General features: G+C 40.1%; 54 protein-coding genes and 1 pseudogene (2 of these 55 cut by a window edge). 2 read left to right on the top strand and 53 right to left on the bottom strand.

The window, feature by feature from the left end; all coding sequences use genetic code 11:
• The 31 genes from hslV to RCG21_RS11250 all read right to left on the bottom strand — a co-directional run.
• Window positions 1-122, bottom strand: partial view of an ATP-dependent protease subunit HslV gene (hslV, locus tag RCG21_RS11400; RefSeq protein ID WP_026574872.1) — the 5' portion only. 421 nt of this gene lie to the left of the window's left edge; only the first 122 of its 543 coding nucleotides appear in the window; its start codon is at window positions 120-122; its stop codon lies beyond the left edge, outside the window.
• A gap of 261 nt (window positions 123-383) precedes the next feature.
• Entirely contained in the window at window positions 384-1,691 is a 1,308-nt protein-coding gene (trmFO, locus tag RCG21_RS11395; RefSeq protein WP_133332450.1) for an FADH(2)-oxidizing methylenetetrahydrofolate--tRNA-(uracil(54)-C(5))-methyltransferase TrmFO, read from the bottom strand.
• 168 nt (window positions 1,692-1,859) lie between these two features.
• Window positions 1,860-3,938 (bottom strand): type I DNA topoisomerase, encoded by a 2,079-nt coding sequence (topA, locus tag RCG21_RS11390; protein WP_133332451.1) that lies wholly within the window; start codon window positions 3,936-3,938, stop codon window positions 1,860-1,862.
• Window positions 3,939-4,401: 463 nt separating this feature from the next.
• Entirely contained in the window at window positions 4,402-5,292 is an 891-nt protein-coding gene (gene dprA / locus RCG21_RS11385; protein ID WP_133332452.1) for a DNA-processing protein DprA, read from the bottom strand.
• Window positions 5,293-5,442: 150 nt separating this feature from the next.
• Window positions 5,443-6,345, bottom strand: a complete 903-nt coding sequence (sucD, locus tag RCG21_RS11380; RefSeq protein ID WP_026574868.1) for a succinate--CoA ligase subunit alpha — start codon at window positions 6,343-6,345, stop codon at window positions 5,443-5,445.
• Window positions 6,346-6,368: 23 nt separating this feature from the next.
• The gene (gene sucC / locus RCG21_RS11375; RefSeq protein WP_026574867.1) at window positions 6,369-7,529 is read right to left on the bottom strand and encodes an ADP-forming succinate--CoA ligase subunit beta; all 1,161 of its coding nucleotides are present in this window, start codon (window positions 7,527-7,529) and stop codon (window positions 6,369-6,371) included.
• Between the two features lie 254 nt (window positions 7,530-7,783).
• Window positions 7,784-8,560 carry a ribonuclease HII gene (rnhB, locus tag RCG21_RS11370; RefSeq protein ID WP_133332453.1) on the bottom strand — a complete coding sequence of 259 codons (777 nt, stop codon included), beginning with the start codon at window positions 8,558-8,560 and terminating at the stop codon, window positions 7,784-7,786.
• Window positions 8,561-8,578: 18 nt separating this feature from the next.
• Entirely contained in the window at window positions 8,579-8,824 is a 246-nt protein-coding gene (locus tag RCG21_RS11365; protein ID WP_308913171.1) for a hypothetical protein, read from the bottom strand.
• Window positions 8,825-8,855: 31 nt separating this feature from the next.
• On the bottom strand, window positions 8,856-9,728 hold the full coding sequence (ylqF, locus tag RCG21_RS11360) for a ribosome biogenesis GTPase YlqF (RefSeq protein WP_133332454.1): 873 nt from the start codon (window positions 9,726-9,728) through the stop codon (window positions 8,856-8,858).
• A gap of 23 nt (window positions 9,729-9,751) precedes the next feature.
• The gene (gene lepB, locus RCG21_RS11355) at window positions 9,752-10,312 is read right to left on the bottom strand and encodes a signal peptidase I (RefSeq protein WP_133332455.1); all 561 of its coding nucleotides are present in this window, start codon (window positions 10,310-10,312) and stop codon (window positions 9,752-9,754) included.
• A 179-nt stretch (window positions 10,313-10,491) separates the two neighbouring features.
• Window positions 10,492-10,836, bottom strand: coding sequence for a 50S ribosomal protein L19 (gene rplS / locus RCG21_RS11350; protein ID WP_026574863.1), 345 nt, complete (start codon window positions 10,834-10,836; stop codon window positions 10,492-10,494).
• Between the two features lie 143 nt (window positions 10,837-10,979).
• Complete coding sequence (gene trmD / locus RCG21_RS11345; RefSeq protein ID WP_165976150.1) at window positions 10,980-11,720, bottom strand: tRNA (guanosine(37)-N1)-methyltransferase TrmD; 741 nt, start codon at window positions 11,718-11,720, stop codon at window positions 10,980-10,982.
• On the bottom strand, window positions 11,720-12,238 hold the full coding sequence (gene rimM / locus RCG21_RS11340; protein WP_133332457.1) for a ribosome maturation factor RimM: 519 nt from the start codon (window positions 12,236-12,238) through the stop codon (window positions 11,720-11,722). Before rimM ends, trmD begins: the two co-directional genes overlap by 1 nt.
• Window positions 12,239-12,252: 14 nt before the next feature.
• Complete coding sequence (locus tag RCG21_RS11335) at window positions 12,253-12,639, bottom strand: YlqD family protein (protein WP_133332458.1); 387 nt, start codon at window positions 12,637-12,639, stop codon at window positions 12,253-12,255.
• 93 nt (window positions 12,640-12,732) lie between these two features.
• Entirely contained in the window at window positions 12,733-12,963 is a 231-nt protein-coding gene (locus RCG21_RS11330; RefSeq protein ID WP_133332459.1) for a KH domain-containing protein, read from the bottom strand.
• A 10-nt stretch (window positions 12,964-12,973) separates the two neighbouring features.
• On the bottom strand, window positions 12,974-13,246 hold the full coding sequence (gene rpsP, locus RCG21_RS11325; protein WP_026574858.1) for a 30S ribosomal protein S16: 273 nt from the start codon (window positions 13,244-13,246) through the stop codon (window positions 12,974-12,976).
• 198 nt (window positions 13,247-13,444) lie between these two features.
• On the bottom strand, window positions 13,445-14,794 hold the full coding sequence (gene ffh / locus RCG21_RS11320; protein ID WP_133332460.1) for a signal recognition particle protein: 1,350 nt from the start codon (window positions 14,792-14,794) through the stop codon (window positions 13,445-13,447).
• Window positions 14,795-14,806: 12 nt separating this feature from the next.
• Window positions 14,807-15,139 (bottom strand): putative DNA-binding protein, encoded by a 333-nt coding sequence (locus RCG21_RS11315; protein WP_133332461.1) that lies wholly within the window; start codon window positions 15,137-15,139, stop codon window positions 14,807-14,809.
• 379 nt (window positions 15,140-15,518) lie between these two features.
• Window positions 15,519-16,508, bottom strand: a complete 990-nt coding sequence (gene ftsY, locus RCG21_RS11310; protein WP_133332462.1) for a signal recognition particle-docking protein FtsY — start codon at window positions 16,506-16,508, stop codon at window positions 15,519-15,521.
• Between the two features lie 17 nt (window positions 16,509-16,525).
• Entirely contained in the window at window positions 16,526-20,092 is a 3,567-nt protein-coding gene (gene smc, locus RCG21_RS11305; protein ID WP_133332463.1) for a chromosome segregation protein SMC, read from the bottom strand.
• A gap of 34 nt (window positions 20,093-20,126) precedes the next feature.
• On the bottom strand, window positions 20,127-20,870 hold the full coding sequence (rnc, locus tag RCG21_RS11300; protein WP_133332464.1) for a ribonuclease III: 744 nt from the start codon (window positions 20,868-20,870) through the stop codon (window positions 20,127-20,129).
• A 159-nt stretch (window positions 20,871-21,029) separates the two neighbouring features.
• Window positions 21,030-21,263 carry an acyl carrier protein gene (locus RCG21_RS11295; protein ID WP_118922655.1) on the bottom strand — a complete coding sequence of 78 codons (234 nt, stop codon included), beginning with the start codon at window positions 21,261-21,263 and terminating at the stop codon, window positions 21,030-21,032.
• A 69-nt stretch (window positions 21,264-21,332) separates the two neighbouring features.
• Window positions 21,333-22,076 (bottom strand): 3-oxoacyl-[acyl-carrier-protein] reductase, encoded by a 744-nt coding sequence (fabG, locus tag RCG21_RS11290; protein ID WP_026574851.1) that lies wholly within the window; start codon window positions 22,074-22,076, stop codon window positions 21,333-21,335.
• Window positions 22,073-23,020 carry an ACP S-malonyltransferase gene (gene fabD / locus RCG21_RS11285; RefSeq protein ID WP_133332465.1) on the bottom strand — a complete coding sequence of 316 codons (948 nt, stop codon included), beginning with the start codon at window positions 23,018-23,020 and terminating at the stop codon, window positions 22,073-22,075. The genes fabG and fabD overlap by 4 nt, the downstream gene beginning before the upstream one ends.
• Before the next feature lie 14 nt (window positions 23,021-23,034).
• Complete coding sequence (gene plsX / locus RCG21_RS11280; protein ID WP_133332466.1) at window positions 23,035-24,039, bottom strand: phosphate acyltransferase PlsX; 1,005 nt, start codon at window positions 24,037-24,039, stop codon at window positions 23,035-23,037.
• A gap of 13 nt (window positions 24,040-24,052) precedes the next feature.
• On the bottom strand, window positions 24,053-24,619 hold the full coding sequence (fapR, locus tag RCG21_RS11275) for a transcription factor FapR (protein ID WP_133332467.1): 567 nt from the start codon (window positions 24,617-24,619) through the stop codon (window positions 24,053-24,055).
• Between the two features lie 258 nt (window positions 24,620-24,877).
• Complete coding sequence (gene recG, locus RCG21_RS11270; protein ID WP_235824677.1) at window positions 24,878-26,926, bottom strand: ATP-dependent DNA helicase RecG; 2,049 nt, start codon at window positions 26,924-26,926, stop codon at window positions 24,878-24,880.
• The gene (gene sdaAA / locus RCG21_RS11265) at window positions 26,923-27,807 is read right to left on the bottom strand and encodes an L-serine ammonia-lyase, iron-sulfur-dependent, subunit alpha (protein ID WP_133332469.1); all 885 of its coding nucleotides are present in this window, start codon (window positions 27,805-27,807) and stop codon (window positions 26,923-26,925) included. The genes recG and sdaAA overlap by 4 nt, the downstream gene beginning before the upstream one ends.
• An 82-nt stretch (window positions 27,808-27,889) precedes the next feature.
• The gene (gene sdaAB / locus RCG21_RS11260; protein WP_133332470.1) at window positions 27,890-28,552 is read right to left on the bottom strand and encodes an L-serine ammonia-lyase, iron-sulfur-dependent subunit beta; all 663 of its coding nucleotides are present in this window, start codon (window positions 28,550-28,552) and stop codon (window positions 27,890-27,892) included.
• 126 nt (window positions 28,553-28,678) lie between these two features.
• Complete coding sequence (locus RCG21_RS11255) at window positions 28,679-30,361, bottom strand: DAK2 domain-containing protein (RefSeq protein ID WP_133332471.1); 1,683 nt, start codon at window positions 30,359-30,361, stop codon at window positions 28,679-28,681.
• 35 nt (window positions 30,362-30,396) lie between these two features.
• Window positions 30,397-30,759 (bottom strand): Asp23/Gls24 family envelope stress response protein, encoded by a 363-nt coding sequence (locus RCG21_RS11250; protein WP_026574843.1) that lies wholly within the window; start codon window positions 30,757-30,759, stop codon window positions 30,397-30,399.
• Window positions 30,760-31,048: 289 nt separating this feature from the next.
• Here RCG21_RS11250 and rpmB point away from each other — a divergent pair, with 289 nt between their 5' ends.
• Window positions 31,049-31,237, top strand: a complete 189-nt coding sequence (gene rpmB / locus RCG21_RS11245; RefSeq protein WP_007087786.1) for a 50S ribosomal protein L28 — start codon at window positions 31,049-31,051, stop codon at window positions 31,235-31,237.
• Window positions 31,238-31,347: 110 nt separating this feature from the next.
• On the opposite strand, the gene spoVM is transcribed toward rpmB, so the two are convergent.
• From spoVM to RCG21_RS11160, 17 genes are all read right to left on the bottom strand, one after another.
• Window positions 31,348-31,431, bottom strand: coding sequence for a stage V sporulation protein SpoVM (gene spoVM, locus RCG21_RS11240; protein ID WP_035424179.1), 84 nt, complete (start codon window positions 31,429-31,431; stop codon window positions 31,348-31,350).
• A gap of 83 nt (window positions 31,432-31,514) precedes the next feature.
• Window positions 31,515-32,162 (bottom strand): thiamine diphosphokinase, encoded by a 648-nt coding sequence (locus RCG21_RS11235; RefSeq protein ID WP_133332472.1) that lies wholly within the window; start codon window positions 32,160-32,162, stop codon window positions 31,515-31,517.
• A gap of 56 nt (window positions 32,163-32,218) precedes the next feature.
• Window positions 32,219-32,863 carry a ribulose-phosphate 3-epimerase gene (gene rpe, locus RCG21_RS11230; protein WP_308913170.1) on the bottom strand — a complete coding sequence of 215 codons (645 nt, stop codon included), beginning with the start codon at window positions 32,861-32,863 and terminating at the stop codon, window positions 32,219-32,221.
• 2 nt (window positions 32,864-32,865) lie between these two features.
• Window positions 32,866-33,747, bottom strand: a complete 882-nt coding sequence (gene rsgA, locus RCG21_RS11225; protein WP_133332474.1) for a ribosome small subunit-dependent GTPase A — start codon at window positions 33,745-33,747, stop codon at window positions 32,866-32,868.
• Between the two features lie 75 nt (window positions 33,748-33,822).
• Entirely contained in the window at window positions 33,823-35,796 is a 1,974-nt protein-coding gene (gene pknB / locus RCG21_RS11220; protein ID WP_133332475.1) for a Stk1 family PASTA domain-containing Ser/Thr kinase, read from the bottom strand.
• 6 nt (window positions 35,797-35,802) lie between these two features.
• On the bottom strand, window positions 35,803-36,552 hold the full coding sequence (locus RCG21_RS11215) for a Stp1/IreP family PP2C-type Ser/Thr phosphatase (protein ID WP_133332476.1): 750 nt from the start codon (window positions 36,550-36,552) through the stop codon (window positions 35,803-35,805).
• Between the two features lie 6 nt (window positions 36,553-36,558).
• Window positions 36,559-37,650 carry a dual-specificity RNA methyltransferase RlmN gene (gene rlmN, locus RCG21_RS11210; RefSeq protein WP_133332477.1) on the bottom strand — a complete coding sequence of 364 codons (1,092 nt, stop codon included), beginning with the start codon at window positions 37,648-37,650 and terminating at the stop codon, window positions 36,559-36,561.
• A gap of 3 nt (window positions 37,651-37,653) precedes the next feature.
• On the bottom strand, window positions 37,654-39,003 hold the full coding sequence (gene rsmB, locus RCG21_RS11205) for a 16S rRNA (cytosine(967)-C(5))-methyltransferase RsmB (RefSeq protein ID WP_133332478.1): 1,350 nt from the start codon (window positions 39,001-39,003) through the stop codon (window positions 37,654-37,656).
• A gap of 1 nt (window position 39,004) precedes the next feature.
• Entirely contained in the window at window positions 39,005-39,949 is a 945-nt protein-coding gene (fmt, locus tag RCG21_RS11200) for a methionyl-tRNA formyltransferase (RefSeq protein ID WP_133332479.1), read from the bottom strand.
• Window positions 39,946-40,431, bottom strand: a complete 486-nt coding sequence (gene def, locus RCG21_RS11195) for a peptide deformylase (protein WP_133332480.1) — start codon at window positions 40,429-40,431, stop codon at window positions 39,946-39,948. The genes fmt and def overlap by 4 nt, the downstream gene beginning before the upstream one ends.
• 114 nt (window positions 40,432-40,545) lie before the next feature.
• Complete coding sequence (priA, locus tag RCG21_RS11190; RefSeq protein ID WP_133332481.1) at window positions 40,546-42,957, bottom strand: primosomal protein N'; 2,412 nt, start codon at window positions 42,955-42,957, stop codon at window positions 40,546-40,548.
• Window positions 42,944-44,164, bottom strand: a complete 1,221-nt coding sequence (gene coaBC, locus RCG21_RS11185; protein ID WP_308913169.1) for a bifunctional phosphopantothenoylcysteine decarboxylase/phosphopantothenate--cysteine ligase CoaBC — start codon at window positions 44,162-44,164, stop codon at window positions 42,944-42,946. Before coaBC ends, priA begins: the two co-directional genes overlap by 14 nt.
• Before the next feature lie 217 nt (window positions 44,165-44,381).
• Window positions 44,382-44,600: a DNA-directed RNA polymerase subunit omega gene (gene rpoZ, locus RCG21_RS11180; RefSeq protein WP_133332483.1), complete on the bottom strand. Its 219-nt coding sequence runs from the start codon at window positions 44,598-44,600 to the stop codon at window positions 44,382-44,384.
• A gap of 1 nt (window position 44,601) precedes the next feature.
• Entirely contained in the window at window positions 44,602-45,216 is a 615-nt protein-coding gene (gmk, locus tag RCG21_RS11175) for a guanylate kinase (protein WP_133332484.1), read from the bottom strand.
• Between the two features lie 12 nt (window positions 45,217-45,228).
• A complete protein-coding gene (gene remA / locus RCG21_RS11170; protein ID WP_133332485.1) occupies window positions 45,229-45,492 on the bottom strand; it encodes an extracellular matrix/biofilm regulator RemA in 264 nt (87 codons plus the stop codon).
• 60 nt (window positions 45,493-45,552) lie between these two features.
• Window positions 45,553-46,428 (bottom strand): YicC/YloC family endoribonuclease, encoded by an 876-nt coding sequence (locus tag RCG21_RS11165; protein WP_133332486.1) that lies wholly within the window; start codon window positions 46,426-46,428, stop codon window positions 45,553-45,555.
• A gap of 88 nt (window positions 46,429-46,516) precedes the next feature.
• On the bottom strand, window positions 46,517-49,195 hold the full coding sequence (locus tag RCG21_RS11160; RefSeq protein WP_308913168.1) for a calcium-translocating P-type ATPase, SERCA-type: 2,679 nt from the start codon (window positions 49,193-49,195) through the stop codon (window positions 46,517-46,519).
• A gap of 153 nt (window positions 49,196-49,348) precedes the next feature.
• On the opposite strand from RCG21_RS11160, the gene RCG21_RS11155 reads away from it, so the two are divergent.
• The gene (locus tag RCG21_RS11155; protein WP_133332488.1) at window positions 49,349-51,061 is read left to right on the top strand and encodes an Rqc2 family fibronectin-binding protein; all 1,713 of its coding nucleotides are present in this window, start codon (window positions 49,349-49,351) and stop codon (window positions 51,059-51,061) included.
• A 925-nt stretch (window positions 51,062-51,986) separates the two neighbouring features.
• On the opposite strand, the gene pyrE is transcribed toward RCG21_RS11155, so the two are convergent.
• From pyrE to carB, 5 genes and pseudogenes are all read right to left on the bottom strand, one after another.
• Window positions 51,987-52,619: an orotate phosphoribosyltransferase gene (pyrE, locus tag RCG21_RS11150; RefSeq protein WP_133332490.1), complete on the bottom strand. Its 633-nt coding sequence runs from the start codon at window positions 52,617-52,619 to the stop codon at window positions 51,987-51,989.
• A complete protein-coding gene (gene pyrF / locus RCG21_RS11145; protein ID WP_133332491.1) occupies window positions 52,616-53,332 on the bottom strand; it encodes an orotidine-5'-phosphate decarboxylase in 717 nt (238 codons plus the stop codon). Before pyrF ends, pyrE begins: the two co-directional genes overlap by 4 nt.
• Window positions 53,304-54,245, bottom strand: coding sequence for a dihydroorotate dehydrogenase (locus tag RCG21_RS11140; protein ID WP_133332492.1), 942 nt, complete (start codon window positions 54,243-54,245; stop codon window positions 53,304-53,306). Before RCG21_RS11140 ends, pyrF begins: the two co-directional genes overlap by 29 nt.
• Window positions 54,242-55,006, bottom strand: a complete 765-nt coding sequence (locus tag RCG21_RS11135; protein ID WP_133332493.1) for a dihydroorotate dehydrogenase electron transfer subunit — start codon at window positions 55,004-55,006, stop codon at window positions 54,242-54,244. Before RCG21_RS11135 ends, RCG21_RS11140 begins: the two co-directional genes overlap by 4 nt.
• Window positions 55,007-55,036: 30 nt before the next feature.
• Window positions 55,037-57,671: pseudogene (gene carB / locus RCG21_RS11130) on the bottom strand (carbamoyl-phosphate synthase large subunit) (its annotated part continues 539 nt past the right edge of the window); the annotation flags it as partial.

Below are 57,671 nucleotides of genomic sequence, written 5' to 3'. Positions count from 1 at the left end.
ACTTTTCTTGCTGTGTGCTTCATTACAACCGCATTTCCAAATGTGACTTGCCCATCACCTGACATCGAACATTCACCTTTATGGTGAACCGCAAAAATCGTAGTAGCATGAAATTGCTCCATTAATTAAAACCCTCCTCTTTTGGAGTTTTCTATTTTCCGATTAACCCAAGAATGAAAAAAGCATCGTGAACTCCTTGTTCAAACGTGAACAATAAATGTACTAAAATCATGTTGAAAATGTTCAATTCTATATTTTGAGTAATTCTTCTCTATTTGTAAATAATCGAGATAGAATGTTAATAAAACATTCACATTTATCATGCTTCCAGCAAGCAAGGCCTACTAAATCGTAACATACTTCCATAGCCCATGCAAGTAATTTTACAAAACTTTCATAAAGTTCTGAATTGTTTCTAACGCTCTATTTGCATGCTGTAAATTTCTTTCTTGTTTCCCCTTAATTTTGACTGGTAATTCAGGAAAAAGTCCAAAATTTGCATTCATCGGTTGGAAATTTTTCGCATTCGTGGTGGTAATATAGTGTGCCATACTTCCAATTGCAGTTTCATCGGGAAACTCCACCGTTTCTTTTCCTTCAACTAAACGGGATGCGTTAATTCCGGCAATTAATCCGCTAGCTGCTGATTCTACATATCCTTCTACTCCGGTCATTTGCCCTGCAAAAAATAAATCCTCCCGCTCACGGAATTGATAGGTTGCTCTCAAAACCTTAGGGGAATTAATAAATGTATTCCGGTGCATAACGCCATAACGAATAATCTCAGCATTTTCAAGCCCCGGTATAAGGCTGAGCACCTCTTTTTGTGCACCCCATTTTAAATGAGTTTGAAACCCAACAATATTAAATAATGTTCCTGCCGCATCATCCTGCCTTAGCTGAATAACTGCAAAAGGTCTTTTCCCTGTTTTCGGGTCTTCTAAACCAACCGGCTTTAAAGGGCCAAAGAGCATCGTCTTCTTTCCCCTAGCCGCCATTACTTCAATTGGCATACAGCCTTCGAAGAAAATTTCCTTTTCAAATTCTTTTAATGGAACGGTTTCAGCTGAAATTAACGCTTCATAGAATCGGTTAAATTCTTCCTCTGTCATCGGACAATTTAAATATGCTGCTTCTCCCTTATCGTAACGGGATTTTAAATATACCTTATCCATATCAATACTTTCTTTTTCAATAATTGGTGCTGCAGCATCATAGAAATAAAGATATTCTTCCCCTGTTAAATTCTTTAGCTGCGCTGAAAGTTCAGGACTTGTCAGCGGCCCTGTTGCAATAACTGTCGGTCCTTCAGGAATTTTAGTTACTTCCTCATTAATGACCGTGACATTTTCATGATTTTTAACCAAGTTTGTTACTTTTGCCGCAAATTCATGCCGATCAACTGCTAAAGCACCACCGGCAGGAACTGAGCAGGCATCCGCTGCCGCGATAATGACGGAATCTAGCTTTCGCATTTCTTCTTTTAACACACCAACAGCATTCGTTAACGTGTTTGCTCTTAAAGAATTACTGCAGACTAATTCTGCAAATTTATCTGTATGATGAGCAGGAGTTTGCTTAACAGGTCGCATTTCATAAAGGTGAACTTTAATCCCACGTTTTGCAATTTGCCAGGCTGCTTCACTGCCCGCAAGTCCTGCTCCAATAACATTAACTGTCATTTCTTTCATGAATGTCCTCCTAGACCACTTTCTTAATTATGTAACCAAACATCTATAGTATACTTTTCCCTCAATTTAGTCCATCTTGCATTTTACTATACGTTTCAAAAACAAAAAAGTTTTTTGGTTTAAAATATTTTTAAAACGAAGAAAAAAAGAGTAGGCATCCGCCCACTCTTAGCTTTGCTGCTCTTCCTTGTAATCGCAATTCGGACATTGTACTTGAACACCTTTTTTTAATTTCTTCTCAACCAGATACGTTTCGCATTTTGGACAGTTTCTTGGCAGCGGTTTATCCCATGAAATAAAATCACATTCAGGGAAGCGGTCGCATCCATAGAAAAGGCGTTTTTTCTTACTTTTTCTCTCAATGATATTGCCTTCTTTACAATTCGGGCAAGTAACCCCGATTTCTTTCACAATTGGTTTTGTATTACGGCAATCGGGGAAATTGCTGCAGGCCATAAATTTTCCGTAGCGTCCCATTTTAAATACCATCGGGCTTCCACAGTTTTCGCAATCCTCACCTGCAGGCTCATCCTTTATTTCAACTGATTCCATTTCCTTTTCAGCTTTCTCTAAATCAACCTTAAAGTCCTTGTAAAATTCATCGATGATTTCCACCCAGCGGATTTTGCCGTCTTCAATATAATCTAATCCCTTCTCCATCCTGGCTGTAAATTCAACGTCGAGAATATCAGGGAAAAATTCCTGAATCGCTTCATTAATAATTTCCCCCAGTTCAGTCGGAATGAACCGTTTATTATCAAGGGCAACATATCCCCTTTTTTGAATCGTATCCAAGGTTGGTGCATAGGTAGAAGGACGGCCAATTCCCAATTCTTCAAGCGTTTTAACGAGTCTTGCCTCCGTATATCTAGGCGGAGGTTGTGTGAAGTGTTGCTTCGGCTCAATATCCTTTTGAAACACTTCATCTCCTACTTTTAAATCAGGAAGCATATTATCCCTTTCTTCCACTTGATCGTCGCTTCCCTCAACATACACCTTCATAAACCCGGGAAATTTTATCTTTGACCCTGTCGCTCGGAAAATAACATTTCCATTTTGTAAATCCACACTCATTGTGTCCATAACAGCCTGGGCCATTTGGCTTGCTAAAAAGCGTTCCCAAATTAATTTATATAGACGCAATTGGTCCCTAGATAAGAATTCTTTTAAACTGTTAGGATCTCTAAAAGTACTCGTTGGACGAATTGCTTCGTGAGCATCCTGTGCACCTGATTGTTTTTTCTCTTTTCTTTGTTCTTCTTTTAGGTATTGTTCACCATATTCATCTTGAATATATTTAGCCGCCTCTCCTTGGGCAACATCTGAAATGCGGGTTGAGTCGGTTCTCATATATGTAATCAAACCAACGGTACCTTCCTTACCAAGCTCAATTCCTTCATATAGCTGCTGGGCTAACATCATAGTTTTCTTTGCCCGAAAATTAAGCTTCCGAGCCGCCTCCTGCTGGAGGGTCGAAGTGATAAAAGGCGGAGCCGGATTTCTTTTCCGTTCTTTCTTAGTAACAGCCGTTACCGTAAATTGATTGCCTTCCATTTGTTTCAAGACATTTTGAACATCCTCTTCCGAATGTAGTTCAATTTTTTCTTTACCCAAGATTGAATGGAATGCCGCACGAAATTGGCTTTTTCCTTTTACTGCTTCACCTTCAATGGTCCAGTATTCCTCCGGAATGAAAGCTTGAATTTCTTTTTCCCTATCAATAATTAAACGTACGGAAACCGATTGAACCCGGCCTGCGCTTAATCCTTTTTTGATTTTTTTCCATAGTAGCGGGCTGATATTATAACCAACTAAACGATCTAGAATTCTTCTCGCCTGCTGGGCATCAACAAGATCCATATTGATTGGCCGCGGATGCTTAAAGGATTCCTTTATTGCATCCTTTGTAATCTCATTGAAGACAACTCGACAGTCAGAATGAATATCAACGTCCAAGCTATGGGCAAGATGCCAGGCAATGGCTTCCCCTTCACGATCCGGGTCAGCTGCCAGAAAGATTTTTTTTGCCTTTTTAGCAGCTGTCTTTAATTCCTTGAGAACAGGACCTTTTCCCCGAATTGTAATATATTTCGGCTCAAAGCTTTTTTCAACTTCTACACCCATTTGGCTCCTTGGAAGGTCGCGGACATGCCCCATTGATGCTTTAACTTTATATTTATTTCCTAGATACCGTTCAATCGTTTTCGCTTTTGCTGGCGATTCTACGATTACAAGATACTCAGACATTTAGGTAATCCTCCTTAAGAGGGATAGAAGAAATGTGGAAGCGCCTTGAAGCGGGCTTTAGCCTGTTTCTAAGATGCTTACAATTTGACAAGCTTTCCTTTTATTCCAATATTAAAAAATATGGACTGGAAAAATACTTTACAAAAATGACTTATCCCAAAGTTTTCGATTTATCGACAATATTATTCCTTGATATTCAAAATATGCTTAAAAAGAAAATTAAATATCAAAATATCCATTATTATTGAACATATTCCTTGTTCTTGTCAATGAACATGTCATGTGAAGAAACCGTTTTCACATGAAACGGCCTCTTTTTCCAATCGAATCATCTGTTGGAAAATGTATAACAGATTAGAAATAATTTCAAGTTATTTAAGCTTATTTCTCCAAAAAATGCGAAAAAACCTTCTATATTTTTTATTTTTTATTCATTATTTGCATAATTTTTGTAAAATATGATTCATGATTTCAGTTCTTCTAAGATATCCTCTGCACTCGTTACTAGCTTTGCCCCTTGTTGGATTAAATCGTTCGTCCCACTTGAAAAGGGATTAAATATGCTTCCCGGAAGTGAAAACACCTCCCGCCCCTCGTTTACTGCGTAATTTGCCGTAATAAGCGACCCGCTTTTACGTTTAGCTTCTATTATAAGGGTGCCCTTTGAAAGACCGCTGATGATTCGATTCCGTGCCGGAAAATGCCATTTGAGCGGCTTCGTATCCGGTGGATATTCTGAAATAATCAATTGATTTTTCATCATTTCTAATGCCAGGTTCATATTTTCCTTAGGATAGATATGATATATTCCTCCTGCAATCACACCAATTGTCTTTCCACCATTTTTAATAGCAGTATCGTGGGCCAGTGCATCTATTCCTTTGGCAAGACCACTGACAATGAGTACCCCGTCATCGATTAATTTTGGAAATATAAGCCTGATTGCATTTTTTCCGTAAAGTGTAGCCTGTCTAGAGCCTACCACAGCAAGCTTTGGCTCCTTATCCAACAACGATATATCTCCTTTTGCAAATAATGCCCAAGGAGGCTGATAAATTTCCTTTAATACAGCTGGATATTCTTTGTCAAAAATCGAAATAACAATAATTTCATTTGTTTTATATTGGCGGATTTGTTCATGAATGATGTCAGATTGGAAAGTTAGAAAGGAAGTTTGACCTGTATCTTGAAAGGTATTTAAGGGTGGAAATGAAGACTTTTGTTGAAGTAATTGTGTATGCAGGTGATAAAGTGAATGAAGTGCGGGATCTTTTTTTAACATTTGATATACGGCATTCCAGGAAATATTGGGGTAATGGAGCAAGTGGATTAATTTTTCTTTAAAATCGTCCAAAATAGGACCCTCCCTATAGAATTTTTAAAACAGTAGAAATAGCCCCTCAAGATACGAGGGACTATCTGTTGGTCTTTGATGACTTCTTATGCTTTAACTAGTGTCTAGCTCCAGCGACTCGCTCCTCGAGGTCGCTTCCGCTTTTCTAGTTTAATGCGTTTTGCACTTTTCGTATAAACCTTGTTCTTTTAATGCTTCGATTAATGTTTCACCCATTACGGATGGAGTGTCAGCAACTTTGATGCCGCATTCGTTCATGACACGGATTTTTTCATCAGCAGTACCTTTACCGCCTGAAATGATGGCGCCAGCATGGCCCATACGCTTTCCTGGAGGTGCAGTACGGCCGCCGATGAAGCCAACAACTGGTTTTGTCATGTTTGCTTTTACCCATTGAGCAGCTTCTTCTTCTGCTGTACCGCCGATTTCACCAATCATGATCACAGCATAAGTTTCAGGGTCTTCATTAAATGCTTTTAATACATCGATAAAGTTTGTTCCATTTACAGGATCTCCACCAATACCAACTGCTGTTGTTTGACCGATACCTGCTTGTGTTAATTGATGAACCGCTTCGTATGTTAATGTTCCGGAGCGGGAAACAACACCAACATGGCCTTTTGTATGAATGTATCCAGGCATGATTCCAATTTTACACTCATCAGCAGTAATAACACCAGGACAGTTAGGTCCAACCAAGCGGGTTTTCTTGCCTTCCATGTAACGTTTAACTTTTACCATATCCAGTACTGGAATATGTTCAGTAATACAAATTGCAAGATCCAATTCGGCATCAACAGCCTCAATAATGGAATCTGCGGCAAATGGCGCAGGAACGTAAATTACAGAAGCAGTAGCACCAGTAGCTTCCACAGCTTCTTTTACTGTATTAAAAACAGGTACTCCTTCTACCTCTTGTCCACCTTTACCAGGAGAGGTACCCCCAACGATTTTTGTACCATATTCAAGCATTTGTTTTGTGTGGAAGCGGGCAGTTCCACCTGTAATCCCTTGAACAATTACTTTGGTATCTTTATTAATAAAAACGCTCACGTTAATTCCCCTTTCTTAAGATCCTATTTCACTAATGAAACGATTTTTTGTGCTCCATCTGCCATGGATTCAGCAGCAGTAATGTTAAGGCCAGACTCAGCAAGGATTTTCTTACCTAACTCAACATTTGTTCCCTCTAAGCGAACAACTAGCGGAATAGAAAGTCCAACTTGTTTAGCTGCCTCGACAACACCCTCGGCAATAACATCACACTTCATGATTCCACCAAAGATATTAACAAAAATACCTTTTACGTTTGGATCAGAAAGGATAATTTTGAATGCTTCCGTTACCTTTTCAGCAGTTGCACCGCCGCCAACATCAAGGAAGTTAGCCGGATCTCCGCCATAATGCTTAACGATATCCATTGTTGCCATTGCAAGACCAGCACCGTTAACCATACAGCCGATGTTTCCATCAAGAGCAATATAGCTTAAATCATATTTAGAAGCTTCGATTTCTTTTGGATCTTCCTCTTCAAGGTCACGATATTCTAAAACATCTTTCTGGCGGTATAGTGCATTAGAGTCGAAGTTTAATTTAGCATCTAGCGCCATAACTTTTCCGTCACCTGTTACGACTAACGGATTGATTTCAGCAATCGAGCAATCCTTTTCAACAAAAGCATTGTAAAGACCTGTCATAAACTTTACAGCTTGATTGACTAATTCTTTTGGAATATTGATATTGAATGCGATACGGCGTGCTTGGAAAGGCATTAATCCAATTACCGGGTCGATTACTTCTTTAAAAATTTTCTCAGGAGTTTTTTCTGCAACCTCTTCAATTTCTGTTCCGCCTTCTTCAGATGCCATTAAGACAACACGGGAAGTTGCACGGTCTAATACTAAACCAACATAGTATTCTTTTTTAATGTCGCAGCCTTCTTCGATAAGCAAGCGTTTTACTTCCTTGCCTTCTGGGCCAGTTTGGTGTGTAACTAAGGTTTTACCAAGAATTTCGTTTGCATATGTACGAACTTCATCAAGGTTTTTTGCCACTTTAACACCGCCAGCTTTACCCCGTCCGCCAGCATGGATTTGCGCTTTTACCACACATACTTGTGTGCCTAGTTCTTTTGCAGCTTCCACCGCTTCTTCAACTGTGAATGCCACTTTACCATTTGGAACTGCTACCCCATATTTTCTGAGGATTTCTTTCCCCTGATACTCATGGATATTCATTTCCCATCCTCCTATCAAACTCTTCAAAAAATTGACTCCGTTTACATTGTATATAATGTCACATACCTTGTCCACCATAATACATAAAAATTATATTCATCTTAAAAATATAAGTAAGACAAATACTTATTTAGCCATTTTCATCATATAAATCCTTCCAAATATGGCAGACAATTATTTTTTTACCATAATTAAAAAACAGGCCTAAGCCTGTTTAATAGCATATACCCTTTATACCTTTTTATGTATTGCCATCAATATTTTGCAATAGAATCTTTAATTGGCGCAAAACTTTTTCGGTGGTAAGGGGTTATCCCATATTTCTCTATAGCTAAAAGATGCTCTTTTGTCCCATAGCCCATGTTATGTTGAAAACCATATTTCGGATATTCATTCGATAATTCTTTCATCATCTTGTCTCTAGCCACCTTGGCAATGATGGAGGCAGCCGCAATGGTGACACTATTGGCATCCCCTTTGATAATTGAGTCAGCAGGAAAAGGAGTGTCGAGTTTCATCGCATCAATTAGCAAGAAGTCCGGTTTAGGCTCCAAAGAAACAATGGCAGATTTCATTGCTTTTTTTGTTGCCTCATAAATATTTATTTTATCAATCTCATCAGCATGTACCATAGCGATACTTAGAGCAATAGCTTCTTTCCGAATAATAGCGTCATATTCCTCCCGCTTTTTTTCGGTTAGTTTCTTGGAATCATCAATTCCCGGCAAGTAAAAGTCTTCCGGTAAAATTACAGCGGCACACGCAACCGGACCAGCCAGCGGCCCCCTTCCGACTTCATCCACACCAGCAATAAGCTGAAAACCTTCCGCCCTGTATTTTCGTTCATAATGATTCATTTCAAAAAATTTCGCTTGAAGAACTTGCTTCTGTTCCAGTCTTTTTTTCCATCGGCCAATAGCGGTTTGAACTCCCTTACGTTCATCACTTTCAAGCTCAAGAAGGAATGGATTTGAGTCATCTTCGATGGTCATTAAATGCGCTTCAATTTCAGCAATGGATAGTCTTTTCATATCGTTCACCTGTTTTTCCTAAAAAATAGGCTCTGTTAAACTTGGTTGTTGATTTCCGCTCCAAGCACAAGCGGTTCGGGGAGCATCCTCGTCGCTTCGCTCCTGCGGGTCTCCCCTGTCCCGTACTCCCAACAGGACACTGAATTGCTTTCTTGAATCCGCCCACGCACGAAGAAAATGCGTTAGCATTTTCAAAAAGTCTACGTGCCTTCCGCTCCAATCAACGCCGTACAATATATCACCATTGTCCTTTAACACAGCCAAAAAATAAAGCTCCCCCTAGGGAGAGCCTGATTTAGTTAGATTCCTTCTCAACGAAGAAATCCTTTGGCCGCTCAAACGTCAGAGGGCCAAATTTTTCTGATCTAATCTCACGAATTACGAGCTCAGCTACTTTATCGTAATCAACTAAGCCGCCGCCCATTAAACAGCCTCTTAATTTCCCGATATGGTCAAACAACTCCACCACGTCAGCAGGGACTTCATCAAGCTGATACCGCTCTTTTAAGCGGTCAGGGTAGGCTTTTTCCAGAAACCTAATCGAATAGATTGTCAGCTCCTGTAGGTTTAACAGGGTATCCTTAATCGCTCCTGTAATAGCTAGCTTCATTCCGACCTCTTGGTCTTCGAATTTAGGCCATAATATCCCCGGTGTATCCAGTAATTCCATTTCTTTACCGACTTTAATCCATTGCTGGGATTTTGTTACACCCGGTGTGTTGCCGGTTTTTGCAATATTTTTTTTTGCCAGCCTATTAATTAGAGTAGATTTCCCTGCATTTGGAATTCCGACAATCATCGCCCGAATCGCCCTGGGTTTTACACCCTTTGCTTTTAAGCGTGCAAACTTCTCTTTTAGGATTTCTTGGGCCGCCTGAGCAATTTCCCTCATTCCTACTCCTGCTTGTGAATTAATGGCAATTGCACGGATTCCCTTTTCTGCAAAAAAGGCAATCCATTCCTTTGTTGCCTCTTTATCCGCCATATCTGCTTTATTCAATAAAACAAGTCTTGGTTTATGCTGAATGATTTCGTCGATCATTGGATTCCTGGAAGAGTAAGGGATTCTCGCGTCCACTAATTCAAAAATGATATCAACCAGCTTTAATTTCTCCGTGACCTCTCTGCGAGCCTTGGCCATATGGCCGGGAAACCATTGGATCGTCAAATTAGCCACCACCTCTCAGATTTCTATTTTACTTTAATAATATGTGCATCTTTTAACGGCCAATAAACTATGCTTGTCTTGCCGATTACTTTACTTAGAGGGACTGCACCAATATGTCGGCTGTCCTTACTGAAACGCCGATTATCTCCCATTACAAACAATTCGCCCTTTGGAACGGTCTTTTGACCTACAGCCGTTTCTTCGAGTTTAAATGACTCTGTTAATGGTCCATCTGTAACTTGTTTTTTATATTTATCTAAATACGGTTCTTTATACGCTTTCCCATTCACGTATAGGGTATCATTTTTATATTCAATCCGGTCGCCCGGAAGTCCAATTACGCGTTTTATGTAATCTTTATGCTCAGGAGCATGGAAGACAATGATATCAAACCGATGCGGCTCCCCTACTTTATAGCTAAACTTATTTACAATCATTCTGTCCTGATCCTTCAGTGTTGGCATCATCGACAATCCATCCACTACAATCGGGGCAAATAAAAAATAACGAATAACTGCCGCTAAGATAACAGCTATTAGAAGCGCCTTTGTCCATTCCCATAGTTCATTTTTCTTTTTTGACATTAAATTCCCACCAATCTTTTGCAAAAAAATAAGTTTATAAAGCATATTTTACATAACTTCAAGAGATTTAACACGATGGGACATAATTTTTTAATGAAACTTTAATATTTTAACGCGGAAGTGCCTAATCATAAATCGATAGAAAAAAGAGCTTGCAGAGCAAGCTCTTTTTTTTCATATTAGCGAATTTCTTTAATTCTTGCTTTTTTACCGCGAAGTTTACGTAAGTAATAAAGTTTAGCACGGCGAACTTTACCGCGGCGAATAACTTCTAGCTTCGCAATTTTTGGTGTGTGTACAGGGAAAGTACGCTCAACGCCTACTCCGTAAGAAACTTTACGAACTGTAAAAGTTTCGCTAATTCCACCACCACGACGCTTAATCACAACACCTTCAAATAACTGAATACGCTCACGAGTACCCTCGATAACTTTTACGTGTACACGTACAGTATCCCCGGGACGGAACGCAGGAAGATCAGAGCGAAGTTGTTCTTTTGTGATTTCTTCGATTAATTTATGCATCGTATTCAACTCCTTCCAACAGATGCTCTTGCATAGCTATTTAGCTATTACTTGCAGCGGAACATCGTTATAAGACCAAACTGTTAAACAACAGCCCAAGTCACAAATAGTATCATAACATAAACAGCAACACTGTGCAATAACTACTTGGATTCTTTTTTTACCTCTTGTAGCCATTTTTCCTGCTCATCGGTCAAATCTATCTTTTCTAATAAATCCGGCCTCCGTAACAGCGTTCGTCTTAAAGCCTCTTTATTTCGCCATTCCTCTATTAATTTATGATTTCCGGACAATAAAACTTCCGGAACCTTTAAACCGCGAAAATCAGCCGGACGTGTATAATGCGGGTGTTCCAAAAGTCCGGTGCTAAACGAGTCTTTCATATGAGACTCTTCATTTCCCAGCACTTCCGGTAATAGGCGGACAACACTATCAATCACAACCATTGCACCGAGTTCCCCGCCCGTTAAAACATAATCTCCGATCGAAATTTCATCTGTGACAATATTTTCGCGTATTCTTTCATCGTACCCCTCATAATGTCCGCAAATAAAAATTAAATGGTCCTCGCGAGCCAATTCTTCCGCTTTTCTCTGGTCATACCGTGACCCCTGAGGGCAGAGTAAAATTACTCTCGTATTTGGGCTGGCAGCTTTTTCTTTTAGGTCCGCCACAGCATCAAAAATTGGCTGCGGTTTAAGTACCATCCCTGCACCTCCGCCATACGGATAGTCATCCACAGTATTATGTTTGTTATCGGCATATTCACGGAAGTTCACAACATTATATTTAACCGCAGATTTTTCAGCAGCCTTGTGTAATATGGATTGTCCCAATACTCCTGTAAACATTTCCGGAAAAAGAGTAAGGATGTCGATTTTCATCATGAAAGTAACCCTTCCATCGGTTCGATTAAAATGACCTTCTCTTTTACATCTACTTTCTTTACTACATCATGGATATAGGGAATTAATGTCTCCTTACCGCCCTTGCCTTTTATTACCCAAACATCGTTAGCACCCGGGGTAAGGATTTCAGTGACTTTGCCAATTTCTTCACCCTTGGTAGTCGCAACCAAGCAGCCGATAATTTCGTGAAAATAAAATTCATCTTCCTCCAATTGACCAAGATAGGATTCCGGAACCTTTAAAATTCCATCCCTAAATTTTTCTACTTCATTAATATTTTCTAAACCTTCAAATGTCAGCAAATCAAAATTTTTATGGGAGCGGTGGCTTTTAACCTTTAATTCAATTGGGTCCTTTGCTTTCGGTAAAAATAAGTAAAGAATATTTCCTGTTTTGTACCGTTCTTCAGGGAAATCGGTTTTTGATATCACTCTTACTTCTCCTCTGATGCCATGTGTATTGACAATCTTCCCGACATTAAACCATTTTTCCATGCCATTGTTCACCTCTATCGTATATCATCAATAATCCCATCTCGGATAATAATCGTAGGTTGTCCGAATTTCTCATCCCATATGTCTCCAACCTTTATTTCGATCAGGGCTTGTACTTCTTTTTCCTTTAGTTCACTGCCGATAGGCAGAATATGTAATTGTTCAATTTGAAAATCTAGAAGCTTCTCTTTTTCGTGACGCATCTGAATTTCTTTTTCAAAATGTTTTTTCAATGCACCCGGTGAAAAATTCTTTGATTTCTCTAAACGTTTTAATTCAAAGAGCAGCTGATCCCGTTCCTTTTGAAGCTGCAGTTTTTGAGCTTTAAATTTTTCAAACAGTTTTTCCTTGCTCTTTTCCGTTAATACCTGCTTAACCACAACAGATTGAATAATTTGCATAGTAGGTCTCCTTTACCCATCTAATAAGTGAGTTAAAAAAGTTAGCAAAAAAGGGAGGATATATATCCCTCCCTTTAATCTAGATGCAAAAAGCTATTCACCAATTTCTAGAAATATTTTCTTCTGTTGTGATGATCCTGCTGCATAGACAACAGTTCTAATGGCCTTTGCAACGCGCCCTTGCTTTCCAATCACCTTACCAATATCCGTCTTGTTGACGGAAAGATGAAACGTGATTCGCTGCTCATCTTCCTTAACATCGACGCGAACGTCTTCCGGAAAATCAACCAAAGGCATAACAATTGTTTCGATCAATTGTTTCATTTGCGAATCCTTACTTGCTTAATTTTGCATTATGGAATTTTTCCATGATGCCTTGGTTAGAGAAAAGGTTACGAACTGTATCAGATGGTTTAGCACCGTCTTGTAACCATTTAAGAGCTAATTCTTCGTTGATTTGAACTTGAGCTGGCTGTGCAACTGGATTGTAAGTTCCAACGACTTCAATGTAACGTCCATCACGAGGAGAACGAGAATCTGCTACTACGATACGATAGAAAGGAGTTTTTTTAGCTCCCATACGTTTTAAACGAATTTTAACTGCCATTTTATATAAGCACCTCCGAATATGTTTCACACAAGAAATAATATTAACAGAAAGAAATTAGCTTGTAAAGGTTTTTCTCTTTACGAGCCTTCTACGCTGAATTATCTTCATTGCAGGCTTGCGACGAGCCTAACAATGCTTCTCCGAATAAGCTTTGGCGCAGGAGCACGGTTCCAAATTTTTTACACAAAAATGGTCTCAAAACTTAAACGGAAATTTAAATCCGCCTTTTTTCTTCCCCTTTTGCTGCATCCCTGACATTTGTTTCATCATTTTTTTCATGTCTTCAAATTGCTTAAGCAAGCGATTAACTTCAGGTACTGTTCTACCGCTTCCTTTGGCAATCCTTCTTTTGCGGCCTGAGTTCATGATTTCCGGATGAAGTTTTTCTTCTTTGGTCATCGAGCGTATAATCGCTTCAACATGAGCAATTTGCTTTTCATCGATTTGAAGATTATTCAGTCCTTTAATCTTATTAGCTCCCGGCATCATTTTTAATAATTCATCAAGCGGTCCGAGATTACGAACCTGACCTAATTGTTCCAAAAAGTCATCAAGAGTGAAGGATGCTGTTCTCATCTTTTGTTCGAGTTCTTTTGCCTTTTCCTCATCGACATTGGCCTGAGCTTTTTCAATAAGCGTCAGTACATCCCCCATGCCTAGAATTCGCGATGCCATCCGTTCTGGATGAAACGGTTCAAGTGCATCCATTTTTTCACCTAAACCGACGAATTTAATCGGGGTTTGGGTAACGGCACGAATTGAAAGGGCAGCACCACCACGGGTGTCCCCATCAAGCTTTGTTAACACTACGCCAGTTAACCCAAGAGTTTCATTAAAGCTTTGGGCAACATTGACAGCATCCTGACCTGTCATTGCATCGACAACAAGAAAGATTTCATCGGGTTTTGTAAGTTCCTTAATGTCCTTTAACTCGTCCATTAAAGTTTCATCAATATGAAGTCGTCCGGCTGTATCAATTAAGACATAGTCATGATGCTCTTCCTTTGCCTTCGCAATGGCTTGCTTCGCAATTTCTACCGGGCTCACTTGGTCACCAAGTGAGAAAACCGGCATGTCCAATTGCTTGCCAAGTGTCTCCAGCTGCTTGATCGCGGCTGGACGATAAATATCGGCGGCAACCAGCAATGGTTTCCGGTTATACTTTTTCCGCAGTAGAAGCGAAAGCTTTCCAGTAGTTGTTGTTTTACCTGCCCCCTGCAAACCAACCATCATAATTACAGTTGGCGGGCGATTCGAAACAGCAATTTTACTTTGCTCGCCACCCATTAATTCTGTCAACTCTTCATTAACAATTTTAATGATTTGCTGTCCAGGAGTTAAGCTTTTTAGGACTTCCTGTCCTACTGCCCGTTCACTGACTTTTTTGACAAATTCTTTTACAACCTTGAAGTTTACGTCTGCTTCTAATAAGGCGAGACGAACTTCTCTCATCATTTCTTTTACATCCGCTTCAGAGACTTTCCCTTTACCGCGGATTTTTTGAATGGTACTTTGCAGTCGGTCGGCTAATCCTTCAAACGCCATACATGCCGCCTCCTAATCCAGTTTCTCAAGCTCGGCGACTGCTTCAAGCATCGCCTGCTTTGAAGGTTGTTCCGCGTTTAGCAATTCTCTTACATGCTTTAATAGATTGCTGCGCTCTTGAAATTTCTGAAACAGCAGCAGCTTTTCCTCATACTCCTCGAGCATTGCTTCCGTCCGTTTAATATTGTCATAAACGGCCTGTCGGCTGACATTATACTCTTCGGCAATTTCTCCTAGTGAGTAATCATCTAAGTAATAGAGAGACATATAGCTTTGCTGCTTTGGAGTTAACAACGAATAGTAAAAATCATAGAGATAATTCATCCGTGTGGTTTTCTCAAGCATGCTCATCCCTCCTGTTGTTAAGTGAAAAGCCTTTACAATGTAGTTTACACAGTGGACCTGTCCCTGTCAAGATAAGGCCTTTCCAACGTTACTTGATTCATATTTTTGCAGATTTCATCATAGCGCTCTGTAAAACTAGTCTGTTGATTTACGCTCCACTAAGGAAAGCTTCCTAGAATAATCATCGCAGTGACAGGCTGCCTTTTGCCTGCCGCGAGGCACTTCGCTTTCCGCGGGCGGTCCGGGGAGCCTCCTCGGCGATGAAAGCGCCTGCGGGGTACTCCCCTGTCCCGTCCTTCCGCTCCAATCAACCGTTTTATTAAACAGAATTTTATAAAAAGGAAAAGCAGTACTTTAAAAATACTGCTTTTCTGAGAAATCATTCTTCTGTCTTTTCTACTTGGTCGGCAAATAATCCGTATACATATTGTTCTGCATTAAATTCTTGCAGGTCATCCATTTTTTCACCCAAGCCAACGAATTTTACTGGGATTTTTAATTCGTTGCGGATAGCAAGGACAATTCCGCCCTTTGCTGTTCCGTCTAATTTTGATAATACGATCCCGCTTACATTCGTTACTTCTTTAAAGGTTTTCGCCTGGATAAGCGCATTTTGACCTGTAGTTGCATCAAGAACAAGGAGAACTTCATGTGGTGCGCCGGGAATTTCCCGTTCGATTACCCGTTTGACCTTCTCGAGTTCCTTCATTAAATTTACTTTATTTTGCAATCGTCCAGCTGTATCACATAATAGAATATCTGCTTTACGGGCTTTGGCTGCTTGAATTGCATCATACATAACCGCTGCCGGGTCAGAACCCTCCGCTTGCTTGATTACTTCAACACCTACTCTCGAGCCCCATACCTCAAGCTGTTCGATTGCACCGGCACGGAAAGTATCCCCGGCGGCCATCAGCACCTTTTTTCCTTCACTTTTGAACTTATGTCCCAACTTTCCAATCGTTGTTGTTTTTCCAACCCCGTTGACACCTACAAATAAAATAACAGTAAGTCCCTCCGGTTGAATATTTAACTCCGAAGATAGCTCTTCACCCGCATTATAAATATCCACCAACTTTTCGGAAATTACACTTTGAACTTCCTTCGGATCCTGAATATTGCGGCGTTTTACTTCCATTTTCAGTTCATCAATTAATTCCATTACTGTTTCAAAGCCCACATCCGCCTGAATGAGGATTTCTTCTAATTCTTCAAAAAAGTCCTCATCAACTTTACGGTATCTGGCAACAAGATCATTTACCTTACCGGAAAAACTATCCCGTGTTTTTGTAAGACCTTCCTTAAACTTTTCCGTAACAGAATCCGTTTGTTTCGTAATTTTCTCTTTTAATTTTTTAAAAAAGCTCATGATTTCACTTCCCTATCTTAAGATTCAACAAGCTCTTTTGTTTCCTCTAACCGAACCGACACAAGCTTTGAAACACCAGATTCCTGCATTGTTACCCCATAAAGAACATCTGCCTCTTCCATCGTCCCTTTTCGATGAGTAATGACAATAAACTGGGTTTCTAAGCTGTATCGTTTTAAATATTGACTAAAACGGTGAACATTTGCCTCATCAAGGGCAGCCTCGACCTCATCAAGAATACAAAATGGCACCGGCCTAACCTTTAAAATTGAGAATAGCAAGGCTATAGCGGTTAACGCCCTTTCTCCTCCGGATAGAAGTCCCAAGTTCTGTAGTTTCTTCCCCGGGGGCTGCGCAACAATTTCTACACCCGTATTTAATAAATTCTCCGGTTCTGTAAGTCTTAAATCGGCGCGGCCGCCTCCAAATAAAGCGCGAAATACCGGTTCAAAATGATTTCGGATTCCTTCAAACGTCTGTTCAAACCGTTTCTTCATTTCCATATCCATTTCTTCAATCACTTGGAAAAGCATTTCTTTTGCTTCTTGGAGATCGTTTTTTTGTTCATTTAAAAATTCATATCTCTCTGAGACCCGTTCATATTCTTCAATCGCGCCAAGATTTACATTGCCAAGCTCTTCGATTGCCAATTTAATCAACTTAACCCTTTTTCGGGCTTCCTCAATTGGAACCATTAACGGGAACTGTTCTTTTGCCCCTTCAAAAGATAATAAATATTCTTCTCTGAGGTGGCTCAGACGGTTTTCAAGTTCTACATCCAAACGATTAATTTTGACTTCTTCATCCTTTAACACTTCGGTCATTCCACGGTGAAGACGCTTAAGTTCCTTTGCTTCGAGCTCAAAATCCTCTAGAACTGTTTGCAGCTCCAAGCGTTCCTTTCTTCTTGATGAAATAAGCCCAATCGTTTCTTGTTTATCCTGTTGCTTCCTGACTACTTGTTCTTCCAATTGTTCCTCTCCAGAAGAGCTATTAGTCATTTCTGATGAAAGCATCTGCAAGTCGTCCGATAAAATCGCTAATTTTTCTTCGCTTTCAGCTAAATCTTCCTTTGTAATCGCAAAACGTTCTTTTGCATTCGTCAACTGTTCATTTTTAGAAGCAAATTCAACCTTTAATTCATTCATTTCATTTGTTAAGGTTTCTTTTGAAGATAAATCATGGGTCTTTTGCTCGGTTAGCTTTGCTATAAGCTCATCAAGGCCAGCAATCTTCTCTTGATAGGTTTCAAGATCATGGGATAATTCCCTTTTTCTCTCTGTTAAACGATCTCGTTCTTCGAAAAATTGACCTTTTTCTAAATCATAGATGCTTAAACGCTCATTTATATTCTTTTCCTCAAGCTCAGCACCATGTAAATCCCCTTTTAGTGATTGCTCGTTTACCCTTAATTCCTCACCAGTTTTGCGAATTTCTTCAAGAAGACCTTCATTTGTTTGAACCTCTTCTTTTAGCGCTTTCACCGTTTTCTCTAATCCAGAGGTTTTTTCCTCCATTACCGTGAGCTTTGTTTTCAAATCTTCTAGCTCACCTTTTCGTGTTAACAGCGAGGAATTTTTTTGCTTAAGGGCACCGCCTGTCATGGAACCGCCAGGGTTTACAATATCACCGTCAATGGTTACGAGGCGGGAGCGATATTGAAGGATTTTTGCCAATTCATTAGCACCCTTTAAGTCTTTTGTGATCACCACATTGCCAAGAAGATTATTCATTACTTCTGCGTATCTTTGGTTGAACTGGACTAGACTTACTGCAGTTCCAATGAAGGAAGGATGATTTTCGATGGAAGACAGTTGGGAAGATGACAATGGCCGTCCTTTTATGACACTAAGCGGTAAAAAGGTCGCGCGCCCAAACGAATTTTGTTTTAAAAATTGAATGGCCATTCGTGCATTTACCTCTGTATCAACAACGATATGCTGCAATGCACCCCCAAGGGCTGTTTCAAGGGCGGTCTCATATTGTTTTGGCACTGTTACTAGTTCTGCAACTGCACCTTCAATTCCGGATAACTTTTTCCCGCGTGCCTTTAAAACCTCTTTAACGCCTTGGAAAAAGCCCGAAAAGTCCTCTTCCATTTCTTCAAGCATTTCTTTTCTTGATTTAGCCTGTTGCAGTATTTGATAAGCTTGATACAAGGTTTTTTCTTGCTTTTGGTAATTGTTTTTAGCCGACTCTAGCTTCTTTTGCTGCTCGCGAAATAATACAACATGATCGCCCAGCTTTTTCTGGATTTCTGCTAATCTATTTTGGATAGATAATTTTTTCTCTGCAGCAATTTGGCGTTCCTCAATAAATCTGCTATTTTCCTCGTCGAGCCGTAAGTTCTTCTTCTCTTGCTGCTCAAGCTGCTGGACAATCATCCTTAGTTCATTTTTAGCTCCTGCCTGATCATTCAGCAATTCAATATATTCACTTTTTAATGATTCAATTTTTTCATCCATGTTTTCTGCGAATAATTGGAGCTTCTCCTGCTTTTCCTTTAACTGAGCTTTAAGTGATTGTGCCTGCTCACTTAAAAATCGAACCGACTCTGCTTGCGTATCGCGATTCTTTTTAAGCAGGTCCACCTTCTCCGCTAGTTCAGAAATATTTTTGATTAATTGGTCTTTATTCTGAGCAGCATTTTTCTTTCGTTCCTTTAAAACTTGCTTCCTGCCCTCCAATTTTTCAAGTTCTTCGCTTGCATAAAGGAGAACATTTTGTAAATCAGAAACCGACTCATCAATGGCTGTTACGTGATCCCTTGTTTCAGTAATTTGAGCCTCTTTCTTTTGCAGCTGGGTCGAGAGCTTTAATTCTTCTTGTTGATGCTCTTCTAGCAGATGAGTTAACTTTTCCCACTTTTGATGGAGTTCTTCAATTTCATAAACTGTTAGTGCTACTTCAATTTTTTCAAGCTCTTCTTTTTGCTCTAAAAAGTCTTTTGCCATCGATGCTTGAATTTTAAGCGGTTCCACCTGGCTTTCAAGCTCGTAGAGAATATCTGTCACACGATTCAAATTCTCTTGTGCTTCCGACAGCTTCCCCTCAGCTTTTTTCTTACGATTTTTATATTTTAATACTCCGGCAGCTTCTTCAAAAATTGTTCTTCGGTCTTCCGGTTTACTATTTAAGATTTCCTCAACCTTTCCTTGACTGATAATGGAAAAGGCTTCCCTTCCTAATCCGGAATCCATAAAAAGATCCACAATATCCTTTAGTCTGCACGGCTGTTTATTAATAAAATAGTCACTATCACCAGAACGGGATACTCTTCTTGTTACACTTACTTCATTATAATCAATTGATAAACCCTGGTCCTGATTATCTAAAGTTAGGGTTACTTCAGCAATATTAAGTGGTTTTCTCGAATCACTCCCGGCAAAAATAATGTCTTCCATTTTTGCCCCTCTTAATGATTTTGCTGATTGTTCTCCCAATACCCAGCGGATTGCATCCGTAATATTACTTTTCCCACTGCCATTTGGCCCAACCACAGCCGTTACGCCAGGGACAAAATCCACTCCGATACGGTCAGCGAATGATTTAAATCCAATGATGTCCAACCGCCTTAAAAACATTTGAAAATCCTCCCTTAAAGCGCGTTAAGATGTATTACATGGTTGTTTTTCCTTTTAAAATTCCAAGCGCCATTTGGGCTGCATGCTGTTCTGCTTCTTTTTTGGATTTACCAGTACCAGTCCCTAATTCTTCACCATTTAATGAGACCCTTGAAACAAATTCTTTGTTATGTGCAGGTCCGATTTCCTGGAGAACTCGATATTCAATCACGCCTGTCCCATCGCGTTGGATAAGTTCCTGAAGCTGGCTTTTAAAATCCATCACATGAGAAAAAGCACCCGCATTAACCTTAGGAAAAACCACCTTTTCAAGAAATTCAATCACTGTACCAATTCCTTTTTCTAAATAAAGCGCCCCAATGAAGGCTTCAAATACATCTGCAAGTAATGCAGGACGCTCTCTGCCTCCTGTCATTTCTTCTCCTTTTCCTAATAAAATATATTTTCCAAAGGAAAGTTCATTTGCGAAAGAAACAAGTGATGGCTCACAGACAATAGCGGCCCGGAGTTTTGTTAGTTCTCCTTCACTCATCATTGGATACTTTTTATAAAGGAATTGTGAAACAGTAAGTTCAAGTACGGCATCTCCTAAAAATTCAAGCCTTTCGTTATCTTCATAAGGCTTCCTGCGATGCTCATTCACATAGGATGAATGGGTAAAAGCTTGTTTTAATAATTTCTCATTATCAAAATGAATTCCAATATTCTGTTGAAAATCTTTGAATTGATTTTCTTTTGCGCGACTGCTTGATTCTTTTTCCTTGCCATTTTTGCGCATGAAAGTCTCCACCTTGCAATTAGTATTCACATACATTCACTAGTAATAGTTTAAAAAAGTTCTGTTAAAAACGCAAAGAAACTTGGCAGTACGGTTGAACTGCCAAGTTGAAGAAAAGCCCCGTTTGTAAACGGAGCTAACTTTTTAGAAATCCAACGATTATTTTTTGCTATTTATGTAATTAACAGCATCACCAACTGTGCCGATTTTTTCAGCATCATCGTCAGAAATTTCCATATCAAACTCATCTTCCAATTCCATTACTAGTTCAACTACGTCAAGGGAATCAGCGCCAAGATCGTCCTTAAAAGAAGCTTCAAGCGTAACTTGAGACTCGTCTACACCTAAACGGTCCACGATAATCTTTGTTACACGTTCTAATACCTCTGCCATGCTTGTTCACCTCCCCTCAAGCTATTATAGAGTATTTGATTAAAATAATAAATGTTTAATTATAAAAAATTACATCACCATGCCGCCGTCGATGTGAAGAGTCTGTCCTGTCATGTAGGAACTGTCATCAGAAGCAAGGAATGCTGTTACTTTTGCGATATCTTTAGGTTCTCCAAAACGGGCTAATGGAATCTGTTTGAGCATTTCCGTTTTGATATCCTCTGTTAATTTGTCAGTCATATCCGTTGTGATAAATCCCGGTGCAATCGCGTTTACCGTAATATTTCGGGCAGCAAGTTCTTTCGCAGTTGTTTTCGTTAAACCAATCACACCCGCTTTTGCCGCAACATAGTTAGCCTGACCTGGATTACCACTGACACCAACAATTGAAGCAATATTAATAATTCTTCCAAAGCGTTGCTTCATCATTTGTCTTGTTACAGCCTTCGTACAAAGAAAAACCCCTTTTAAATTAATACTGATGACATCGTCCCACTCTTCTTCTTTCATTCTCATCAATAAGTTATCCTTTGTAATCCCTGCATTATTAACGAGAATATCCAGTTTTCCGAAGCGGTCAACTGTCTCTTTAACCATTGATGCTACTTCTTCAGAATTGGAAACATCACACTTTACTGTAAAAGCATCTCTTCCCAACGCTTTAATTTCATCCACTACTTCATTAGCTTTTGCCTCACTACCGGCAAAATTCACAGCCACATTTGCTCCCTGCCGTGCTAACTCAAGAGCAATTTCACGACCGATTCCTCTTGATGCCCCTGTTACTAGTACTGCTTTGCCTGCTAAATTCATAATTGCCCCTCCTTTAATGCTTCAATTACATCCTTGCAGCTTGACGCGTCCGATACAGAATACGTTTTAACGGAACGATCTATTTTCTTAATTAATCCTGATAAAACCTTCCCAGGTCCAACTTCGATAAAGGTATCAACACCAAGTTCAATCATCTTCTGAACGGAATCTTCCCATAACACAGGTGAAAAGAGTTGTTCAATTAGCTTTTCTTTGATTTCTTCAGCCTTCTCCATTGGTTCCGCTGAAACATTGGCGATAACAGGAATTTTCGCATCCTGCATATTCAATCCATCTAAAACACCCTTTAATTCAGCAGCGGCTGGTTTCATTAGTGAAGAATGGAAAGGTCCGCTAACTTCAAGTGAAATTACGCGCTTAGCCCCTGCTTCCTTTGCCTTTTCACCTGCAAGCTCTACTCCTTTTCGTGAACCGGAAATAACAATTTGCCCTGGACAATTTAAATTAGCCAAAGAAACCGGATAGCCTGATTCACTCACTTCGTTACATGCAGCTGCAAGCTTTACACGGTCAAGACCTAACACTGCCGCCATTGTGCCTTCTCCATTCGGAACGGCTACTTCCATGAACTCGCCTCTTTTTCTGACGGCATATACACCTTCTTCAAAGGTTAAGGCACCGGAAGCAACTAAAGCCGTGTACTCACCTAGGCTGTGGCCAGCAAGAAAACCTGCTTGAATCCCTGATTTTTCAAACAAGGATAACAATGCAATACTTGTTGTTAACAAGGCTGGCTGCGCATTCACGGTTAGCGTCAGCTCCTCTTGTGGGCCTTCAAAGATAATTTTACTTAAAGAACTATTAAGTGTTTCATCTGCTTTTGTAAAATAGCTCATCATTTCAGAATTCTGTTCAGCAGCTTCTTTTCCCATACCAACTGTTTGGGAACCCTGCCCTGGAAAAACAAATGCAATTTTACCCATTTTCGCACTCCTTCTTACTGTTCAATTTTCGAAACATTTGTTTCTTCAACAGCATTTTTTATTAAACCAACGACATCATTTCCTGCCATTTCTCTTGTTTGGCGAATGGCACTAAAGACGGCCTGTGCATTCGAGGAACCATGTGCTTTAATCACTGGTGCTTTTAAACCAAAAAGTGCAGCTCCGCCATATTCGGAGTAATCCAGCTTGCTTTTCAACGAATACAAATTTGGTTTTAGAACAGCAGCAGCCAGTTTGCTTGTTAAACTGCTCATTAAAGCTGTTTTTAACATTTTCATCATGGAAAGAGCCGTACCTTCAATTGTTTTTAATACCATGTTTCCTGTAAAGCCATCGGTAACGACCACATCGGCTGCCCCTTCAAGCAAATCCCGAGCTTCCACATTGCCAATAAAATTGATATTGGTCTTTTTTAAAAGTTCAAAGGATGCTTTCGTTAATTCATTACCCTTTTTTTCCTCCGTACCAATATTTAACAATCCAACTCGTGGTTTCGAAATTCCTCTTACTTTTTCACTATAAATAGATCCCATGATGGCATATTGGACTAAATGTTCCGGCTTTGCATCCGCATTCGCTCCAACATCTAATAGTAGAAAACCTTCTCCTCCGATGGTTGGTAAGGTGGGGGAGAGCGCCGGGCGGTCAATGCCGTCAATCCTGCCCACTACAAACAGTCCTGCTGCCATCAATGCACCCGTATTACCGGCGGAGATACATGCATCGGCATTGCCTTCTGCTACCTGCTTTGCAGCTAAAACCATTGAGGCATCTTTCTTACGGCGGACTGCCCGTACCGGTTCATCCGTTCCAAGGATTACCTCAGTTGTATGAAGGATTGAAATTCTCTCATGCCCTGTTAAATATTCCTTAATTTTACTTTCGTCCCCAACAAGGGTAATATGTATATCAGAAAATTCTTGAACAGCCTTTATTGCACCAAGGACTATTTCTTTTGGGGCATGGTCGCCACCCATTGCATCAATTGCAAGTTTCATTTTGTCTCATCCCTTAATGATTTTTCGAACGGTACATTTCAAATTCTCCGATAAAAACAAGCTCATTATTTACAAAACTATTGACTTCAACAAAGGTTCTCCCGAGTTCGTCGTCAATTTTTAACACCTTAGCCTTTGCTATTACCCGTTCATTCTGCTTTACAGATCGTTTAAATTGAATATTTGCTTTCGCTGTTAAGGCTAGTTCATCATTGATGACAGCAACGGCCAAAGAATTTGCCTGCGCAAATAAATGATGGCCGCGGGCAATCTTATTTCGTTTAAAAACATGCTCTTCTTTGATATCCAAAATGGATATCGCACTATGATCTAAATCTATATCAATAATTTCACCAATGATTTCATCAAGTGGCAATGAACGGACCTCATTGGAAAATCGCTTTTCAGCTACATTTTTAATTCGTTCCCTAAGTTCCGGTATCGATAACTCTAATCGATCGAGACGGATGGTTTGAACACTGACTTGAAATTTTTCCGCAAGCTCTTCATCCGTCGTAAATGGATTTTCTTTTATGGTAGAGGTTAGCAATTGCTGCCGTTCTTTTTTATTTCTTCTCATGATTTTACACCGTCCGAGCTCTTATGACTAGGTACTAATAGTAGTATAAAAGTAGAAAAAGCAGATTGCAAGAAATACTTTCACACTTGCCATCTGCTTATAAGAAAAGCGAAGGCGCCTTGGTCAGCCCCGACAAGGCTTTAGGGCCTGACGGTGAAGTCGTTCTTTGACTTCATCGGCAGGACCTAAGCAACCTCGAGAGGCTAGGCGCCGAAGCTAGACAATTCTCATCTTTATTATTCATTAAATTCATGAGAATTAGTCTAGCTTTTCTCCTTCTAAAACACCTGACCACTCAAGCTCATTCCGTAAAAATTTATATTCCGGTGATGACCAAAACGCTTTTGATTGAATTAACAATGCTGCATCATTTCTGGCAGTTTCTAGTGCACGATAGTCATGGACCATATCTGCTACTTTAAATTCTGGAATCCCGCTTTGTTTTTTTCCAAAGAAATCCCCTGGTCCACGCAGCTCTAAATCTTTTTCGCTTAGAACAAAGCCATCATTTGTTTCAGTCATAATTTTCATTCTTTCCTGACCAACTTCGGATTTTGGGGCCGCCAGCAAGACACAATAGGATTGATCGCTGCCTCTTCCTACCCGCCCTCTGAGCTGATGTAGCTGTGACAGACCAAACCTTTCAGCATCGTAAATTACCATCATCGTCGCATTTGGAACATTTACGCCCACTTCAACAACGGTTGTAGAAACAAGTATCTGAACGTCATTTGCACTGAAAGCCTTCATAACGCTATCCTTATCATCCGAGCTTAAACGGCCATGCATAAGGCCAACCTTATAACGGTTTTGAAAGTAATGGGTAAGGGTTGTATGAACATCGATAGCATTTTGAACATCGAGCTTGTCCGATTCTTCGATTAATGGACAAATAACATAGGCTTGATGGCCTTTGCCCAGTTCTTTTTCAACAAATCCTAGGACTCGATCTAGCATCTCAGGTTTTGCCCAATACGTTTCAATCTTTTTTCTGCCTGCCGGCATTTCATCAATGATGGATACATCCATCTCACCAAAGACAGTTATCGCCAATGTACGGGGAATCGGAGTTGCAGTCATAAATAATACGTCGGGATTTTCACCTTTTTCCCTTAATATCCTTCGCTGTTCGACCCCAAAACGATGCTGCTCATCCGTAATCACAAAACCAAGATTTTTAAAGGTTACCTCCTCCTGAATGAGCGCATGGGTACCAATTAGAATATCCACCCTTCCTTCAGCTAAGTCCTGTAGAACTTCACGTCTGCGTTTCCCTTTTACGGAACTAGTTAACAGCTCACAGCGAATCGCAAAAGGGTCTAATAAGCTATTAAGGGATTCAGCATGCTGTTCTGCTAATATTTCGGTTGGTACCATTAACGCTCCTTGAAAGCCAGCCGTTACACTTGAATATAAACCAATGGCAGCAACGACTGTTTTTCCTGAACCGACATCCCCTTGTAACAAACGGTTCATGCGGAAGCCTGACTTCAAGTCAGCTAAAATTTCATTCACGACTCGTTTTTGAGCATTGGTTAACGGAAAAGGAAGTGCATCAATAAAAGATTTTAATTTTGGCTGCGAATAATTTTGGGATATTCCCGGTGATTGTTCTCTTTCAAACTTTCTTAAGGCCTGCATTTTAAGTTGGAACAAAAGGAATTCTTCATAAACAAAACGACGTCTTGCCTGCTTGACATCATCTGAGGTATTAGGAAAATGCATGGCCCAAAGTGCATCACGGCGCCCAAGCAGCCGATATTTATTTAAAAGTGATAGCGGTAGATTTTCTTCAATCTTATTTCCATATTGCTGATAGGCAAGACTAATAAACTTCCGCATACCTTTTGTCGTCATTTTTCCTCTTAAAGCGTATACAGGTTCAAAATCATGCCCTTTCGAATTCGGGCCGACCTGCATTTCATTAGCCGTAATCGTTTGCCGGTGTGCATCCCATTTTCCAGTGACGGTAATGGTTTCATTGATTACGAATTTATTTTTTAAATAGGGTTGGTTAAAAAAAACCACCTTGATTAGGTATCGGTCCACAAAAAGCCTAATGGTAATCTTCGATTTCTTTCTCCCATAATAGGCAAGAGAAGGCTCACTATGAACCTTCCCTTCTACCGTAATTTTTTCGTCATGCTGAACCTCCGTTAAGTCACGGAGTCGATAGTCTTGGTAACGATAAGGAAAATACTCCAACAAATCATGAATCGTATAGATTTTCATTTCTGCCAAGGTTTCAGCCGTTTCCCCACCAATTCCTTTTAAAACAGTTACTGATTGGTTTAATTCCGGATTCACTGTTCTTCTAGCGGAATACCGAAAATCTTCGCTTCTAGTTTGCGACCTGTCGGTGTTGCCGCCAAACCTCCCTGAGCAGTTTCTTTTAATGCAGTCGGCATATTTTGACCGATTTTATACATTGCGTCAATGACTTCGTCACAAGGGATTCGGCTGGTAACCCCTGCTAAAGCCATATCGGCCGCGACCATGGCATTCGCAGCACCCATTGCGTTTCTTTTTACACAGGGTACCTCAACTAATCCAGCTACAGGGTCGCAGACAAGACCAAGCATATTTTTCAAGGTAATGGCCATTGCCTGAGCACATTGATCAGGAGTTCCTCCGGCCATTTCTACAATGGCTGCCGCAGCCATCCCTGCTGCTGAACCTACCTCCGCTTGACATCCCCCAGCAGCACCGGAAATAGAAGCGTTATTTGCTACAACAAAACCAAAGGCACCGGCAGTAAATAGAAACGCTACCATTTGTTCACGCGTTGGGTTCAATTTATTTTTCAAAGCGAATAATGTTCCTGGAACCACACCAGCTGATCCGGCAGTAGGCGTTGCACAGATCGTCCCCATTGCAGCGTTTACTTCATTTGTGGCAACTGCTTTGCTTACCGCATCAAGCACTGTTTCCCCTGTTAAGAAATTTCCTTTTTGAATATACGCTTGGAGAAGAACGGCATCCCCTCCTGTTAACCCTGAGTGGGATTTTACTCCTTTAATTCCACGTTCAACCGCTTCCTCCATGACCCGCAAATTACGGTCCATAAAAGCAATAACCTCTTCTCTGGAACGGCCGGTAACAGTGACTTCCTGTTCAATCATAATTTCTGATATTTTTTTATTTTGACTATTTGCAAGCTCTAAAAGTTCGCCAACATTTCGAAACACAAGCCTTCCTCCTCTTTGGTGTATCCATTTCCGCTTTTGTTTATTGTCCAGCTCCAGCACATAGGGGGCTGGAGCTTTTTGTTTAATCTACAATTTTAGTTGCTTTCAATATATTTGGGAGCTGTTCTAATTCGTTAATTAGTTTATCATCAATATTTTGGTCTACTTCAATCGTCATAAGGGCCAATTTCCCAACCTCTTTTCGAGAAACCTCCATATGTCCGATATTGATTTGATATTTGGCAAGTGTATTGGCAACGCTTGCAATCGTTCCAAATTTGTCATTATGAACCACTAAAATAGCTGGATGATTGCCTGATAGCTTTAGTTCGAAACCATTTAACTCGGTTATTTCAATTTTACCCCCGCCAATAGAGATACCAACAAGTTCAAGCTCCCCATTATGATCACCCAGAATGATTCGTGCTGTGTTTGGATGATCGGTTACCGCATCTTCCTCAATAAAACGAAGCTTCATTCCTTTTTCTTTCGCAATATCAATTGCATGAATAATCCGGACATCATCCGTATCAAAATCTAATAATCCACCAACGATGGCAACATCTGTCCCATGACCTTTATAGGTTTTAGCAAAAGAGCCATATAAGGAAATGTTCGCCCATTTCGGCTCTCTTCCAAACAAACTTCTCGCCACCCTGCCGATTCGCGCCGCTCCTGCCGTATGTGAACTTGATGGCCCTATCATAACAGGTCCAATAATGTCAAACACACTTCTATATTTCAAATGAGTTCTCTCCCTTATGTTTAAACTATCTATCGGTCAAAATTATTTTAAGAAAATTTTCAGAGGGACGATTCCATTCTTTGCACATAAAAAGAAGGGGTCTCCCCCTTCTATTGTATCTGTTCCTTATTCAATTGAAAAGATAAAAGAATATAATGGCTGAGCACCGTAGTGAATCTCAATTTCCACGTCTGGATACTGCCCTTTCACATATTCTGCAAGCATTTTCACTTCCGCTTCGGTTACATCTTCACCGTAAAGAATCGTCAGGATTTCTGAATCATCATCGAGCATTTTAACAAGCAGTTCTTCAGCCGCTTTAATTTTCCCTTTGTTTTTTACGATAATTTCCCCTTCGGCAATTCCCATGAAATCATCTTTTTCAATTTCTAAACCATCAATTTGCGTATCACGGACGGCAAATGTAATTTGTCCCGTTTTCACATGCTGCATAGCATCCTGCATTGCCGTATTATTCGTCTCTGCATCTGTGGAAGGATTAAAAGCTAATAATGCTGCTAATCCTTGAGGGACCGTTTTAGACGGAATCACATAGATGTCTTCTTCTGTAATATCTGCAGCCTGCTGTGCAGCCATAATAATATTTTTATTATTTGGTAATATATAGACCTTTTTTGCATTGACTTCCTTAACAGCTTTCACAATATCCTCGGTACTCGGGTTCATTGTCTGGCCGCCCTCAATTACTGCATTTGCTCCGATACTCTTGAATAATTCTGCAATACCGGAACCCATTGAAACTGTAACAATTCCAAATTCTGATTTTTCTTTTTGGATGTTTTGTTTATCAGAAACCAGCGGGGTATGAGTTTCACCGACAATATTGGAATGCTGCTGCCGCATGTTTTCTATTTTCATATTGATAAGGCTTCCATAACGTTGCCCGTAAGTTAAAACTTCTCCCGGCTTCTCAGAGTGGATATGCACTTTAACTAGTTCTTCGTCCGCAATGACGAGTAATGAATCTCCTAATTTGCTAAGATCCGTCCGAAACACTTCTTCTTTAAAGGGGTGTTTCACTGCCTTATCACTTTCAAATTTCACCATGAATTCGGTACAGTAGCCAAATACGATATCTTCTGTATTGATATGACCTTGTATACTCTTATGATGTTCGGCATTAACCATCTCATCCATTGAAGGAAGAGCGGCAGGTGAATCCGGAAGCTTTTCTCCTTTTAGTTCTGCTAAGAATCCTTCATAGACAAATACTAACCCTTGACCACCACTATCAACCACTCCGACTTCCTTCAAAACAGGAAGTAAATCCGGTGTCCGTTTTAAAGAAGCTTTCGCCTCCTTTAAAACCTCCTCCATAATTGTGATTACATCATCAGTTTTTTGAGCGGCCTGAACTCCCTTTTTTGCGGAATCCTTTGCAACTGTTAGAATTGTCCCCTCAACTGGTTTCATAACTGCTTTATAAGCTGTTTCAACCCCGGATTCTAATGCTTGCGCAAAATCCTTGCCCGAAATGTAGGGTTTAGTTTCAACCGCCTTGGCGAAACCACGGAATAATTGAGAAAGAATCACTCCTGAGTTCCCGCGTGCACCCATTAGTAATCCCTTTGAGAGAGCCACGCCTACCTTTCCAATATGTTCCTGAACATTATTTCTAACTTCCTTTGCCCCTGAGGTCATGGATAAGTTCATATTTGTACCGGTATCACCATCAGGCACGGGAAAAACGTTTAACGCATCAACCATTTTTGCATTTGCAGACAGGTGATTTGCTCCTTGTATCACCATTTCTGCAAAACGTTTTCCATCTAAAGCTGTTATTGACACAAACCTTCCTCCTTACAGAGGTTCGTAACACGAACTTATGGGTTCGTCACTCGAACTCCCTGAACGTAAATATTTACCGAGTCAACGGCAAGTCCAACAGTTTTATCGAGGGTGTATTTAACCTTTGATTGCACGTTGTGGGCAACCTCGGAAATTTTCGTTCCATAGCTGACAATTATATACATATCAATATGTACTTCCTCATTATCTTGGCGAACAATAACTCCACGTGTAAAATTCTCTTTTCTTAATATTTCCGTAAGACCGTCTTTAATTTGATTTTTTGAAGCCATACCGACGATTCCATAACAATCGATTGCTGCTCCTCCAGCGATGGTAGCGATTACTTCATTTGAAATATCAATTTGTCCGAACTTTGTTTTTAATTCAATGGACATGAATCGTTCCCCCTTTTGGAAATTGCTCCTTGACTACAGTCATTTTACTATAGTCGCTAGAATAATTAAAGTCATTCCTCATATTATGAGCTTTTAATAACAATGGATGTCAAGGAATTTTTCTTGAAACCTTTCCTAACAAGTATTGCAATCGTACGGGTTGTATGATAAATTATTAAGGTATCTTTAGGCTAGAAAATATGGCACGTCCATTTTTCTATATCCAGATGGAAGCATCTGAATATGTAAATGCTGTATAAAGCTTTTGGTGTTAAGGAGGGAAATCATTATGCCACGTAAATGTGTTGTAACTGGAAAGAAAACCACGACTGGTAACGCACGTTCTCACGCTATGAACGCTAACAAGCGTACATGGGGTGCTAACTTACAAAAAGTACGTATCCTTGTTGACGGAAAGCCTAAGCGTGTTTGGGTTTCTGCAAGAGCGTTAAGATCTGGTAAAGTAGAACGCGTTTAATAATGTTTTGATTGGGCATCCATTTAGGATGCCTTTTCTTTTTTAAAAATTTTCATACTTCCTTAAAACAAAAAGCACCCGTAAACGGGCGCTGAAAATTATAAATATCTCTATTCTTTTTTGTTAAAAGCCCCTATCATGGCTCGGACAAGTCCACCTAAAAATTTCGGCAGTTTAATGGTATAGAATTTCATATTGTCCCTCCTCAACGTCATCCACATCTCTTTTTTTCAAAAGCCCTTACCATATTATTCAATCGAATGAAATCAGTACCATCTTAATCATGACTTCTTATGATTATTAATATGCCTTCAGTAAATGAAAAAGTACCATATTCACTATTAAGTTCATTACTAATACATAGTGTGGACCCGAGGGAAATATGACGATTTTTTAATGGATATTTAAAGCCTTCAAGGGTAAGGTTTTCAACGTTTGGAGTAGCAGGAATAAACGAAATGTATTTTTTATCGGATCTTTTTTCAATTTGAAAGCTTCCCGGCCCCTTTACCCAAACCTCATTGAGTCGATCAATTATGTAAACAGATGTCTGATTTTTCTGTAATAAAGAGTGGAGTAATAATTGGACATTGGCAAATAAATGATCAAGCCTGCCCCCGGTTGCTCCAAATAGTCGGATTTTAACTGGGTTTTGTTTTAAAGCCCAGTCCAACGCCAGTTCCATATCTGTTTCATTTTTTTCCGGTTTAAACCGATTTAGATGATTTACTTTACTTTCGATAAAAACCAGTTCTTCGGGTGTAACCGAATCAAAGTCGCCAAAAGCAATTTCAGGAGTAATGTTTCGTTTTAATAGTTGATAAACTCCACGATCCACTCCTACCCATACCACATCTGATTCTGAAAAAAGGGCTAATTCGGGGAGTTCCTCTTCAGGGCCTCCAGCCAGGATATTGATAATCATACAAACAACCTTCTTTCCGGAAGCAAAAAGCCAGCTTTCGCCGGCTTCTCTCCTTACTAACCTCTAATTCTTGATATTGCTCTTGCATAGTCATCTTCATTATAGATCGCTGACCCTGCAACAAGGACATTTGCTCCTGCTTCAATGCAAAGTTTAGCGGTTTCAGGGTTTACTCCGCCATCAATTTCAATTTCAAGCTCCTGACCCTTATGCTCCGCTAGTTCTTTTACCTTTTTTATTTTAGGCAGAACCTCAGGAATAAATTTTTGCCCCCCAAAACCAGGGTTAACGGACATTAATAATACCATATCAACATCTGCAATAATATGCTGTATCGTCTCCACAGGAGTCGCTGGATTTAAAACAACCCCAGCTTTAACCCCTAAAGATTTGATATGATGGATGGTACGATGGAGATGACGGCAAGCCTCTACATGCACGGTGATAATATCTGCTCCCGCCTTTACAAATGTTTCGATATATTGGTCGGGATTTTCAATCATTAAATGGACATCAAGCGGCAGTTTTGTAACGGGACGAATTGCTTCAACAATTAAAGGACCAATCGTGATATTTGGCACGAAATGTCCGTCCATGACATCAACATGAATATAATCCGCTCCAGCTTTTTCTACCGCCAAAATTTCTTCTCCCAATTTAGAAAAATCCGCTGAAAGGATTGAAGGTGCAATTTTTACCATGGTTAGTACCTCGGCTTTCTCTCTTTAATTTCCTTTAGAAAATCCAAATAATGTTCATAACGATAGGTTGGAATTTCTCCTAAATCTACCCCGGCTTTCACCCCGCACTTTGGCTCACTTACATGAAGGCAGCCGCGAAATTTACAATTTTCACTCGCCTTTGCTATTTCGGGAAAACAAAAAGTCAAATCCTCAGCCTCTATATTGGTAAACTCCAATGAACTGAAACCAGGAGTATCAGCTATCAGCCCATTGCCGATTTTAATTAACTCAACATGCCTTGTTGTGTGCTTTCCCCTGCCAAGATGTGTTGAAATATCATTGGTTTTTAATTCGAGGTCTGGCCGCAGGACATTTAATAAGGATGATTTTCCTACACCCGATTGGCCGGCAAAAACAGATATTTTATTCTCAACATGCGGGTTTAGCCGTTCAATCCCCGTCTCTGTTTCCGATGAAGTAAGGATGACTTCATAGCCGGCCTTTTGATACTGCTCCGCATATTCCGAAATGGTTTGTAATTCTTCCTCTGTTGTAAGGTCCATTTTCGAAATACAAATAAGCGGCTGAATATGATTAAATTCAACCAGGACAAGAAAACGGTCTAATAAAGCTGTGCTAAAGTCTGGTTCAACCGCTGAAAAAACAAGAATAGCCTGATCTACATTTGCAATGGGCGGACGAATTAACTCATTTTTCCTTTGCTTTACCTCAAGGATATATCCTTCTAGATCATTTTCGGCTTGAAAAATGACTTCATCGCCAACCAAAGGGGTAATCTTATTTTTGCGAAAAACCCCTCTTCCGCGGCATTGAATTAGTTCTTCATTGTGAAGAACATAATAAAAACCACTTAATGCTTTGACAATTTTGCCTTCTGGCATAGCAACACTCCTTGCCTGTTCCTTACTTGTTCATATTAATGATTTTATAATCATGATTTATTCAAGTTACTCAGCTTATTGTTCCTCATCATCAGAGTATTTCCTATTTTCATCAATAATTACTTGGTTATCACGAATCACTTTATACCCTGCTTTTTTACCATAAGGAATTTCTAATTCAATCATTTTTTTTGTATCCTGGGTAATGGCAAAACTTTCAGCCGGTTCTGTCATACTATGATTCATATCTTCAATATAGATTCGAATCTCCTGTGGTGTACCCGGTGTTGCAGGTTCATATGGGATGTTCAATTCAATTGGAACATTCTTAGGCGGTTTTTCCTCTTGCCCCTTAGAGATAACGACAGAAATATGATCACCCTTCTGTAATTGTGCCCCTGGATCAGGCGATTGAGAAATAACCATACCTTCCGGGATCTTGTCATCATATCGTTCTTCCGAGGTATCAATGTCAAATCCTGACTCATCCGCATAGTCCTCTGCCGCTTTTTTTGTATATTGCCTCAAGTCTTTTAAAGTAATTCTCTCCGGTCCCTTACTTACCTCAAACTGCAGGACTGTTTCCTCAGGTACAATATTTTCTCCGCTACCGGGATTTTGGTTGATAATGGTCCCGGGGTCACTATCCGAATAAACTTCAGTTTTAAGGATATCTTTAAAGTTTTTACTTTCTAAAAATTGAACGACATCATTATATAGGCGCCCAGTATAATCAGACAGTTCATATTTTTCTTTTCCTGAACTAATATAAATCGTAACTTTTTGATTTTCTTTTACCGTATTTCCAGCCTCCGGGTCTGTTTTTATGACATGCCCTTCCACTACTTTTTCATCGGTTATTTCTATTTTTTCACCTGCTTGAAGACCTTCTAACTTAAGCTTTGAAACTGCATCATTAACATTCATTCCGCTAACATCCGGGATTTTAATATCTTTTGTAGATAATAGGCCTGGTAAAACTAAAAAAGAAAAAAGTCCAAGAAGTGCAAGTATAATAAAAGTAGAAATTAAGATAATCGGCCATTTTTTACGTTTCTTTTTGTCATTTCCAATTTTTACAGGTTCATTCGGTTTAATGGTATTTTTATCGGTATTATGGACTAATGTTTCATCAAGATTTTGATAAGGACGATCATTTGTAATGACCGGTATCGCCTTCGTTGCTTCCTCATCAATGGGGACAACAAATTTTCGCTCATTCATTCTTTCCGGGTTTAAAGCGGTTCTTAGATCCTCCTCCATTTCTTCTACACTGTTATAGCGGTGGAAAGGATCCTTTGCTGTTGCTTTTAAAACAATATTTTCAACACTTTGAGGGATGTTTGCATACCATCTGCGAACCGAAGGAGTTTCCGATTGAAGATGCTTCAAAGCAATTGAAACAGCCGACTCACCCGAAAATGGCAGTCTTCCAGTTAATAATTCAAACATCACAATACCAAGTGAATAAATATCTGATTTCCGGTTCGCCATGCCGCCTCTAGCCTGTTCCGGTGATAAATAATGAACAGAACCTAAAACAGAGTTTGTTTGCGTAATACTGGTAGCACTTAACGCCATCGCAATCCCAAAATCTGTGATTTTTACATTCCCATTTCGATCAATTAAAATATTATGTGGTTTAATATCCCGGTGAATAATATGATTTTGATGGGCATGGGAAATTGCCGAGGTCAATTGTTTCATGATATCAATTGCCTCTTCCATATGAAGTGCTGACCGTCCCTGTATGTATTGCTTTAATGTTTGGCCATCTACATATTCCATGACTATATAATAAATGGAATCTTCTTCACCTACATCGTAAATACTAACGATATTGGGATGGACTAGACTGGTTGCGGATTGGGCTTCTCGATGAAATCGACGAATAAATTCCTCATCATTGGCAAAATCAAGACGCAGGATTTTGACTGCAACATCGCGATCTAAAATCATATCATGCGCTAAATAAACATTTGCCATTCCACCTCCGCCGATCATTTCAAGGATCTTATAGCGGCCGCTTATTCTTTTCCCAATAATCATTTATTTTCACCCTCTTTCATTCTCATCATCGAACGCTACTATGATTAGGGTGATATTATCTTCGCCGCCATTATCATTGGCTATTTTAATAAGTGTTTCTGCTTTTTCCTCTAGAATTTCTTCATTTTGGAGAATTTGAATCATTTCCTGTTCTTTTACTTTATTTGACAGACCATCTGAGCATAAAAGAAGGAAATCACCTTCCTCAAACATGATTGTTTTGAAATCAATTTTTATCTCCTGCTCTGTTCCTAAAGCCCTAAGGATTACGTTCTTTCTTGGGTGATGTTCTGCATCTTCTTTTGAAATCTGCCCAGAGCGGACCAATTCATTTACTAGTGTATGATCCTCTGTCAACTGTTGAAATCCGCTCTCATTTAAAATATACGACCTGCTGTCTCCGACGTGTGCAACGGATGTAAAACGATCTGTCGCAATAATTGCCTCGATGGTCGTTCCCATCCCCTCACACTCCGGATTATTTTTTGAATGCTCAAACAACAGCTTATTCACTTGATTAATATGCGTTTTAAGCCACTCTTCGGCCTGATCCGCTGTTTGTAATCCTTCTGCTTGCTCCCATAAATCCTTTAGGTGCCGAACGGTCATTTCACTGGCTATATCACCAGCCAAGTGGCCGCCCATCCCATCTGCTACAATCGCAAGAAAGTGCCCATCCTTATTTTGAAAAACGCCGCCATTATCTTCATTATTTTGACGAACTCTACCTTGATCGGTTTTAAAAAAAGCTTTCACTTATCTTCACCTCGTCTCCTCTTTCCGCTCCTTTGCACGAAGTTGTCCACATGCTGCATCAATATCATGACCGTGCTCTCGGCGAATTGTAACATTTATTCCACGCTTTTTAAGCGTTTTTTCAAAGGCAAAAATTTGATTTTTTGGAGTACGGACATAATCACGTTCCGGAACATAGTTAACAGGGATAAGATTTACATGGCATTTAATCCCCTTTAACAATGAAGCAAGTTCTTCAGCATGTTCTACAGAATCATTGACACTGCCAAAAAGTCCGTATTCAAAGCTGATCCGTCTTCCCGTCTTATCGATATAATACCGTACCGCTTTCATTAAGTCATCAAGTTTATATGCTTTATTGATTGGCATTAATCTCGATCTTAATTCAGTATTTGGGGCATGCAGGGAAATAGCAAAATTAATCTGCATATCTTCATCAGCAAATTGATAAATTTTCGGAATAATTCCGCTAGTGGAAACGGTAATGTGACGTGCACCAATATTCAAACCTTTATCATGATTAATGATTTTAAGGAAGGAAAGCATGTTATCATAATTATCAAACGGTTCTCCAATCCCCATAATCACAACCGAACTTACTCTTTCATCTGTTTCATCAAGTGCCTGCTGCACATTTACAACCTGCGCAACGATCTCTCCTGCTTCTAAATGTCTTTTTAACCCGCCAAGCGTCGATGCACAAAAGGTACAGCCGATTCGGCATCCTACCTGTGTGGTAACGCAAACCGAGTTCCCGTAGTCATGCCGCATGAGCACTGTTTCGATGGAATAGCCATCATGCAGTTCAAATAAAAATTTAATCGTGCCATCAGATGATGTTTGTTGAATAACGGTTTTTAATGTGGTGACAACAAAATGATGTTCGAGTTTTTCCCTCAGATCTATTGATAAATTACTCATCTCTTCAAACGAGGTAATTCGTTTTTTATATAACCAATCAAAGATTTGCTCTGCTCGAAATGGCTTTTCTCCGTTTTCTGAGAGCCATTCCTTTAATTCATGGAGCTGCAAAGAATAAATAGATGTTTTTTTGTTGTCCAATGTTGTTTGAGTCTTAGTTGTTTTTAGTTGTTCCAACGGTTACCCCTTCTTTCTTAAAACTGAAATATAAAAGCCATCCGATCCGAAATCCTGTGGGAAGATTTGTAAATCAAAACCAGTAATCAAAGGTTGAATGGCTTCGGGCATACGGTCTTTAAAGGTCATATCTCCCGCAAAATCGGGATGATCCTGTAAAAACGTCTCTAATGTCTTCTCATTTTCCTCTTTATCAACAGTACAGGTACTATAGACTAGGATTCCACCTTTTTTCACTAAAGGTGAAACAGCATTTAATAATGTTTGTTGAATCTTGCTTAAATGTAGGATATCCTCTTCTTTTTTCGTATATTTCATATCAGGTTTTCTTCTGATTACACCTAGACCTGAGCATGGTGCATCCAGTAAAATCCGATCAAATGATTCTGCAGGATATTCTTCTCCAACACCCCTTGAATCCATTACTATTGTTTTAATATTACCCAAACGTAAACGCTTAGCATTGTCTTGAATTAATTTAACTTTATGTTCATGCAAATCAATCGAATATATAACACCTGTACTTTGCATTTTTTCAGCAATGTGTGTACTTTTCCCACCTGGGGCTGCACAAGCATCTAAAATTTTCTCATTTTCTTTAGCACCTAAAGCATAAGCAGCAAGCATTGAGCTTTCATCTTGAATCGTAAGCTTACCCGTCTGAAAAGCTTTTGATGAGGCTAAGTTTCCCTTCAATGAGCGAATCGCTTCCGGAATAATCGGACTCTTTTCAATTAGGAATCCTTCCTCATCAAGTTCCTCGATACATTCTCTAACGGTGGTTTTTGTCAGATTAACTCTTGCCGTTTGTAATGGAGCCAAGACGTTCATTTCACACATTTCTCTTGTTTTTTCATAGCCAAATTGGTCCACCCATCTAGAAACAAGCCATGCTGGATGACTTGTCTCGATAGAAAGCCGCTCTATTGGATCATTAATCTCGTCAAGGGCTGAAAGACCTTCGCGTTGGATACTGCGAAGTACACCATTTACCAAACCGGCGATTCCCTTGTGGCCGCGCTTCTTAGCAATTTCAACTGCTTCATGGATTGCTGCCCGATCCGGAATTTTATCAAGGTAAACCATTTGGTATAGCGTCAATCTTAAAAGATGCGGCACCCAGTTTTCTAGTTTCTTGCTATTTTTAATAAAGGGTTTTAAAAAGAAATCCAACGCCATTTTTCTTTGAAGCGTTCCATAGGTTAATTCTGTTAATAGCCCTATATCTATAGAAGGTATTTGATTTTTCTCAATTGTACTATTTAATAATAAGTTGCTGTAAGCTTGATTTTTTTCTATTGCTGCCAGCAAATCCATTGCAGCTTCACGCACATTTTTTCTTTTTGATGTCATATTACTCTCCAAGTCTCACGCCAGTGGAAATTTTTGAACCTGCTCCTCGTAAAAAATCTTTACCCGTCATTTTTGTTTTACCGGAAGGCTGAAGTTCAGTTATTTTAATCGCGGTTTTATTTCCGGTACTAACCACTAAACCATCCGGTTCGATTCCGACGATTAAACCAGGTATCTCACTTTTCGTACCAGATACCTTTTCAGCCTCCCAAATCTTAAGAACTTGGCCATTCATCAATGTAAAAGCAACCGGCCAAGGATTTAAACCGCGAATATGATTATAGATTTCTTCCCCTGTTTTGCCCCAATCAATTTTTTCCTGCTCACGTTTTATGTTGGAGGCAAAGCTCGCTGCAGCATCCTCTTGCGGAATCGGAGTAAGATTGTCTGCTAACAACTTTGGAATTGTTTCTGATAGGAGGTCCGCACCTGCTTTACTTAATTTGTCGTGGAGTGTACCCACATTGTCTTCATCCGTTATTGGGACTTCGACTTGCGTTAAGATATCTCCGGCATCAAGTTTTTCCACCATATACATTATCGTAATTCCCGTTTTCTTTTTTCCTTGAATAATCGCATAGTGAATGGGAGCACCACCGCGAAGTTCCGGAAGCAGGGAAGCATGAACATTAATGCACCCTAGTGATGGAGCTTCTAAAAGTGCTTTTGGTAAAATTTGTCCAAATGCTGCAGTAACAATTAAGTCCGGCTCAAGTGCCAGAATTTTTTCAAGTTCTTCTTTTTCTCGGATTCTTTCAGGCTGATACACTGGAATTTTATGCTTTAATGCCTCTACTTTCACAGGCGGAGGAGTTAACACTTTTTTTCTGCCAACAGGGCGGTCCGGCTGAGTCACCACCCCAATAACTTCATAGCCATCATCGATGATTCGGCGCAATACTGGTACGGAAAAATCAGGCGTACCCATAAAAACAATTTTGGTCATTCCGGTTCTACTCCTTTTAACTCTTCTTCCTCAAGATATCTGATGACCTTTGAAGTGAACAAAACTCCATCAAGATGATCCATTTCATGCTGAATCGCCCGGGCAAGGAATCCTTCTGCTTCAAACGTATACTTTTTCCCTTTTCTATTTAAGGCTTCTATCTTTACATAATTAGCTCTTGTGACATCTCCAAAAAGGCCTGGAAAACTTAAACAGCCTTCAGGTCCTGTTTGTTCCCCGTTGGCCTCTATGAGCCTTGGATTAATCATTTCAATCGTTCCATGTTCATCATCAATATCAACAATGGCTATTCTCACGTCAAGACCTATTTGCGGGGCTGCCAGCCCAACTCCATCATATTGAATCATTGTATCATACATATCATCCAGTAATTTTCCAAGCTTCCGGTCAAACTTTATGACAGGTTTACAAGGCTGCTCTAAAATTTCTGCAGGGTAATTTACAATTTTACGTATTGTCAAATCTGTTCCTCCCTATATTTGGTTGTATATAGGATAAAAAATAAGAATATTATTACTACTTATTTTCACCAAAAGTTTCTATTCATAATCGAAAACGTCATATAATCAAGCAGCCTACATCAAAATAAACGGATTTAAATCAATCGAGACTTGTAATCCATGGGCCATATCTTTTTGATATTGATCAAGAATTGTTTTAAGCGTTCTAGAAAGGTCTTTCTCCCGCTTGTATTTTATCAAACATTGATAGCGATATCTATTATTAATACGGGGAATAGGCGAGGCAGTCGGTCCTAAAACAACCGTTTCATTCGATACCCGTGAGCGGACATAACCTGCAATTTTCTCCGTTACTGAAACGACTGTCATCAACTGCTCATGACTGACGGTAATAAGGGTTAAATAGTAAAATGGCGGGTAATGATGAACTTTTCGAACCATCATTTCTCTATTGTAAAAAAGATCATAATCCTGAGTACCCGCAAGTTCAACACTATAATGCTCTGGGGTATAGGTTTGAATAATTACCTCTCCAGGCAATTTGTGCCTACCTGCCCTCCCGCTAACCTGTGTTAGTAACTGAAAGGTTTTCTCAGAGGAGCGGAAATCGGGAAGATGAAGCATCGTATCAGCTGAAAGGACGCCAACAAGCGTAATGTTGGGAAAATCAAGTCCCTTTGCTATCATTTGCGTCCCTAAAAGAATATCGGCTTTTCCATCCTGAAACTCTTGTAAAAGTTTTTCATGTGCCCCTTTTCGGCCGGTCGTATCTACGTCCATACGAATAATTCTTGCCTCAGGCAGAATTTTTCCGAGTTCTGCCTCCACTTTCTGAGTACCAGTCCCAAAATACCGGATATGTTCACTTAAGCATTCCGGACATTGCTTCGGTACATAGCTTTCATATCCACAATAGTGGCATTTCATTTGTTCACTTGCACGATGGTAGGTTAAGGATATATCGCAATTCGGACAATTAATTACATAACCACAATCCCGACACATCACAAACGATGAATGTCCTCGTTTATTTAAAAATAAAACTGATTGTTGCTTTTTTTCTATACGATCCTTCAACTTATCGAATAAGCTTCGTGAAAACATAGAACGATTTCCTTCCCGCAATTCCTCGCGCATATCAATGATTTCCACTGATGGAAGGGCTTGATTATTCATCCTGCTTGGAAGTGACAAGAGCTTATACACCCTTTTCTGAGCACGGGCAAATGATTCCAAAGAGGGGGTAGCACTTCCGAGTACGACCGGACAATTATAGGTTTCCGCACGTTTAATGGCAACATCACGCGCATGATAACGCGGCATGTCCTCCTGCTTATAACTTGTTTCATGTTCCTCATCGATAATGATAATTCCCAGGTTTTCAAAAGGAGCAAAGATGGCTGATCGTGCTCCGACCACTACACTCACTTCACGGCGTAAAATTTTCCGCCATTCATCGTATTTTTCTCCGGCTGACAATCCGCTGTGCATAACCGCGACAAGATTTCCAAACCTTCCTTTGAAGCGATTCACCATTTGCGGAGTGAGCGCTATTTCAGGCACAAGGACAATCGCTTCTTTTCCCTTTTCAAGGCAATCCTGAATCGATTGCAGATAGATTTCGGTTTTACCACTACCGGTAACACCATAAAGTAAAAAAACCTCATGCTGATCTTCATTGATAGAATTTAAAATCGGCCCAATAGCTTTCTGCTGGTGCTCAGTTAACGGTAAGCTGAAAGTCCGTTCAAATGTTCGATGCTCAAATGGGTCTCGATAAACTTCTGCATCCCTTTCAAAAAGAATTTTCTTTTCAATTAATGCATTGACTGTGCTCTTAGTGGTATGTAAGTCATCCAATAATTGTTTTAGTTCAATTTCACGATAGTTTTCAATAAAATACCTGAGTACTTCTTTTTGCTTTGCGGCCCTTGCCGGTATTTGTGCCATTTCAGCTGTTAATTCAGGTAGAGGAAGCAATGGTCGGATCATTTTAATTTGTTTTTTTTTGAGTTTACCCTTTACCTCATAGATCACCTCAAGATGGCCTTTCGCCGCTTCCCGCTGAAGCTTAGGTACAATCCCGGACTTTAATGCCTCGTCCCAATGAATAGTTCCGTCTTGATGAAAGAATAGCGGAAGAGGCTCCGGTAAATCATTAAGCTTGGTCCTGCTGGCAAGTTTTACTTTTTTCTGATATTTTGCTTTTAAAGCTGCGGGCAGCATCGCTTGATACGCAAAAATCTTAAAACAAAGAGTGTGTTCCGTCAGCCAGTTTCCAAGCTCCAGTAATTCTTTATTTAAAACCGGTTCAAGGTCCATCGGCTCACATATTTCTCTCAACTGTTTAAATTCTGATTGGTTTTTCAGCTCCGTTACAAACCCTTGTATCTTTCTGGGACCAAATGGAACAATTACCCTCATTCCCGGTTGTATAGTATCCTTCCATTGGTCCGGAATTAAATAATCAAAAGGCTTATCAGTTTGTTTTGTCGGGACATCGACAATAACACTAGCAATTTTCATTTTCAGCCAAGTCCTTTAGTATCGAGGAAATTTCTTCAATAATTTTTTCAGCAACGGCTTGTTTAGACATGATTGGCAATTCCTTAACCGTTCCGTCCCGTTTAAACAGCGTGACAATATTCGTTTCTGTTCCAAACCCCGCGCCCTCTGCCTTAACATTATTGGCAACAATTAAATCTGCATTTTTGCTATATAATTTTTTGCGGGCATATTCCTCTACATTATTGGTTTCAGCAGCAAAGCCAATCAGTACCTGCTTATTTTTCCTTTTTCCAAGCTCAGCTAAAATGTCCTTGGTCCTTTCAAGTTCAATTACCGCGTCCCCCGGTTGTTTTTTAACCTTTTGTTCATGGATCATTTTTGGGCGGTAATCGGCAACTGCAGCCGTTTTAACCACAACATCGGCATCGTCAAAAAACCGGAGTGCTGCCTTGTACATTTCCTCCGCGCTTTCTACTTTTACTACCTTTATTCCAGCAGGATCTGGCAAGAAAACCGGTCCGGAAATCAGAACCACCTTTGCTCCATTTTTTCTAGCCTGTTCTGCAAGAGCATAACCCATTTTTCCTGTCGAGTGATTCGAAATAAACCGGACCGGATCAATTTTTTCCCTTGTCGGCCCTGCAGTAATGACTACGTTTTTCCCCTTAAGTAAGGGAGCGTCTTTTTGAAAATACAACTGTAGCAACTCTACTATTTTTTCAGGCTCTTCTAAGCGTCCTTTTCCAATATAACCGCAGGCAAGATAGCCTTCACTTGGTTCAATAAACTGATACCCATACTCCGCTAAAATAGCGAGATTTTTTTTCACAGCCGGATGGTCATACATATGTACGTTCATGGCCGGTGCAATCCATACAGGTGCTTGCGTTGCTAATAATGTAGTTGTCAGCATATTGTCCGCAAGTCCATTTGCAAGCTTTGCGATTGTATTGGCGGTTGCAGGTGCAAGGAGAATCAGGTCCGCCCAATCTGCAAGATTGATATGGGCTATAACACTTGGGTCTTTTTCATCAAAAGTATCTATATAGACTTCATTCCGTGATAATGCCTGAAAGGTTAATGGGGTTACAAATTTTGCAGCAGACTCACTCAAAATCACTTTCACCTGTGCGCCTGCCTGTACTAATTTGCTTGTTAAGGCAGCAGCTTTATATACAGCTATTCCCCCTGAAACACATAATACGATTTTTTTATCCTGTAACATAAAGAACCCCCGCTTCTATTCCACACTTTGTCATTTCTTTTATTATGCTAGAAAACCGTTAATTTTTCATCTATTTCCTCTTTTTTTCAACAAAATGCGACATTGTTTTAAAAATAACTTGACCTTTAACACTCCCAAAATAAAAAAGCCTGACACATAAGGAGTCCCTTTGCCGTCAGACCTTCTTTTTATGATTTCCTTAAGGAATAAATCTAAATTATTCCGCTGAAGTTTCAGCTTTTTTGGAAATGCGGTAAGTAAGTTCACCACTATATATTTCCTCAAGCGCTTTTCCCACAAACTTATAGGAAACATATTTAGGTAATTTTTCATTTCTTGCTTGCTGCATAACTCGGGCACGTTTTGCCGCCACAGAAACAAGCGAATATTTTGAGTCAATTTTTTCAAGTAATGAATCAATAGAAGGATATAACATTCTATTCAACCTCCAGCAATTTTTTATAGCGATGCTCTACTCGTTCTCTGCGACAATGTTCTGCCATAATAATGGCCTTAACTCGTTCACAAGCGAGCTCAACCTGATTATTTTCCACAACATAATCGTATAATTCCATCATTTCAATTTCTTCCCGTGCAGACAGCATACGATTATGAATTAAGTCCTCTGTTTCGGTTCCGCGTGTCACAATCCGGTTTTTTAATTCAGATAGACTTGGCGGCATTAAAAAGATAAATAATCCTTCCGGAAATTTTTCACGGACCTGGCGGGCACCTTTTACTTCAATTTCCAAAAAAACATCTTTTCCAGAATCAAGTGTTTCTCTCACATAATCTACAGGTGTACCATAATAATTCCCGACAAACTCGGCATATTCCAATAACTTCCCTTGGTCGATTAATTTTTCGAATTCTTCCCGTGACTTAAAGAAATAATCGACTCCATCTACCTCACCTTCACGAGGCTTGCGAGTTGTCATGGAAATGGAGTATTCAAAGGCATTACCAGGATGTGAAAAAATTTCCCTTCGGACCGTACCTTTCCCTACCCCTGATGGCCCCGAAAGTACGATAAGCAATCCTTTTTCCTGCATATTTCTTACATCCTACCCTTCATCAATAATTTCATCACGGTCGGCTAATCGATGTGCCACCGTTTCTGGCTGGACCGCTGATAAAATAACATGATCGCTATCCATCACAATCACAGCACGTGTACGTCGTCCATATGTTGCATCAATCAAGGAGCCACGATCGCGGGCATCCTGAATTATTCTTTTTATTGGAGCAGATTCCGGACTAACGATCGAAATAATTCGATTGGCCGAAACAATATTTCCATATCCAATATTAATCAATTTAATTAACATGTCTCTCATCCAATCATTAATAATATATTTTGACCGTGGAAATCCTTTTCTAAACAGGTACTACTCGATATTTTGAACCTGTTCCTTTAATTTTTCAAGCAAACTTTTGATTTCCACTACCTTCTTGGCAATGCCCGCATCATTTGCCTTGGATCCGATTGTATTTGCTTCTCTATTCATTTCCTGCACAAGGAAGTCAAGTTTTCTGCCAATAGGTTCCTGTTCATTTAGTGTTTGAATGAATTGACCGATATGGCTTTTTAGACGTGTAATTTCTTCATTAATATCTGCCTTATCGGCAAATACAGCAACTTCTGTTAGAATCCTTGTTTCGTCTATTTGACCCTTTACCAGCTCTTCCATTCGTTTCATTAGCCGCTCTTGATAGTTTTGAAGAACTAATGGAGCAAACTCTTGAAGTGCACCTATATTTTTCTCTAATTGAGTTAGTGCGGAGAGCAAGTCCTTTTTAAGTTCCTCCCCTTCAGCCTGCCTCATTTGTTTTAATAAAATGACAGCTTCCTCTGTTGCAGTGAGGACTAAATTTTCAAGCTCTTCATTCCCTGATTCACTTTCTTCAATATGTATAAGTTCACTATTATTTAGTAAATCCTGAAGGGTTACCTTTCCATCAAGCTCATACTTTTCACGGGCACTATTAATAAATTGGTAATATTCCTCTATTAATTTCCAGTCAACATGGATTTTGCGGGTAACAGCACTTTCCCCTTCGATGGTCACATAAACCTCAACTCTACCGCGGCGGATATGCTGATTTAATTTTTTCTTCATCTTATCTTCAATTTTCAAAAGCTGCCTTGGCATTCGAATATTAAATTCACAAAATCGGTGGTTAACGGTTTTCACCTCAACATTTACTGAAAATGCCCCCGATTCCTTTTTACTTCTTCCAAAGCCTGTCATGCTAATAACCATTCTGTATACACATCCAATCATATGTGATCGGTTAGTCAAAAAAGGTAATAGAGTGTTTCCTCTACTACCTTTTGGATTATATCATACTTTATTTTGTTTTTCTTAATAAAAATGAACCCGCTAGTAAAAAAGTTGGAACGGAGGATAATCCCATGATTAACAGCCAATCCTTTGCTAAAATCGGCAGGGTGTGGAAAACAGGTTGTAATGGCGGATAATATATGACAACCAGTACAAGCACTAAAGAAGAAATTACTGCCCAAACAAGATATTGATTTCCGAAAGGGTTTCTTGAGAGTACCGACTTTTCACTCCTACAATCGAAAACATGAATCAACTGAGCCATTACAAGTGTTGCAAATGCTATTGTCTGGGCATAATCAAGACGACTTGAATCGTTTTGGTAGACGATCATAAATGCAAGTAATGTAACCAATCCAATAAGAAAACCTCTTGAAACCACTTTCCAGCCCAAACCTCTTGAAAAGACACCTTCATTTGGACTTCGCGGCTTTCGCTTCATGACATTTTCTTCAGGTCGGTCAAGACCGAGTGCCATTGCAGGTAGCCCATCTGTTACCAGGTTTACCCAAAGAATTTGAATGGGTACCAAAGGCAACGGCAAGCCTAAAATCATGGCAAATAACATAACCAAGATTTCACCAACATTGGAGGCAAGTAAATAGCGGACGAATTTTCGAATATTTTCATATATATTTCTTCCCTCTTTAATAGCCGCCTTTATGGTTGCAAAGTTATCATCTAACAATACGAGCGCCGATGCTTCCTTGGCTACATCGGTCCCGGTAATTCCCATTGCCACCCCGATATCTGCTGCTTTAATTGCTGGTGCATCGTTTACCCCATCCCCGGTCATCGCCACAACATGTCCTTTATTTTGTAAGGCTTTGACAATTTTTAATTTATGCTCCGGTGAAACCCTAGCAAAAACAGATACATCCTCCACCACATTTTCTAAATCCTCAACAGACATATCAGACAATGCCTTCCCATCAAGAACCTTGCTTTTACCTGTTAGAATTCCTAGCTGCGAGGCAATCGCTTTTGCGGTAATGACATGATCTCCTGTTATCATGACGGTTTTAATACCGGCTTCTTTACATTCTTTTACCGCATCTTTCACTTCAGGTCTTGGCGGGTCAATCATTCCTTGAACTCCAATAAAGGTTAATTTCTTCTCAGCTTCATGCTCGCTTATGATAACTGTATGTGCTGGAACCGGTTTAAAGGCAATTGCAATGGTTCTTAATGCCTTAGCAGCAAGTCCGTTGATGGCATCTTGAACTTTATTCTGTATTTCCTGCCCCAAATATTGTGTTTTCTCTTCCCAGAGAATGGATTCACAATTTCCCAATATAACATCAGGAGCCCCTTTAGTCACAATAAAATGCCTACCTTGCTTATCCTTTACATGCATACTCATCATTTTTCTCGCTGAATCAAATGGAAATTCATTGATAACCGTAAATTCCTTTAATAAGGCAGGGCGGTCAAATCCGGCTTTCATTGCACTAACAAGGAGTGCACCTTCTGTTGGATCACCATCAAGAATAATTTCTTCTTCGTTCATGACTAAATCAGAATGATTACACAGCATTCCAAAAATTAGCATTTGCTGTAGTGCTTTCTCATCCTTTGGATGAACTGTTTTTTCATTCCGATAAAATTTCCCTTGCGGTTGATACCCGACACCGTCCACAGTCCATGTATGCCCGCTGCTCCATAAGTGTGTTACCGTCATTTTGTTTTGCGTCATTGTTCCCGTTTTATCAGAACAAATAACTGAGGCACAGCCAAGGGTTTCCACTGCTTGAATCTTTCTTACAATCGCATTTTTCTTTATCATCTTTTGGACGCCAAGAGATAATGCGACGGTTACTATCGCTGGCAGACCTTCTGGGATTGCCGCGACAGCTAGGGAAACCCCAGCTAAGAACATTTCATACAACTCATGTCCTTGGAATACCCCAATTACTACAACAAGCACGGTCAATACTAATGCTACTGTGATAAGAATTTTCCCTAACTGTTCCAAACGGCGCTGCAGGGGTGTTTCCTGGGACTCAGCGTTTTGCAGTAAATCAGCAATTTGCCCCATTGCGGTTTTCATCCCGGTTGCAATAACAACCCCTAACCCGCTTCCTCTTGTAATCATCGTGCCCATAAAGCCGATATTCTCCATGTCACCAATACCTGGATTTGCTGTTTGTAAGGCATCTATCGATTTGGAAACGGGCACAGATTCACCCGTTAGGGCAGATTCTTCGATTTCTAAGCTTTTCGATTCAATGATACGGACATCCGCGCCAATCCGATCACCGCTTGTAAATTTTAGAATATCGCCAATAACTATTTCCTTAGAAGGAATTTTTAGCCATTGTCCATCCCGTAAGACGGATACTTGGGGTGCGGTCAATTCCTTTAATGCCTGCAAAGACTTTTCTGCTTTTCTCTCTTGGAAAAAACCTAAAAACCCATTAATGATTACAATCGCAATGATCGCAATTGCATCAATATATTCGCCTAGTAGACCGGAAATTAATGTTGCTGCCAGCAGCACTAAAACCATAAAATCTTTAAATTGACTAAAAAATAAGAGTAAAGCCGATTGCTTTTCTCCCTCGTCTAATTCATTATGACCGTGCTGGGCTATGCGCTTTTTTATTTCCTCCGTTGATAAACCAGAAGAAAAGTCGGTTTCTAAGACCTTTTCTACTTGTTTAATCTCCATTTCATGGAACTTCATCCGACCATCTCACTTCCCCCTTTAATAGACTTACTCTAAAGAAAGCTTATTCGCGCTCGTCCCAAAAAATGCTATGATAAAATTTAAAATAAGACAGGTTTTAATTGAGTACGATATAATTGACCTATAAAGACAAGTAAAGGATGTTTATCTATGTCATTTGATGGTTTATTTACAAAAGCAATGGTGAACGAACTTTCCCGATCCTTAAAAGGCGGGCGGATTAATAAAGTGCATCAACCATATAAAAACGAAGTGATTTTAACAATCCGGGCCAATGGTGTGAATCAAAAGCTGCTATTATCCGCACATCCGAGCTATGCCAGGGTTCAGCTTACAAATGAAGCTTATGAAAATCCAAGTGAACCGCCAATGTTTTGTATGCTGCTTAGAAAGCATATTGAAGGATATATTTTAGAAGATCTTTATCAAGTAGAAAATGACCGATTGATTATTTTTGAAATTAAAGGTCGGAATGAAATTGGAGACATAAGTTACAAACAATTAATTATTGAGATTATGGGAAGGCACAGCAACATAGTTTTGGTTGATAAAAGCAGAAATCTCATCCTTGATAGTATTAAACACATATCCTTTAGCGTTAACAGCTACAGGGCAATTTTACCAGGGCAGCCGTATGTCTTCCCTCCTGAGCAAAATAAGCAAAATCCCTTTCAAGCAGTGGAAGAAGACGTGTTAATGAAATTGGATTTTAACGACGGTAAGCTGGACCGTCAACTTGTCGAGAAGTTTGCCGGTATTTCTCCAGTATTTGCTAAAGAAGCAATCTTTCAAAGCGGGCTTGCTAACCGCACCACCCTACCAAAAACGTTTATTGGAATGATTAAACAAATTCGAGATAATGAAATTACACCTTCGATTATTTCAGCGGGCGGAAAAGAAGCTTTTTATTTATTTCCACTCCATCATTTAAAAGGAGAATCCCGGAACTATCCAACCCTTAGCGAAATGCTAGATCGGTTTTATTTTGGTAAGGCGGAACGAGACAGAGTCAAGCAGCAGGGCAATGACATTGAACGATTCATTATCAATGAAAAGGAAAAGAATGAGAAAAAAATTGCTAAGTTGAAGGCTACATTACTTGATGCTGAACGTGCGGAGCAATTTCAACGCTATGGAGAGCTGTTAACCGCGAATCTATACGCAGCTAAAAAAGGGATGAAAGAAATCGAGGTCCTGGATTATTATGATGAGACAGGTGGAACAGTGGCGATTCCACTTGATCCAAGGAAGTCACCTTCAGAAAACGCCCAAAAATATTTCTCAAAATATCAAAAGGCAAAAAATTCGGTATCGATTGTCGAGGAACAAATTCAATTAGCTCTCGAGGAAGTCGCTTATTTTGAAAATCTACTGCAGCAGGTCGGAAGCGCATCCCCTAAAGATATCGTTGAGATTCGTGAGGAGCTTGTTGAAGGCGGCTATATTCGCGACCGTCAGAAACGGAATGGAAAAAAGGCGCAAAATGCAAAACCTGTACTTGATTATTTTACAGCATCTGATAATACCGAAATTATTGTCGGGAAAAATAATAAGCAGAATGATTATTTAACCAATAAATTTGCGGCAAGAGATGAGATTTGGCTCCATACGAAGGATATTCCCGGGTCACATGTTGTGATTCGCAGTAAGGAACCAACTGACACAACCATTTTGGAAGCCGCTTCACTTGCTGCCTATTACAGTAAGGCACGGAATTCAAGCTCGGTCCCTGTGGACTTTACCAGGGTTCGATTTGTTAAAAAACCAAGCGGTGCCAAACCAGGATTCGTGATCTATGACAATCAGCAGACGGTCTATGTAACACCGGATGAAGAATTGGTACTTAAATTGAAGAAACAGTAAAAAGACCCCGGGGATTCCGGGGTCTCAGGCTGTCGAAATCATTCGATAGCCTTTTATTTCGTTCGCTCTCTTTAATTGTTCACCGCGTTAAATTCATTTTAATATTATAGGGTTGGGTCTGTACAAAAAGTCGGTTGATTTCCGCTCCAGGCACTTCGCTTTCCGCGGGCGTGCCGGGGAGCCTCCTCAGCGCTTTGGCGCTTCCGGGGTCTCCCCTGCCCCGTACTCCCGCAGGAGTCTTCGTGCCTTCCGCTCCAATAAACAGGTGCATTCACCACTTATTTCAAATCCTTAACTATTTGAAATAAGTGGTGAATTTAATGTTTAAGCCAAAAGAGGTTCCTCAAAGTGAATATGAATTTGTTTCTATTAATAAATTAGTTCCAATGACTACGTTCTAGACTTGATTGCAATATTATTGATTTTTTGTTTCTTCTTAAAAAAGTTCATACTTATTGTAATGTGGCAGCCCAACTAATCTGCTTTTACTTTTAAGATGATGTATATTAGGTATCTTTTTAGGATACGTTCAATATAAACAATATGGTTAGGGGACGTGTTTTATTTACAGTTTCACCCCATTTAAACGCAGGCACAAAATTAACATAAATATGCAAAGAAGTAGAGGTAGAGACTGGCCAATATTTTGAAGATCTAAACAATTGATTTACCCCCCTGTTGATTGGAGCGGAGGGCACTCGACTCCTGCGGGATAGAGAGGTCACTGGAGACCCCACAGGCGCAAGCGCCGAGGAGGCTCCAGGACTTCCCCGCGGAAAGCGAGTGACCGAAGTGGAAATCAACAGGCCCTTTTGTTAGGACAACCAATAAAATTGTTATTTAGATTTGACAAAGTAAAAAATTGCCGAGAAAATACCCTTTCTCGACAACCTAAGACCCCTGTCCCCCGGGGTCTTTTCATTTATTATTCGAACCGCTTACTCCATTCAGCAGGATTCTTGCTCCATGTTAAAAGACTATCTTTATCATTTTCACTAATATAGCCTTTTTCAATTGCTGATTCAACTAATGTAGCAAAATCCGTTAGGGAAACAGCAGCAATTCCTTCTTGCTCAAATGCCTCTTTTCCCTTATCAAGTCCATATGTGAAAATCGAAACAGCACCAAGCACGTCGCAGCCCGCTTCTCTTAATGCCTGAACAGCCGTAATGACACTGCCTCCGGTTGAAATTAAATCCTCAACCACAACAACCTTTTGTCCTTGTTCCGCTTTCCCTTCGATTTGGTTTCCTTTTCCATGACCCTTTGGCTTTGAACGGACATAACACATCGGTAAATCCATCAATTCACTTACCCAGGCAGCATGCGGAATACCGGCAGTTGCCGTGCCGGCGATAATTTCTGCTTCCGGGAATTTCTCAACAATTAGTTGACGCAACCCATTAGCAATCGCTCTTCTTACTTCCGGATAGGATAAAGTCAAACGATTATCACAATAAATCGGGGAACGAAGCCCTGAAGTCCAAGTAAATGGTTCATTCGGTTTTAACGCTACTGCATTAATTCCTAAAAGTTTTTCAGCAATCGAGTGTTTCATATTGTTACTCCCTTCCATGCTTCCATCCATTGTTCATAACTTTTTAATGGGTCTGCTGACCTAGTAATTGAGCGCCCAACGACAATGGAAGTAACCCCCGTATTTCTTGCAAATTCCGGAGTAGCTACGCGCTTTTGATCGCCGATATGATCGGAAACCATTCGAATCCCAGGAGTTACTGTGTAAAAATCAGGGCCGAGTTTTTCCCTGATTGCTCCCGCTTCCCATGCCGAGCAAACGACACCATCTAAACCCGCTTCCTTTGTCAACGACGCATAATGAAGAACGGAATCCATCAAGGATCCAGGAATCAACTGCTCGCGATTCATTTGCTCCTCAGAAGTACTTGTCAATTGTGTCACCGCTATACAGTCAGGACGCTTGCGGCCAGCAGAGGTGCCAGCTTCTAAACCTTCTAATGCGGCCTGCATCATTTCCCTGCCACCAGCAGCATGTACATTCACAAGATCACATTCCAGTTTAGCCAAACCTCGCATTGCACTCTTTACCGTATTTGGAATATCATGAAGCTTTAAATCTAAAAAAATCTGATGCCCAGCTTCCTTTAACAAATGAATAATTGAAGGGCCTTCCTGGTAGTATAGCTCCATGCCCACCTTCACAAAAAGTTCTTTTCCAGCAAATGGTTGTAAAAATTGTTTTACTTCGTTACCATTAGCAAAATCAAGCGCGATGATAAGCGAGTTGTTCATGCTGCTTCCAGCTCCTTCCGCGACATTCACTAATGTGTTCATATCCTAATTTATCTAATAAAACAGGTAATTCCTCAATAATTGCCGGACAAACAAATGGGTCAACGAAATTGGCTGTACCTACGGCTACAGCGCTTGCCCCGGCATAAAAAAATTCAATCACATCTTCTGCAGAGGTAATGCCGCCCATGCCGATAATCGGAATGTTAACTGCTTGACTAACTTCATAGATCATTCTAATTGCAACGGGTTTAACTGCTGGACCGGAGAGGCCGCCTGTCCGATTCGCTAAAACCGGCTTGCCTGTTTTTAAATCGAGTCTCATTCCAACTAGGGTGTTAATCATTGTTAATCCGTCAGCACCGCCATCTTCAACTGCTTTAGCCATCTCCACTATATTAGTAACATTCGGTGAAAGCTTTACATAAACTGGTACTTCGGAAACTTCCTTCACTTTCCGTGTTAACTGTTTTGCCACCTCGGGAATCGTCCCAAAGGCGATTCCACCCGTTTTTACATTTGGACAAGAAATATTGAGTTCAAGGGCATGAACGTTCGGAGCCTTTGAAATTTCCTTGGCAACAGCTATATAATCTTCCTCAAGGGAACCCGCTACATTCGCGATAATCGGAACATCATACTGCGCGAGCCATGGCAGTTCTTCCGAAACGACCTTTTCTAATCCCGGATTTTGCAATCCAATGGCATTTAACATCCCTGAAGTCGTTTCCGCAACCCTTGGTGTCGGATTTCCAAACCTTGGCTCGACTGTCGTTGCTTTTATCATAATTGCTCCAAGAAGACTTAAATCATAAAACTTGCTATATTCTCGGCCAAATCCAAAACAACCTGAGGCAGGCATAACCGGATTTTTCAAGTTTAAACCAGGCAGATTGATATTTAAACGGCTCATATTAAAACCTCCCCGGCACGAAATACAGGTCCATCACTGCATACCTTCTTATATGAAGTGCTTGAACCCTCCACCGTTTTACACACACAGGCAAAGCATGCTCCTACACCGCAGCCCATCCGTTCCTCTAACGATAAAAATAGTTTCTTATCAGAATGGCTCTGTTCAATGGCTCTTAGCATTGGTGTTGGACCGCATGTATAAATTAAATCAAAGTTCAAATCTCTCATTACATCGGTTACAAATCCTTTATAACCATAAGATCCGTCTGCAGTAGCTATATGGGTTGCCCCATTTTCCGCAAACTTTTCTTCATAAAATACAGCAGATTTTGTTTGAAAGCCGAGGACATGAATGACCTTGACCCCTTTTTTCCGCAATTGATTGGATAGCTCGTAGAGCGGAGGCACCCCAATGCCTCCACCAACAAGCAATGCTGTTTCGCCAACTGCAGCTTCTTCAACTGGAAAACCATTTCCCAGTGGTCCTAGAATATCAAGTTCCATACCTGCTTTCATTTCTGCAAGCATCCCAGTTCCATGACCTTCTTTTCGATAGATCATCGTAAACTTTTCATCATCGTAGGATGAAATACTAATCGGTCGACGTAAAAGTGGATCCCAGCTGCTGGTAACGCGAATATGGACAAACTGCCCTGGTGAACGTATATCCTTTACAAAATCAGCTGCGACTGTCAGCTCATAAATATCCTGAGCAATTTCCTCTTGGCTGATGATTTTGCATACCTCTTTACGGATCATGCAAAAACCGCCTCTCTTTTTCTCGCTTGTCATCGCTTCTGTAGAGAAGTTCATCGACTCAATTACCTTTAGAATTGCATCAGCAGTATCCAATGAAGTTAAACATGGAACACCATTTTCAACAGCTTCACGGCGGATTCTGAAGCCATCGCGTTCAGGTTGTTTTCCTTTTGTTAATGTATTAATGATGAATTGTGCTTCTCCATGATGAATGACATCTAACAAGGTTTTTCCTTCCGAACCGATTTTACCAACTACTTTAACCGGCAGGCCTGCTGCTTCCAGTACAGATGCGGTTCCGCTTGTTGCCATAAGGCGGTATCCAATAGTGGAGAAACGTCTCGCAAGCTGCAGTGCTTCCTGCTTATCTTTATCAGCAATCGTAAATAATACCGTACCAAACTTTTGAATGTTCATTCCTGATGCAACTAATCCTTTATAAAGAGCTTTTTCTAACGTTACATCCTTACCCATTACCTCACCAGTTGATTTCATTTCAGGCCCTAAGGTAATATCGACATCCTTTAATTTTGCAAACGAGAAGACTGGAACCTTTACAAATACGCCTTCTTTTTCCGAAACAAGCCCAGGTGTATAACCCTGTTCAATGATGGATGTACCTAAAATCGCTTTCGTCGCAATTTTCGCCATTGGCACATTGGTTATTTTACTTAAAAATGGTACTGTACGGCTTGAGCGCGGGTTTACTTCAAGTACAAAAACTTGATTACCTGCTAACACATATTGAATGTTTAGTAAGCCGATTATATTTAATCCCTTAGCCAGTTTTACTGTATATTCAGCGAGAGTCTGTTTACACTCTTCAGAAAGAGTTTGAGGCGGATATACAGCAATTGAGTCTCCTGAATGGACTCCGGCACGTTCAATATGTTCCATGATTCCTGGGATTAATACATTTTCACCGTCACAGATTGCATCTACTTCAATCTCTTTACCGGTCAAATAACGGTCAATTAAGACTGGATGCTCTGGATTAATTTTCACTGCATTTTTCATATAATGTAGAAGTTCTTCTTTACGGTAGACGATTTCCATTGCCCGGCCGCCAAGGACATAAGATGGACGGACAAGAACTGGATACCCAATCTCTTCTGCAATCACAAGTGCTTCCTCTACTGATAATGCTGTTTTACCAAGCGGCATAGGAATGTTTAGTGCGACAAGCGCCTGTTCAAATTTATCCCGGTCTTCAGCACGGTCAAGGTCCGCTAAGCCTGTTCCTAAGATTTTCACCCCATGATCTTCAAGCTTTGAAGCAAGGTTAATGGCAGTTTGTCCGCCGAATTGTACGACAACTCCGATTGGGTTTTCCAAATCAATAATGCTCATTACATCTTCGATTGTAAGTGGTTCAAAGTAAAGCTTATCTGAGATACTGAAATCAGTTGAAACAGTTTCCGGGTTATTGTTAATAATAATTGCTTCATAGCCGGCCTCTTTAATCGCCTTAACAGAATGGACAGTGGCATAATCAAATTCAATCCCCTGACCAATCCGGATTGGACCTGAACCTAATACAACAACGCTTTTTCTGCCCGTTACAACAGATTCGTTCTCCTCTTCGTATGTCCCATAATAATACGGTGTTTCCGATTCGAACTCCGATGCACATGTATCGACCATTTTATAAACTGGGACAAGTCCGGTATCTTTTCGCAATTTGTAAATATCTTTTTCCGTACTGTTCCAAAGCTCTGCAATCTTTTCATCAGTAAATCCTTTTTGTTTTGCCAAAAGGAGCAGATCCTTATCAAAAGGATTTTCAGAGAGTTTAGCTTCAAGCTGAATAATTCCTTCCAACTTCTTAAGGAAAAACAAATCAATTTTACTCCATTGATGAATCGTTTCAATCGTTAAACCTCGTTTTAAACCTTCAGCGATGTAAAAGAGACGCTCATCCCCTGCTTTACGAATCCGCTTTTCAATTAATTCATCATCAATATCTGCTGCACCATTTAGTTCAAAATGATACACTCCAGCTTCTAAAGAACGGATTGCTTTTAACAGAGACTCTTCAAATGTACGCCCGATTGCCATGACCTCGCCCGTTGCTTTCATTTGTGTTCCAAGTGAACGGTTTCCGGATTCAAACTTATCAAACGGCCATCTTGGGATTTTTGTCACGACATAATCAAGTGCCGGTTCAAAGCTTGCGTAGGTTTTTCCTGTTACCGGGTTTAACATTTCATCAAGTGTTAAACCTACAGCAATTTTTGCTGCCAGTTTAGCAATTGGATATCCTGTCGCTTTTGATGCAAGTGCGGAAGAACGACTGACCCTTGGATTTACTTCAATGATATAGTAATGAAAGCTGTATGGATCTAAGGCAAGCTGGACGTTACAACCACCTTCAATTCCAAGCGCACGGATAATCTTTAATGAAACATTACGTAACAGTTGATATTCACGATCACTTAAGGTTTGACTTGGTGCTACTACAATTGAATCGCCCGTATGTACTCCCACCGGGTCGATGTTTTCCATATTACATACCACAATGGCATTATCATTTGCATCACGCATGACTTCATATTCAATCTCTTTATAACCGGCAATACTTTTCTCAAGTAAACATTGATGAACCGGGCTGTTCTTCAAACCGCTTGTAATAATTTCCTCTAATTCTTCAGGATTATGACAAATC

This window comes from Bacillus salipaludis (genome assembly GCF_030938565.1).
GTDB classification, from domain to species: Bacteria; Bacillota; Bacilli; order Bacillales; family Cytobacillaceae; genus Neobacillus; species Neobacillus salipaludis_A.
Note: the sequence above shows the minus strand (reverse complement) of the source record. Positions and strands in the feature narration are given on the sequence as shown.

Bases quoted from the DNA above. Each gene is read 5' to 3' on its own strand.
- rnc (WP_133332464.1), bottom strand. From the start codon at position 20,870: ATGCGCAAAAATGGCAAGGAAAAAGAATCAAGCAGTCGCGCAAAAGAA.
- rimM (WP_133332457.1), bottom strand. From the start codon at position 12,238: ATGGAAAAATGGTTTAATGTCGGGAAGATTGTCAATACACATGGCATC.
- RCG21_RS11165 (WP_133332486.1), bottom strand. From the start codon at position 46,428: ATGGTTATTAGCATGACAGGCTTTGGAAGAAGTAAAAAGGAATCGGGG.
- ftsY (WP_133332462.1), bottom strand. From the start codon at position 16,508: ATGAGCTTTTTTAAAAAATTAAAAGAGAAAATTACGAAACAAACGGAT.
- rsgA (WP_133332474.1), bottom strand. From the start codon at position 33,747: ATGCCAGAAGGCAAAATTGTCAAAGCATTAAGTGGTTTTTATTATGTT.
- fabG (WP_026574851.1), bottom strand. From the start codon at position 22,076: ATGAATTTAGCAGGCAAAGCAGTACTAGTAACAGGGGCATCAAGAGGA.
- priA (WP_133332481.1), bottom strand. From the start codon at position 42,957: ATGAAAATTGCTAGTGTTATTGTCGATGTCCCGACAAAACAAACTGAT.
- rnhB (WP_133332453.1), bottom strand. From the start codon at position 8,560: ATGAAAAGACTATCCATTGCTGAAATTGAAGCGCATTTAATGACCATC.
- RCG21_RS11335 (WP_133332458.1), bottom strand. From the start codon at position 12,639: ATGCAAATTATTCAATCTGTTGTGGTTAAGCAGGTATTAACGGAAAAG.
- RCG21_RS11330 (WP_133332459.1), bottom strand. From the start codon at position 12,963: ATGAAACAATTGATCGAAACAATTGTTATGCCTTTGGTTGATTTTCCG.
- spoVM (WP_035424179.1), bottom strand. From the start codon at position 31,431: ATGAAATTCTATACCATTAAACTGCCGAAATTTTTAGGTGGACTTGTC.
- trmFO (WP_133332450.1), bottom strand. From the start codon at position 1,691: ATGAAAGAAATGACAGTTAATGTTATTGGAGCAGGACTTGCGGGCAGT.
- RCG21_RS11295 (WP_118922655.1), bottom strand. From the start codon at position 21,263: ATGGCAGAGGTATTAGAACGTGTAACAAAGATTATCGTGGACCGTTTA.
- RCG21_RS11135 (WP_133332493.1), bottom strand. From the start codon at position 55,006: ATGATCCGTAAAGAGGTATGCAAAATCATCAGCCAAGAGGAAATTGCT.
- rsmB (WP_133332478.1), bottom strand. From the start codon at position 39,003: ATGACATCAAAAAGAAAAAATGTGCGTGAAGCTGCAATGGATTTGCTG.
- fmt (WP_133332479.1), bottom strand. From the start codon at position 39,949: ATGACCAAAATTGTTTTTATGGGTACGCCTGATTTTTCCGTACCAGTA.
- ffh (WP_133332460.1), bottom strand. From the start codon at position 14,794: ATGGCGTTTGAAGGATTAGCCGACCGACTGCAAAGTACCATTCAAAAA.
- coaBC (WP_308913169.1), bottom strand. From the start codon at position 44,164: ATGTTACAGGATAAAAAAATCGTATTATGTGTTTCAGGGGGAATAGCT.
- rplS (WP_026574863.1), bottom strand. From the start codon at position 10,836: ATGCATAAATTAATCGAAGAAATCACAAAAGAACAACTTCGCTCTGAT.
- RCG21_RS11315 (WP_133332461.1), bottom strand. From the start codon at position 15,139: ATGCTTGAGAAAACCACACGGATGAATTATCTCTATGATTTTTACTAT.
- gmk (WP_133332484.1), bottom strand. From the start codon at position 45,216: ATGCAGGAAAAAGGATTGCTTATCGTACTTTCGGGGCCATCAGGGGTA.
- pyrE (WP_133332490.1), bottom strand. From the start codon at position 52,619: ATGAAACACTCGATTGCTGAAAAACTTTTAGGAATTAATGCAGTAGCG.
- RCG21_RS11250 (WP_026574843.1), bottom strand. From the start codon at position 30,759: ATGTCCATTGAATTAAAAACAAAGTTCGGACAAATTGATATTTCAAAT.
- pknB (WP_133332475.1), bottom strand. From the start codon at position 35,796: ATGATTATTGGGAAAAGAATAAGCGGCCGCTATAAGATCCTTGAAATG.
- remA (WP_133332485.1), bottom strand. From the start codon at position 45,492: ATGTTAATTAAATTGATTAATATTGGATATGGAAATATTGTTTCGGCC.
- rpe (WP_308913170.1), bottom strand. From the start codon at position 32,863: ATGGTAAAAATTGCACCTTCAATCCTTTCAGCGGATTTTTCTAAATTG.
- topA (WP_133332451.1), bottom strand. From the start codon at position 3,938: ATGTCTGAGTATCTTGTAATCGTAGAATCGCCAGCAAAAGCGAAAACG.
- trmD (WP_165976150.1), bottom strand. From the start codon at position 11,720: ATGAAAATCGACATCCTTACTCTTTTTCCGGAAATGTTTACAGGAGTA.
- rpsP (WP_026574858.1), bottom strand. From the start codon at position 13,246: ATGGCAGTTAAAATTCGTTTAAAACGTATGGGAGCTAAAAAAACTCCT.
- fapR (WP_133332467.1), bottom strand. From the start codon at position 24,619: ATGAGAAGAAATAAAAAAGAACGGCAGCAATTGCTAACCTCTACCATA.
- fabD (WP_133332465.1), bottom strand. From the start codon at position 23,020: ATGGGTAAAATTGCATTTGTTTTTCCAGGGCAGGGTTCCCAAACAGTT.
- RCG21_RS11155 (WP_133332488.1), top strand. From the start codon at position 49,349: ATGTCATTTGATGGTTTATTTACAAAAGCAATGGTGAACGAACTTTCC.
- RCG21_RS11140 (WP_133332492.1), bottom strand. From the start codon at position 54,245: ATGAGCCGTTTAAATATCAATCTGCCTGGTTTAAACTTGAAAAATCCG.
- rpoZ (WP_133332483.1), bottom strand. From the start codon at position 44,600: ATGTTATATCCTTCTATTGATTCATTACTTGAAAAAATTGACTCAAAA.
- rpmB (WP_007087786.1), top strand. From the start codon at position 31,049: ATGCCACGTAAATGTGTTGTAACTGGAAAGAAAACCACGACTGGTAAC.
- RCG21_RS11235 (WP_133332472.1), bottom strand. From the start codon at position 32,162: ATGATTATCAATATCCTGGCTGGAGGCCCTGAAGAGGAACTCCCCGAA.
- plsX (WP_133332466.1), bottom strand. From the start codon at position 24,039: ATGAAACTTGCAATTGATGCAATGGGTGGCGACCATGCCCCAAAAGAA.
- lepB (WP_133332455.1), bottom strand. From the start codon at position 10,312: ATGTCAAAAAAGAAAAATGAACTATGGGAATGGACAAAGGCGCTTCTA.
- pyrF (WP_133332491.1), bottom strand. From the start codon at position 53,332: ATGAACAACTCGCTTATCATCGCGCTTGATTTTGCTAATGGTAACGAA.
- smc (WP_133332463.1), bottom strand. From the start codon at position 20,092: ATGTTTTTAAGGCGGTTGGACATCATTGGATTTAAATCATTCGCTGAC.
- RCG21_RS11160 (WP_308913168.1), bottom strand. From the start codon at position 49,195: ATGAAGTTCCATGAAATGGAGATTAAACAAGTAGAAAAGGTCTTAGAA.
- sucC (WP_026574867.1), bottom strand. From the start codon at position 7,529: ATGAATATCCATGAGTATCAGGGGAAAGAAATCCTCAGAAAATATGGG.